Source organism: Pseudoalteromonas sp. 2CM28B (assembly GCF_023161935.1).
Genome location: NZ_JALNTH010000018.1, coordinates 1 through 57671 on the forward strand (window position 1 = coordinate 1; position 57671 = coordinate 57671).

At 40.4% G+C, this 57671-nt stretch carries 50 protein-coding genes and 1 tRNA gene (1 of these 51 running past the window's edge); 30 read left to right on the forward strand and 21 right to left on the reverse strand.

Features of this window, described 5'->3' with window-relative positions:
* The first annotated feature begins 1 nt into the window (after position 1).
* Positions 2 to 76: transfer RNA gene (locus tag MTN96_RS20730), tRNA-Gln, on the forward strand.
* 124 nt (positions 77 to 200) lie between these two features.
* On the opposite strand, the gene MTN96_RS20735 is transcribed toward MTN96_RS20730, so the two are convergent.
* The gene (locus tag MTN96_RS20735) at positions 201 to 1382 is read right to left on the reverse strand and encodes an FAD-dependent oxidoreductase (RefSeq protein WP_248532655.1); all 1182 of its coding nucleotides are present in this window, start codon (positions 1380 to 1382) and stop codon (positions 201 to 203) included.
* Between the two features lie 256 nt (positions 1383 to 1638).
* On the opposite strand from MTN96_RS20735, the gene miaB reads away from it, so the two are divergent.
* From miaB to lnt, 5 genes are read left to right on the forward strand one after another with little or no spacing between them, the layout of a single operon-like run.
* A complete protein-coding gene (gene miaB / locus MTN96_RS20740) occupies positions 1639 to 3084 on the forward strand; it encodes a tRNA (N6-isopentenyl adenosine(37)-C2)-methylthiotransferase MiaB (protein WP_069439958.1) in 1446 nt (481 codons plus the stop codon).
* 54 nt (positions 3085 to 3138) lie between these two features.
* Positions 3139 to 4197 (forward strand): PhoH family protein, encoded by a 1059-nt coding sequence (locus MTN96_RS20745; RefSeq protein WP_069439957.1) that lies wholly within the window; start codon positions 3139 to 3141, stop codon positions 4195 to 4197.
* A gap of 4 nt (positions 4198 to 4201) precedes the next feature.
* On the forward strand, positions 4202 to 4660 hold the full coding sequence (gene ybeY / locus MTN96_RS20750) for an rRNA maturation RNase YbeY (protein WP_008115159.1): 459 nt from the start codon (positions 4202 to 4204) through the stop codon (positions 4658 to 4660).
* A gap of 22 nt (positions 4661 to 4682) precedes the next feature.
* A complete protein-coding gene (gene corC / locus MTN96_RS20755; RefSeq protein WP_036982057.1) occupies positions 4683 to 5567 on the forward strand; it encodes a CNNM family magnesium/cobalt transport protein CorC in 885 nt (294 codons plus the stop codon).
* A complete protein-coding gene (lnt, locus tag MTN96_RS20760) occupies positions 5548 to 7098 on the forward strand; it encodes an apolipoprotein N-acyltransferase (protein ID WP_248532656.1) in 1551 nt (516 codons plus the stop codon). Before corC ends, lnt begins: the two co-directional genes overlap by 20 nt.
* Here lnt and MTN96_RS20765 read toward each other — a convergent pair.
* The 5 genes from MTN96_RS20765 to MTN96_RS20785 all read right to left on the reverse strand — a co-directional run bounded on the left by MTN96_RS20765 (position 7088) and on the right by MTN96_RS20785 (position 11142).
* The gene (locus MTN96_RS20765; RefSeq protein WP_248532657.1) at positions 7088 to 7243 is read right to left on the reverse strand and encodes a hypothetical protein; all 156 of its coding nucleotides are present in this window, start codon (positions 7241 to 7243) and stop codon (positions 7088 to 7090) included. The genes lnt and MTN96_RS20765 overlap by 11 nt on opposite strands.
* A gap of 60 nt (positions 7244 to 7303) precedes the next feature.
* The gene (locus MTN96_RS20770) at positions 7304 to 7567 is read right to left on the reverse strand and encodes a hypothetical protein (RefSeq protein ID WP_248532658.1); all 264 of its coding nucleotides are present in this window, start codon (positions 7565 to 7567) and stop codon (positions 7304 to 7306) included.
* Between the two features lie 140 nt (positions 7568 to 7707).
* On the reverse strand, positions 7708 to 8184 hold the full coding sequence (locus MTN96_RS20775) for an FKBP-type peptidyl-prolyl cis-trans isomerase (RefSeq protein WP_036982055.1): 477 nt from the start codon (positions 8182 to 8184) through the stop codon (positions 7708 to 7710).
* Complete coding sequence (locus tag MTN96_RS20780; protein ID WP_248532659.1) at positions 8181 to 10607, reverse strand: Lon protease family protein; 2427 nt, start codon at positions 10605 to 10607, stop codon at positions 8181 to 8183. The genes MTN96_RS20775 and MTN96_RS20780 overlap by 4 nt, the downstream gene beginning before the upstream one ends.
* Positions 10608 to 10683: 76 nt before the next feature.
* Entirely contained in the window at positions 10684 to 11142 is a 459-nt protein-coding gene (locus MTN96_RS20785; protein ID WP_138627455.1) for a hypothetical protein, read from the reverse strand.
* A 574-nt stretch (positions 11143 to 11716) separates the two neighbouring features.
* On the opposite strand from MTN96_RS20785, the gene leuS reads away from it, so the two are divergent.
* The 14 genes from leuS to MTN96_RS20855 all read left to right on the forward strand — a co-directional run bounded on the left by leuS (position 11717) and on the right by MTN96_RS20855 (position 24836).
* A complete protein-coding gene (leuS, locus tag MTN96_RS20790; RefSeq protein ID WP_248532660.1) occupies positions 11717 to 14305 on the forward strand; it encodes a leucine--tRNA ligase in 2589 nt (862 codons plus the stop codon).
* Position 14306: 1 nt separating this feature from the next.
* Positions 14307 to 14798, forward strand: coding sequence for an LPS assembly lipoprotein LptE (lptE, locus tag MTN96_RS20795; protein ID WP_248532661.1), 492 nt, complete (start codon positions 14307 to 14309; stop codon positions 14796 to 14798).
* The gene (gene holA / locus MTN96_RS20800) at positions 14798 to 15838 is read left to right on the forward strand and encodes a DNA polymerase III subunit delta (protein ID WP_248532662.1); all 1041 of its coding nucleotides are present in this window, start codon (positions 14798 to 14800) and stop codon (positions 15836 to 15838) included. Before lptE ends, holA begins: the two co-directional genes overlap by 1 nt.
* A gap of 10 nt (positions 15839 to 15848) precedes the next feature.
* Entirely contained in the window at positions 15849 to 16478 is a 630-nt protein-coding gene (gene nadD, locus MTN96_RS20805; protein ID WP_248532663.1) for a nicotinate-nucleotide adenylyltransferase, read from the forward strand.
* 62 nt (positions 16479 to 16540) lie between these two features.
* Positions 16541 to 16858 carry a ribosome silencing factor gene (gene rsfS, locus MTN96_RS20810; RefSeq protein ID WP_013465348.1) on the forward strand — a complete coding sequence of 106 codons (318 nt, stop codon included), beginning with the start codon at positions 16541 to 16543 and terminating at the stop codon, positions 16856 to 16858.
* A gap of 37 nt (positions 16859 to 16895) precedes the next feature.
* A complete protein-coding gene (rlmH, locus tag MTN96_RS20815; protein ID WP_248532664.1) occupies positions 16896 to 17366 on the forward strand; it encodes a 23S rRNA (pseudouridine(1915)-N(3))-methyltransferase RlmH in 471 nt (156 codons plus the stop codon).
* 9 nt (positions 17367 to 17375) lie between these two features.
* Positions 17376 to 19256, forward strand: coding sequence for a penicillin-binding protein 2 (gene mrdA / locus MTN96_RS20820; protein ID WP_248532665.1), 1881 nt, complete (start codon positions 17376 to 17378; stop codon positions 19254 to 19256).
* Positions 19253 to 20359, forward strand: coding sequence for a rod shape-determining protein RodA (gene rodA / locus MTN96_RS20825; RefSeq protein ID WP_036982047.1), 1107 nt, complete (start codon positions 19253 to 19255; stop codon positions 20357 to 20359). Before mrdA ends, rodA begins: the two co-directional genes overlap by 4 nt.
* Positions 20359 to 21120 carry a septal ring lytic transglycosylase RlpA family protein gene (locus MTN96_RS20830; protein WP_248532666.1) on the forward strand — a complete coding sequence of 254 codons (762 nt, stop codon included), beginning with the start codon at positions 20359 to 20361 and terminating at the stop codon, positions 21118 to 21120. The genes rodA and MTN96_RS20830 overlap by 1 nt, the downstream gene beginning before the upstream one ends.
* Positions 21121 to 21173: 53 nt before the next feature.
* Complete coding sequence (locus tag MTN96_RS20835) at positions 21174 to 22334, forward strand: serine hydrolase (RefSeq protein WP_248532700.1); 1161 nt, start codon at positions 21174 to 21176, stop codon at positions 22332 to 22334.
* 210 nt (positions 22335 to 22544) lie between these two features.
* Positions 22545 to 22823, forward strand: a complete 279-nt coding sequence (gene ybeD / locus MTN96_RS20840; protein WP_016898950.1) for a DUF493 family protein YbeD — start codon at positions 22545 to 22547, stop codon at positions 22821 to 22823.
* Between the two features lie 19 nt (positions 22824 to 22842).
* Positions 22843 to 23496 (forward strand): lipoyl(octanoyl) transferase LipB, encoded by a 654-nt coding sequence (gene lipB, locus MTN96_RS20845; RefSeq protein ID WP_016898951.1) that lies wholly within the window; start codon positions 22843 to 22845, stop codon positions 23494 to 23496.
* On the forward strand, positions 23493 to 24458 hold the full coding sequence (gene lipA, locus MTN96_RS20850; RefSeq protein ID WP_013465357.1) for a lipoyl synthase: 966 nt from the start codon (positions 23493 to 23495) through the stop codon (positions 24456 to 24458). The genes lipB and lipA overlap by 4 nt, the downstream gene beginning before the upstream one ends.
* 138 nt (positions 24459 to 24596) lie before the next feature.
* Positions 24597 to 24836 carry a hypothetical protein gene (locus MTN96_RS20855; RefSeq protein WP_008109433.1) on the forward strand — a complete coding sequence of 80 codons (240 nt, stop codon included), beginning with the start codon at positions 24597 to 24599 and terminating at the stop codon, positions 24834 to 24836.
* Positions 24837 to 24941: 105 nt separating this feature from the next.
* Here MTN96_RS20855 and MTN96_RS20860 read toward each other — a convergent pair whose 3' ends face one another.
* From MTN96_RS20860 to MTN96_RS20875, 4 genes are all read right to left on the reverse strand, one after another.
* Positions 24942 to 26015 (reverse strand): phosphotransferase enzyme family protein, encoded by a 1074-nt coding sequence (locus tag MTN96_RS20860; RefSeq protein ID WP_248532667.1) that lies wholly within the window; start codon positions 26013 to 26015, stop codon positions 24942 to 24944.
* 184 nt (positions 26016 to 26199) lie between these two features.
* Complete coding sequence (locus MTN96_RS20865; protein ID WP_138626353.1) at positions 26200 to 26649, reverse strand: flavodoxin; 450 nt, start codon at positions 26647 to 26649, stop codon at positions 26200 to 26202.
* Complete coding sequence (truC, locus tag MTN96_RS20870; protein WP_248532668.1) at positions 26650 to 27414, reverse strand: tRNA pseudouridine(65) synthase TruC; 765 nt, start codon at positions 27412 to 27414, stop codon at positions 26650 to 26652.
* Positions 27407 to 27727 carry a YqcC family protein gene (locus MTN96_RS20875; RefSeq protein WP_248532669.1) on the reverse strand — a complete coding sequence of 107 codons (321 nt, stop codon included), beginning with the start codon at positions 27725 to 27727 and terminating at the stop codon, positions 27407 to 27409. Before MTN96_RS20875 ends, truC begins: the two co-directional genes overlap by 8 nt.
* A gap of 103 nt (positions 27728 to 27830) precedes the next feature.
* On the opposite strand from MTN96_RS20875, the gene MTN96_RS20880 reads away from it, so the two are divergent.
* Both MTN96_RS20880 and MTN96_RS20885 read left to right on the forward strand, forming a co-directional pair.
* Positions 27831 to 28859 carry a DUF3549 family protein gene (locus MTN96_RS20880; protein ID WP_036982032.1) on the forward strand — a complete coding sequence of 343 codons (1029 nt, stop codon included), beginning with the start codon at positions 27831 to 27833 and terminating at the stop codon, positions 28857 to 28859.
* Complete coding sequence (locus MTN96_RS20885; RefSeq protein WP_008468008.1) at positions 28860 to 29159, forward strand: DUF3301 domain-containing protein; 300 nt, start codon at positions 28860 to 28862, stop codon at positions 29157 to 29159. It abuts the gene before it with no gap.
* Positions 29160 to 29739: 580 nt separating this feature from the next.
* On the opposite strand, the gene MTN96_RS20890 is transcribed toward MTN96_RS20885, so the two are convergent.
* Positions 29740 to 30396 (reverse strand): GNAT family N-acetyltransferase, encoded by a 657-nt coding sequence (locus MTN96_RS20890; RefSeq protein ID WP_214552869.1) that lies wholly within the window; start codon positions 30394 to 30396, stop codon positions 29740 to 29742.
* Between the two features lie 295 nt (positions 30397 to 30691).
* Here MTN96_RS20890 and MTN96_RS20895 point away from each other — a divergent pair, with 295 nt between their 5' ends.
* The 3 genes from MTN96_RS20895 to MTN96_RS20905 all read left to right on the forward strand — a co-directional run bounded on the left by MTN96_RS20895 (position 30692) and on the right by MTN96_RS20905 (position 32079).
* A complete protein-coding gene (locus MTN96_RS20895) occupies positions 30692 to 30928 on the forward strand; it encodes a DUF2789 domain-containing protein (RefSeq protein WP_248532670.1) in 237 nt (78 codons plus the stop codon).
* A gap of 97 nt (positions 30929 to 31025) precedes the next feature.
* The gene (locus tag MTN96_RS20900; RefSeq protein WP_036982027.1) at positions 31026 to 31292 is read left to right on the forward strand and encodes a hypothetical protein; all 267 of its coding nucleotides are present in this window, start codon (positions 31026 to 31028) and stop codon (positions 31290 to 31292) included.
* Positions 31293 to 31305: 13 nt separating this feature from the next.
* Positions 31306 to 32079 carry a Zn-ribbon-containing protein gene (locus MTN96_RS20905; RefSeq protein ID WP_013465369.1) on the forward strand — a complete coding sequence of 258 codons (774 nt, stop codon included), beginning with the start codon at positions 31306 to 31308 and terminating at the stop codon, positions 32077 to 32079.
* Positions 32080 to 32135: 56 nt separating this feature from the next.
* Here the strand turns inward: MTN96_RS20905 and syd are convergent, their stop codons facing one another.
* A complete protein-coding gene (gene syd / locus MTN96_RS20910) occupies positions 32136 to 32675 on the reverse strand; it encodes a SecY-interacting protein (protein ID WP_248532671.1) in 540 nt (179 codons plus the stop codon).
* Positions 32676 to 32734: 59 nt separating this feature from the next.
* On the opposite strand from syd, the gene queF reads away from it, so the two are divergent.
* Entirely contained in the window at positions 32735 to 33580 is an 846-nt protein-coding gene (queF, locus tag MTN96_RS20915) for an NADPH-dependent 7-cyano-7-deazaguanine reductase QueF (RefSeq protein ID WP_036982025.1), read from the forward strand.
* A gap of 40 nt (positions 33581 to 33620) precedes the next feature.
* Here the strand turns inward: queF and MTN96_RS20920 are convergent, their stop codons facing one another.
* The 3 genes from MTN96_RS20920 to MTN96_RS20930 form a co-directional block, all read right to left on the reverse strand.
* The gene (locus tag MTN96_RS20920; RefSeq protein WP_248474857.1) at positions 33621 to 34505 is read right to left on the reverse strand and encodes a peptidylprolyl isomerase; all 885 of its coding nucleotides are present in this window, start codon (positions 34503 to 34505) and stop codon (positions 33621 to 33623) included.
* A 291-nt stretch (positions 34506 to 34796) separates the two neighbouring features.
* Positions 34797 to 38483, reverse strand: coding sequence for a translocation/assembly module TamB domain-containing protein (locus MTN96_RS20925; RefSeq protein WP_036982021.1), 3687 nt, complete (start codon positions 38481 to 38483; stop codon positions 34797 to 34799).
* On the reverse strand, positions 38483 to 40210 hold the full coding sequence (locus MTN96_RS20930) for an autotransporter assembly complex family protein (RefSeq protein WP_248532672.1): 1728 nt from the start codon (positions 40208 to 40210) through the stop codon (positions 38483 to 38485). Before MTN96_RS20930 ends, MTN96_RS20925 begins: the two co-directional genes overlap by 1 nt.
* A 190-nt stretch (positions 40211 to 40400) precedes the next feature.
* Between MTN96_RS20930 and MTN96_RS20935 the strand changes: the two genes are divergently transcribed.
* On the forward strand, positions 40401 to 40733 hold the full coding sequence (locus tag MTN96_RS20935; protein ID WP_036982019.1) for a ribonuclease E inhibitor RraB: 333 nt from the start codon (positions 40401 to 40403) through the stop codon (positions 40731 to 40733).
* Positions 40734 to 40771: 38 nt separating this feature from the next.
* Here MTN96_RS20935 and MTN96_RS20940 read toward each other — a convergent pair whose 3' ends face one another.
* The 6 genes from MTN96_RS20940 to MTN96_RS20965 form a co-directional block, all read right to left on the reverse strand.
* Positions 40772 to 42523: a DEAD/DEAH box helicase gene (locus MTN96_RS20940; protein ID WP_248532673.1), complete on the reverse strand. Its 1752-nt coding sequence runs from the start codon at positions 42521 to 42523 to the stop codon at positions 40772 to 40774.
* A gap of 176 nt (positions 42524 to 42699) precedes the next feature.
* Entirely contained in the window at positions 42700 to 44664 is a 1965-nt protein-coding gene (locus tag MTN96_RS20945) for a S9 family peptidase (protein ID WP_051498242.1), read from the reverse strand.
* 70 nt (positions 44665 to 44734) lie between these two features.
* Positions 44735 to 47671 carry a TonB-dependent siderophore receptor gene (locus MTN96_RS20950; protein ID WP_248532674.1) on the reverse strand — a complete coding sequence of 979 codons (2937 nt, stop codon included), beginning with the start codon at positions 47669 to 47671 and terminating at the stop codon, positions 44735 to 44737.
* A gap of 496 nt (positions 47672 to 48167) precedes the next feature.
* Positions 48168 to 48863, reverse strand: a complete 696-nt coding sequence (locus tag MTN96_RS20955) for a 2OG-Fe(II) oxygenase family protein (protein ID WP_248532675.1) — start codon at positions 48861 to 48863, stop codon at positions 48168 to 48170.
* Between the two features lie 66 nt (positions 48864 to 48929).
* Positions 48930 to 51704: a TonB-dependent siderophore receptor gene (locus tag MTN96_RS20960; RefSeq protein ID WP_248532676.1), complete on the reverse strand. Its 2775-nt coding sequence runs from the start codon at positions 51702 to 51704 to the stop codon at positions 48930 to 48932.
* A 395-nt stretch (positions 51705 to 52099) separates the two neighbouring features.
* Positions 52100 to 54448, reverse strand: coding sequence for a DNA polymerase II (locus tag MTN96_RS20965; RefSeq protein ID WP_248532677.1), 2349 nt, complete (start codon positions 54446 to 54448; stop codon positions 52100 to 52102).
* A 60-nt stretch (positions 54449 to 54508) separates the two neighbouring features.
* Between MTN96_RS20965 and dinG the strand changes: the two genes are divergently transcribed.
* The 3 genes in view from dinG to MTN96_RS20980 are tightly spaced (at most 1 nt apart) and all read left to right on the forward strand, a layout consistent with a single transcriptional unit that may run on beyond the window.
* On the forward strand, positions 54509 to 56584 hold the full coding sequence (gene dinG / locus MTN96_RS20970) for an ATP-dependent DNA helicase DinG (RefSeq protein ID WP_248532678.1): 2076 nt from the start codon (positions 54509 to 54511) through the stop codon (positions 56582 to 56584).
* Positions 56584 to 57360: a TSUP family transporter gene (locus tag MTN96_RS20975; protein WP_036982008.1), complete on the forward strand. Its 777-nt coding sequence runs from the start codon at positions 56584 to 56586 to the stop codon at positions 57358 to 57360. The genes dinG and MTN96_RS20975 overlap by 1 nt, the downstream gene beginning before the upstream one ends.
* Position 57361: 1 nt before the next feature.
* Positions 57362 to 57671: the 5' portion of a primosomal replication protein gene (locus MTN96_RS20980; protein WP_248532679.1), read on the forward strand. The gene runs 299 nt beyond the window's last position; only the first 310 of its 609 coding nucleotides appear in the window; the start codon lies at positions 57362 to 57364; its stop codon lies off the right edge, out of view.

Consider the following 57671-nt stretch of genomic DNA (forward strand, 5'->3'; position numbering starts at 1 on the left):
TTGGGATATCGCCAAGCGGTAAGGCACCAGGTTTTGATCCTGGCATTCCCAGGTTCAAATCCTGGTATCCCAGCCAATTTGCATGCTTCTTTGATTGCACCCCCACACTAGCTTCAAAACCACTAATATTTTTTCTTTTATAATCCAATACCACATTTTTCAGATATAAAAAAAGACCCAAATTTGAGCCTTTTCACCAACTAACTAAGCTCACCACTTATTGCGTATTTTAATACCCAGTTTTTTACCGGCCCTGTATTATTAGCTAACTTTAAAAATGTGCTGCGCGCCCATTTTAATGGGGCTATTTGGTTTGAGAAACCAAAGTAGCAAGCATCCATCATACTCATCATTAATAAATTAGCGTTACGACGACTACGTTCGTACTCTTTAAGCATTAGCGGGCAACCTACATCATCAGCTGTACGCAACACTTCAGCTAAGGCAGCCACATCTTGAAAGCCTAAATTAACGCCCTGTCCTGCCAGAGGATTAATGGTGTGCGCCGCATCACCCACTAAAACGAGTCGCCCTTGTGAATAATTATTGGCATGCTGCCTTGCTAGAGGAAATATAGCATGGCTTTGTACTTCAAAATCACCAGCGAGCTTTGGAAACTTTTCAATAATATGAGCTTTTAATGCGCTAGGTTGTAGGGCTTTAAATGCTTTGAGGGTATTTGCATCGTCATACCAAATTAAATTTGCATAAGGTGCTTGCATAGGTAAAAACGCAACGGGCCCTGTAGGTGTAAACTGCTGCCATGTTTTAACTTGTTGCGGTGCATCGAGCTTTATTAGCACGCCCATACAATGCTGCTGATATTGCCACCCAGTTATACCAATATTGGCTTTGCTACGTAATTGTGATTGCCCACCATCGGCTGCAATCACTAAATCAGCAGTATAGCTTTGTTCGTTATAGTGTAAGGTAATGCTATCAGGGTTTTGCTCTATTGCAGTTAAAGCCGATGCAGGATTAATCATTTCAATATTATGCTGCCCAAATTGCTGCCATAAGCTTGCTTGAATTAACTTATTCTCGATTAAATGACCTAAATGCGTGGTATTGATGGCATGGCAATCAAATAATAAATGATCGTTACCACGCTCAAAAGCTTCTAATTGCTCATAGGGAGCGAGTCTATTTTCGCGCAGCAATGGCATAGCACCGAGCTGATCAAGCAGTTTTTCCGAAAAGCGGTTAATAGCTGATACTCGTATATCAACTGCATCACTGCTAAGCACTAGTGATGCATCTATTGGGTGTTTTTCAATAACACGTACTGCTTTGCCTTGTTGCGCTAATTTAATAGCTATAGCGGCACCAACCATGCCGCCCCCTACTACAATTACATTACTTTTAGCCATGTCTTTCATCATTTTACTTCTGACTTAACTCTACTTTGATTGTATCGTAATTAGTTTGCTCTGTGTGAGCGCTTCGCTTAATTCTCTTATTAAACCCATACTATATTGATTTCAGATCACAAACATGAAATCTATACTTGGTTTTGAGCGTGTATCCAGCTAAAATACGCGTCCTTTAAGTCGAGCAAAATTTAATAATTGCGCCACTTATACCTGTTTCTAGCACATGTTTGTGCCACTATCGAATTGAACACGAGGCTATATTTCAATGAGCAAAAAGCTGCATATTAAAACCTGGGGTTGTCAGATGAACGAATACGACTCTCAGAAAATGGCTGATCTTCTAGATGCGACCAACGGCTATCAGCTAACTGAAGAAGCTGCTGATGCTGATGTTATATTACTTAACACCTGTTCAATTCGTGAAAAAGCGCAAGAAAAAGTATTTCACCAACTAGGTCGTTGGAAGTTATTAAAAGATGACAAACCAGACCTGATTATTGGTGTTGGCGGCTGTGTAGCATCGCAAGAAGGCGATTCAATTCGTCAACGCGCGCCGTTTGTCGATGTTATTTTTGGCCCACAAACATTGCACCGTTTACCTGAAATGATCAAACAAGTGCAAGGTAACAAAGGGTCATCAGTGGTTGATATTTCATTCCCAGAGATTGAAAAATTTGACCGTCTTCCTGAGCCAAAAGCGGAAGGTCCTACTGCGTTTGTATCAATTATGGAAGGGTGTTCTAAATACTGTACTTTCTGTGTTGTACCTTACACGCGTGGTGAAGAAGTAAGTCGCCCTGTTGATGACGTGTTATTAGAGGTTGCACAGTTAGCTGAGCAAGGCGTACGTGAAGTTAACTTACTAGGTCAAAACGTAAATGCGTACCGTGGTGATACACACGATGGTGAAATTTGCTATTTCTCAGACCTTATCCGTTTAGTAGCCGCAATTGACGGGATTGACCGTATTCGTTACACCACTTCACACCCCGTTGAGTTTACGCCTGACATTATTGACGCTTATGCCGATGTGCCTGAGCTGGTTGATCACTTACACCTTCCAGTACAAAGTGGCTCAGATCGTGTTTTAAACTTAATGAAACGCGGCCATACTGCACTTGAGTACAAATCAACTATTCGTAAGCTACGTAAAATTCGCCCTAACTTAAGTATGTCGTCAGATTTCATCATAGGTTTCCCAGGTGAAAGCAAGGCCGATTTTGAAGCGACCATGAACCTTATCAACGATATTGGTTTTGATATGAGCTTTAGCTTTATTTACAGTGCACGCCCAGGTACGCCAGCGGCCGATTTGCCAGATGACGTAACCGAGCAAGAGAAAAAAGAGCGCCTGTACTTATTACAAAACCGTATTACACAAATGGCACAGCAAATTAGCCGCCAAATGTTTGATACCGAACAACGTATTTTAGTTGAAGGTCCTTCTAAGAAGAACCCGATGGAACTACGTGGCCGAACTGAAAACAACCGTGTAGTTAACTTTGTTGGCCCACACACAGTGATCGGTCAGTTTGTTGATGTACGTATTACCGAGGCACTACCAAACTCTTTACGTGGCGATTTAATTCGTACAGAATCAGAAATGAACTTACGCCGCGAAATTGCCCCTTCTGCTATTTTAACCAAAGCAGCGAGCGAGCAAAAAACCGAGACAGCTAACGAAATTGGCGTTGCTACTTTCGTACCTTAGTTGCAAAAATTCATTGCGCCAGTTAACGCTGGCGCACTGTAATAGGAAGTAATTTTGAGTAATCAGTTAAAAACATTAGAGATTTATTTAGAACCTGCCGACAACAAACGCCTTTCTTCATTATGTGGCCCGTTTGACGAAAACATCAAACAAATTGAACGCCGTCTAGGTGTTGAAATTATTCATCGTGATAACTTTTTTAAAGTAACCGGTAAACTACACAGTAGCGCCGGCGCGGTAGAGATCTTAAAAAACCTTTATATTGATACTCAGCCTGTACGTGGGGAAATTGGCGAAATTGAGCCTGACAACGTCCATTTAGCCATCACTGAGTCTAAAGCGCTTGAGCAAGACACCTCAAGTAGCGCCTACGGCAAAGAAATGATGATTAAAACCCGTCGTGGCGTGATTAAACCGCGTAACGATAACCAAGGCTCATATGTTGCTAATATTTTGCACCACGACATTACCTTTGGTATTGGCCCTGCGGGTACAGGTAAAACCTATCTTGCCGTTGCGGCGGCAGTTGATGCACTAGAGCGCCAGGAAATACGTCGTATATTGCTCACTCGCCCTGCGGTTGAAGCGGGTGAAAAACTTGGCTTTTTACCCGGTGATTTAAGCCAAAAAATAGACCCTTACTTACGCCCACTTTACGATGCCTTATTTGAAATGCTTGGCTTTGAGCGTGTTGAAAAGCTGATTGAAAAAAACATCATCGAAATTGCTCCACTGGCTTATATGCGCGGACGCACACTTAATGATGCGTTTATTATTTTAGATGAAAGCCAAAATACCACCACAGAGCAAATGAAAATGTTCTTAACCCGTATTGGCTTTAATTCTAAAGCGGTGATCACCGGCGACATAACCCAAGTTGATTTACCTCGGGGAGCGCGCTCTGGCCTTCGTCATGCTATTGATGTGTTAGATGGCGTTGATGAAATTAGCTTTAACTTTTTTAAATCGCATGATGTAGTACGCCACCCTGTGGTAGCACGTATTGTTGAAGCCTATGAGCGCAACGACGAACGTGAGCGTCTTAAGCGATTAGAAAAACAACAAGCTAAAGAAGCGCTTGCCTCTCATGAGCAACCTGCGACTAAAGAGTAATACAGTGAAAACAGAACTTGATTTACAAATAGCGTGTGAGTTTGACAACTTACCCAGCCTTGAGCAGTTTGCAATGTGGGCCGATAAAGTACTTAGCCAATACCGCGATGAGTCTGAGCTGACCATTGTCATTAGCGATGAAGCACAGTCACAACAGCTCAATAATGACTACCGCGGTAAAAATAAGCCTACCAACGTATTATCGTTTGAATTTGAAGCGCCACCGGGTATTGATATCCCACTTGTGGGTGACTTAATTATTTGTCCAGCCATCGTTTTGGCTGAGGCCCAAGAGCAAGAAAAGTCATTTCATGACCACTTTGCCCATATGGTTATTCATGGATGCTTGCATTTACTTGGATTTGACCATATAAAGAGTGAAGATGCGTTAGAGATGGAAAGTATAGAAAAGCAATTACTTGCTGAACTAAACATAGCAGACCCATACCGGGACGATATTTAAATAAACGGAGCAATTAGACGTAATGAGCGACGATAACTCGCAATCTAGCCAGGGTTCTTCTGGCAGGACTTGGCTGGGCCGTATAACCCACATGTTGCAAGGGGAACCCCAGAATAGAGAAGAGCTGGTTGAGGTGATTGCCGATGCCCAAGAGCGGGATGTAATCGATCCTGAAACCAAAGAAATGATTGAAGGTGTGCTTGGTGTGTCTGAGCTTAAAGTGCGAGATATTATGATACCGCGCTCACAAATGGTCACCTTGGAAATTGATAGCCCGCTTGAAGAGCATATACCTATGATGGTTGACTCTACCCACTCTCGTTTTCCGGTTGTGTGTGAAGATAAAGACCATGTAGAAGGGATTTTACTCGCAAAAGACTTATTACCTCTTATTTTAAACAAAGATGAGCATTTACCATCGCTACGTGACTATTTACGTCCTGCTATGGTGGTGCCTGAAAGTAAACGGGTTGATACTCTGCTTAACGAGTTTCGTCAGCAACGCTACCATATGGCAATCGTGATAGACGAATACGGCGGCGTATCTGGTTTGGTCACTATTGAAGATATTCTTGAGATCATTGTTGGCGAAATCGAAGATGAGCACGATGAAGAAGAAGAACAACAAGATATTCGTCAACTAGCTAAACATGTTTACGTTGTGCAGGCACTGACCCCTGTAGATGACTTTAATGAGCATTTTAAATCAGGTTACAGCTCGCAAGACGCCGATACTATTGGTGGTATCGTATTACATGCCTTTGGCCATATGCCGAGTCGTGGCGAAACTATTGATATAGACGGGTTTCAGTTTAAAGTAACTAATTCTGATAACCGTCGTATATTACAACTGCAAGTCACCATTCCTAAGGCTGATGATAACGACAGTGAAGAAACTGCTAACTAGTCTCACCCTACTAGCAAAAGATAAAAAAGCATGGCTCGCACTGGTTGCGGGCCTTGTTTTGACTTTTAGCTACGCGCCTTTTGGTATTTGGCCAATTGTATTTTTTAGCTTGGTCGCATTATTTTATTGTATCCCTGCAAACCTCACTGGAAAAAAACACGCTAAAACCGCGGCTAAATATGGCTTTATATTTGGCCTAGGCTGGTTTGGTGCAGGTATAAGTTGGGTACATGTTTCTATCGCCACCTTTGGTGGTATGCCACTTATCGCTTCCATTTCGTTAATGGTATTACTGTGCAGCTACCTTTCATTATTTCCTGCGTTGGCACTGTGGGGAACCACTCGTTTTTCAAACGGCTCTATAAGTTTTGCAGCGCTACTGCTCCCTTGTTTTGCGATTAGTGAGTATTTGCGAGCCAAGCTATTAACCGGTTTTCCTTGGTTAAGCTTTGGCTATACACAAACAGATAGCCCACTGAATGCCCTTGCTCCTTTTATTGGTGAATTTGGACTCACGCTATTATGTATTGCCATTGGTTTTGCATTGTACAGCTTAACGCAAAAACAATTTAAAATGCCTGTTGTTACCGCTGCTGTGGTTGTTTTAGCTTTTGCAGGTGCACATTTTACAAAGGCACCCCATTACTCCAATAAAGACCTTTCTGTGCTGCTTGTACAAGGTAATATAAAACAACACTTGCGCTTTGACCCCAGTGAGTTTTGGACCACCATGAGTAAGTATCAAGATATGACGCGCCGTCACTGGGATGCTGATTTAATTGTGTGGCCTGAAGCTGCAGTGCCTGAAATAGAAGCCCTCGCTGATTCATATTTAGCAGGCTTAGACAGTGCCGCCTCATTTAATAAAACCGCGCTAGTAACGGGTATTGTCGATTACCAACGCGATACAAAAACCATTTTCAATACGCTGATTGTGGTCGGTAACAAAGAGCAAAATGATGAACATGGCCACTACCGTTACTTAGACAGTAACCGCTATCAAAAGCATCAGTTATTGCCTATTGGAGAGTTTGTTCCCTTTGAAGACATACTACGCCCCATAGCTCCGTTATTTGATTTGCCTATGTCATCGTTCTCTCGCGGAGATAAAGTGCAAAATAATTTACGTGCGAATGGCTTTAACCTGCTGCCTGCTATTTGCTACGAAATAGTCTTTGCTGATTTAGTGCGTGGTAACTACAAAAGCGACTCAGACATATTATTTACGGTGAGTAATGATGCTTGGTTTGGTGATTCAATCGGCCCCCACCAGCATATGCAAATTGCCCGCATGCGCGCCCTAGAACTACAGCGTCCATTAGTGCGTGTTACCAACAACGGCATAAGTGGTGTATACGACCCCATAAGCCAAACACGTCAAACTATGCCACAGTTTGAAGCTACCACACTTAAAGCCAATATAAAGCTCATACAAGGGGATAGCGTGTATAGCCAATACGGCAATGGGTTTGTATGGGGGGTTATATTGTTATTGGGTATGATTGGATTTGGGGTTAGATTTAAAAAGTAAATTCGTTGGTTACTAGCTCAATAATTTGTTGTTTTATTGCTGCCTGCTGAGACTTCACCTCACTAAGTTGCGGCTGCAATCTATTTATCTCTTCTTGTTGTTGCTCGATTTTATATTTTTTAGCCCCGATATGCTCAGCATCCATAGTCAAACGATTGTCGTCTTCAGCTGGCCCATATTGGCTATTATTTATGGTTAAACTACGTTATACAGTGCTTTGCTTAAGCTTATTTACATGCTCTTGTAATGCAACCACTTGCTTATATGCCTTTTCTAAATTTTGATATTGCTCAGCAAATGTTGCGCTATCTTCGCTGTATTTTTGAACCTTTGCGTCTAAAAACTCTGATAAAACATAGTCAAGTTCTTCTTGTGATTCGTCACCTGTAGGTTGCCGCTCTGTTTCTACTAAAGCCTGATTGTTATAATTAGATACTTGATATTGAATTGAGGCGGTTGAAATCTTCATTATTTTATCCCTAAAATAAATTTGTCACTATTTTAGGTATCGACTGATATTTTAAACTCTTTAGTAGGATTGACTGATAAGAGCAAATAAAAAAGCCCTACTTGATTAAAGCAGGGCTTAACGTATTTTTTACCTTAAAATTACGACTCAATAGCCAGTAATTCCACCTCAAAAATAAGCAATGACGCAGGAGGTATACTCCCTACCCGCTTTTCACCATAGGCAAGCTGGTGCGGTATATAAAACTGAAATTTATCGCCCGGGCTCATCAGTTGCAGACCCTCAGTCCAGCCTTTTATAACTTGGTGCAAGCCAAAGCTAATCGGAGTTTTACGCTCTACTGAGCTGTCAAATACAGTGCCGTCGATTAAAGTGCCATGATAATGCACTTTCACCATACTTGTTGGGCTAGGTGTATTTTCGCTCTGTCCTTTATGGATTATTTTATATTGCAAGCCAGATGCGGTTTCATTTACACCTTCAGTTTTTGCATTAGCAATTAAATAATCACTTTCAATTTGTGCGTTAGCGATTGCTTGCTGCTTAGCTTTTTTACTGTTTTTAAAAATTAAAACGCAAAAAATAGCGATAACAATCAGTAAAATTATATTGATCATAACTCCCCTTTTTCATCTTCTGAGTCGTTTTTATCGTCACTGTTATCGCCATTAACAATATCGGCAATGTCTTTTAATCGCGCTAATGCAATGCCATTAACCGAATCTTCTGGGTAGTGTTCATCAACCATGTCACCCGCGTCAATGTCCATTAGTAAGTTTAGCGCTTGGTCAACGGTTTCAACGGCGAAAATATTAAATTTACCCAGTTCAACCGCATTGAGTATTTCATCATCAAGTACTAAGTTAACTTGGTTTGATTTTGGAATAATAACGCCTTGCTCGCCCGTTAAGCCGCGCATTTTACATAGCTTAAAGAAACCTTCTATTTTCTCGTTTACACCACCAATGGCCTGTACATCACCATGTTGGTTAATTGAACCGGTTAGAGCAATAGACTGACTGATAGGTAAGCTCGTAATGGCGGAAATTAGCGCACAAAGTTCAGCAAGAGAGGCGCTATCACCATCTATGTAGCCATAACTTTGTTCAATAGCGATATTCGCACTGAGTGTTAAGCTAAAGTGTTGCGCGTATTTGTTACCTAAATAACCAGTGAGCAGCATCACCCCTTTTGAGTGAATTGCTTTACCCAGCTCAGCTTCGCGTTCCACATCAATTACGCCGTCGGCGCCCGCATAAACGGTAGCAGTAATACGTGCAGGTGTGCCAAATGAAGTGTCACCAATGTGCAGTACAGTTAAACCATTTACTTTACCTACGGCTTGCCCGTCGGTCGCAATTAAGGTGTGCCCTTCTTTTATATCGCTGAGCATATTTTCACTAATTTGCCCCGTACGATATTGTTTGCCTTCAATCGCTTCGTCAATATGGCGTGCATCAATCACCGTTAGCTTGTCTTGTTTAGCGTAAAAACTAGCCTCAGCCACCAGCTCTAATACATCAGCAAAACGGGCTGAGAGTTTATTATGGTGCTCAGCTTGGCGATAACTAAACTTAAGCAATCGCACCATTGCTGATTCGTTTAACATGCACTTTAATGTTTGCTCGCAGTAATCACTGACTTTAGTAATAAACTGATACTGCAGCTTATCGCTACTTGGTAAGTAATAATCAAAATCGGCAAGTACTCTAAATAACTCGGCAAATTCTTCGTCGTATTCACCGATGGTGTAATAAAGCTCACGTGAACCAAGCAAAATAATTTTCACATCAAGCGGTATTAACTGCGGGCGAAGCGTAAAGCTACTGCCAACTACACTGTCTTGATAAGGTAAGTCATTTTTAATTTGATGCGTTTTTAACGACAGTTTTAGTCCATCCCACACTTGGGGTTGAGCCATTACTTTTTCAGCATCCATAATTAAATAGCCGCCATTCGCGCGGTGCAATGCACCTGGTTGAATTGATCGATAGCTGGTAATTAACGACCCTTGCGATGTGGCGTATTCAATTTTGCCAAAAATATTACCAAAAGTTGGGTTTGGCTCGTAAACAACCGGTGCCGCATCGCCTTCTTTATATTCGACCAAAATATTAGGCGCAAAAAAGTCGGTAAGCATGCCTTTACGATCAAAGTCTTCTTTGTTTTCTTCGCTTTCACCTTCATCATCAAGCCATTCGAGCACGGCATCAATAATTTCTACACGTATATCTTTTAAATAACGCAGTACACCAATATGGCTGGCATATTTATGTTCTAAATCTTTTAATAACGGTTTAGTAGCTTGCTCAGCGGTAGACTTTTTAAGGTTGCGAAGCTTTTCTTTGGATTCACGTTTCCAGCGCGGTAACTCAATAAGCGCCTCAATGAGGGCATCTTCTAATTTTTCTATACGCTCAAAAAACATCTCGCGTAAGTCATCTTCAAGATCAGAAAACTCATTATCGGTAAGTTGTTTACCATCAATCAGCGGTGCAAAGCCGACTACGCCTTTTTCTTCAATTAGTGCCACACTTTGCTCAAGCGCGGCTATTTCTACCGATGTAATGGCGCCATCGTAAGCATCGTTAAACTCACGGTCTATCGATTTTTTCTTACGCTGATAGGCTGGGTTATCAAATGCAGCAGGAAAGGTGTCGAGTACTTCATCAATAAACGAGTCAATATCATCGGCTAATTGTTTGCTTTGCCCTGCATGCATAAATAACGCAATAGGCTCACGGTGATCGTCGTAGTTATTAACATATAACCATTCATGCGGTGTTGTGCGCTCTTTAGCGTGTTGTTTTAATTTGTCTTTTACTAAGGTAAAACGCCCGTGTGCCGCCTCTCCCATTACGTAAACATTATAACCGGGTAGGTCCATTCCTAAAGAAAAGTCCAACGCACTTTGCGCACGTTGTTGGCCTATAAAGGTAAGTTGCTCAGGGTATGGATTGCTCATGCAAGTGCTTACATGGCTCGAAGAAATACTCGGTGCAAGATTTGATACAGGTAGTGGCAGCAGTTTTTTCGTCATTCTAACTTCTTTTTTTACCAGCTTAATTGCTAGATTTGGGCATATTGAGTGGCCTACAGCCACTCAATACTTATATTTAGGGTTGTAAAGCCTGGCGGCTAAAATAGATGCCATCACACTGCGTACAAGGAATAATTTGCGTTGCATGGTAAACATCATAACTATGGTTGCAATTCTTACATACTAATGTGCCCATGGCTATCCATTCACCTGCGTGATAAACACCATTATGCTTAAAATCTTCACTTAATGACTGCCATTCAAGCTGTGTTTTGTCTTCAATATGAGAAAGTTCAAACCACAATGACTCTTTAAGCTCCTGCCATGCAAGCGAATTATAGTAGCTGTTATTTTCTTGTAGATGAGAGATATCGCGCATTAAGTAATTACGATAAAGCTGATATTTTTCTTCACCTAAATCTTTAAGTGCCTGCTCAGATTCAATAAATCGCTTTACTGCGGCTTTAACCTCATGCTCTTTCACATCTTTTAACCAATCGGTTAAATCACTAAGCCATGCTCTGTAATCTGCCATTTTATACTCCTTCAAAATTGTGAGGGGACTGATATTTATACGGCGCTATTAGCTGTTGATAAAAACAACACCATACAGGCTTTGTTTAGGGTCTGTTGACCTTTTAAGGTTAAATTTGCAGCAGTCTGTTTGGTATTTAGGCAAGGCAGAGCCTATGTGGTGTGGTTATTCCCCATAAATAGGCGATAACGCAGCATCAATGCCAAACAGGCGCTGCCCGAAGGGTTCTGCCTAGGGGGGATTTACTCTTTGTTGCTCGGTTTTTACTTAGCCCACTAGGTTACAAACCTCGCGTCGCGATTAAATCGCCCCTAGTTTGAACAAATTGTAATCCACAAAGATCAACAGACCCTAGCTTAAACCTCAAATACTTGCGTGTAAACTCAACTAAAAAGATTAACAAACGCTAAGTTAAAACTGACTCCTAACGTAGATAAGTATAGGTTAACCTGCACTGAAAACTAATTTAGCGGCAAATTTGTAAAAAGCGCCGCTTTGGCGCTGTGAATAACCCTTTATTTGGGGTATCCTATCGACAATTTTTTATTAGTATGCAAGAAGTTTGGAAACGTAAATGCAAGAGCAATATAACCCACAAGACATAGAGTCAAAAGTCCAACGCTACTGGGAAGAAAACCAAGTATTTAAAGTCACAGAAGACGAGAGCAAAGAAAAGTACTACTGCCTCTCAATGTTTCCTTACCCAAGTGGTCGACTGCATATGGGTCATGTGCGTAACTACACCATTGGTGACGTGGTTTCTCGCTTTCAGCGCTTGCAAGGCAAAAACGTAATGCAACCTATGGGTTGGGATGCGTTTGGTTTACCTGCAGAAAACGCGGCTATTAAAAATAAAACAGCCCCAGCAAAATGGACTTACGAAAATATTGACTACATGCGTAACCAGCTTAAGCAATTAGGGTTTGGCTACGACTGGGATCGCGAAATTGCGACGTGCCACCCAGAATATTATAAATGGGAACAATGGTTCTTCACTAAGCTTTACGAAAAAGGCCTAGTGTACAAAAAAATGTCAACGGTTAACTGGGATCCTGTGGATCAAACAGTATTAGCTAACGAACAAGTAATTGATGGTCGTGGTTGGCGTTCAGGCGCAGTAGTAGAACAAAAAGAAATTCCACAGTGGTTTATAAAAATTACCGACTATGCTCAAGAGCTATTAGACGACTTAGACAAACTAGAAGATTGGCCTGAGCAAGTTAAAACCATGCAGCGCAACTGGATTGGTCGCTCTGAAGGGTTAGATATCGAGTTTACGCGCACCGACAATAACGAAAAGTTTAGTGTATACACCACTCGTCCAGATACGTTTATGGGCGTGACATACCTAGCTGTGGCCGGTGGCCACCCAATCGCACAAGAAGCGGCTAAAAACAACGACGCGATTGCGATGTTTGTTGAAGAGTGTAAAAACACTAAAGTTGCCGAAGCGGATATGGCAACCATGGAGAAAAAAGGCATTGCAACAGGCTTTTACGCCACGCATCCATTAACGGGCGAGCAAGTGCCTATTTGGGTTGCAAACTTTGTATTGATGCATTACGGCTCAGGCGCGGTAATGGCAGTACCAGCGCACGACCAACGTGACTTTGAATTTGCCACCGCATACGGCCTCGATATTAAACAAGTTATTGCCCCTGCTGAAGGTTCAGAGCTTGAGGTAAACCTTAGCAAAGAAGCATTCACCGAAAAAGGCGTACTGGTTAACTCAGGTGAATTTGATGGCCTTGATTTTGAAAACGCCTTTAACGCTGTTGCCGACAAACTAGAAGCATTAGGTGTAGGTGAGCGTAAAGTAAACTTCCGTCTTCGCGATTGGGGCGTAAGTCGCCAGCGTTACTGGGGCTCTCCAATCCCAATGCTGAGCGATGAAAACGGTAACGAGCTTGCTGCTACTGAAGATATGCTCCCTGTGCGTTTACCAGAAGATGTGGTAATGAATGGTGTTACATCGCCAATTAAAGCCGATCCGAATTGGGCTCAAACAACTGTAAACGGTGTGCCTGCTACTCACGAAACAGATACTTTTGACACCTTTATGGAATCATCGTGGTATTACGCTCGCTACTGTAGCCCACGCCATGACGAAGGCATGTTAGACCCAGCAGCCGCTAACTACTGGTTACCAGTAAACCAATATATTGGTGGTATTGAGCACGCCATATTGCACTTATTATATTCGCGCTTTTTCCACAAATTATTACGTGACTTTGGTTTAGTTAATTCAGATGAACCATTCGACCGCTTACTTTGTCAAGGTATGGTACTTGCTGAAACATTTTATCGTAAAGATGAAAAAGGTGGCGACATTTGGATTTCGCCAAGTGATGTAAACACAGAAACCGACGACAAAGGTCGCGTAACTAAAGCATGGCATAAAAAAGATGGTGAACCGGTGTTCTCATCTGGCATGAGCAAAATGTCTAAGTCGAAAAACAACGGTATAGACCCACAAGAAGTTATTGCCCAATACGGTGCAGATACAGTGCGTTTATTTATGATGTTTACAGCACCACCAGAGCAAACGCTTGAATGGTCAGATTCAGGCGTTGAAGGCGCACATCGTTTCTTAAAACGTGTCTGGAAATACGCAGTAGACGTTAAAACAGTAGGTTACCAAGCACTTGATAAATCGGCGCTTACTAACCCGCAAAAAGTACTACGTCGTGAGCTACACAAAGCAATCGCAAAAGTGAGCGATGATGTAGAGCGTCGTCAAACCTTTAACACCGCTATTGCCGCAATTATGGAGCTTTCTAACAAGCTATTAAAAGCGCCATTAAGTGACACACAAGATGTTGCCATTGCTAACGAGGCACTGGAAGCATTAATAATTATGCTGGCACCTATTACACCGCATTTATCGCATCAATTATGGCAAGACCTAGGTAAAGAAGGTGATATTTTAGATGCGGCATGGCCAAAAGTTGACGAATCTGCTCTTGTTGAAGATGAAAAACTAATCATCGTACAAGTAAACGGTAAGCTGCGTGCAAAACTAACAGTGGCTGCTGATGCTACGCAAGAGCAAGTAGAAGCTTTGGCATTTGCCGAGTCTAACGTGACTAAATTTACTGATGGTGCAACGATACGAAAAGTTATTTATGTACCAGGTAAATTACTTAACGTGGTAGCTAACTAATATGGCTGCTTTAAACGCCATTAAAAACGGACTAGCCTTAGTGCTAGTCTGCTTTTTGTTATCGAGCTGTGGCTTTCATCTTAAAAAAGCGTCTAGCCTACCCAATGATTTAAAACAGCTAACGCTTGTGGGGGATGATCAAAAATCTGCTTTATTTAGCTATTTACAAAGCGAACTGACTATGAGCGACGTCACTTTAGTGCCTGCAAGTAAACAATCAGCGCAGCTTTATTTATTTAAAGAACAACTAGAGCGTCAAACCTTATCGTTGTTCCAAAACGGACAAGTAGCTGAGTACGAACTGGCATACAGCGTAAGTTATGTAGTAAAACGCCCGAAACAAAAAGCCATCGAAAAACGCTTTGAGTTATACCGTAACTACCAAGACGACCCAGATAACGCACTAGCAAAAGCAAAAGAGCTTGAACTACTAATTAGCGAAATTCGCCAACAAGCGAGTCGTCGTATTGTTAGAGAGTTGTCGCAACTATAATGCGTTGTTATGCAAATCAGCTGCCTAGTGAATTAAAAAAGGGGTTAAAACCTTTTTATTTGGTTTTTGGTGAAGAGCCTTTTCAAGAAGCTCACTGTGTACAGCTCATACGCGACAGCGCAAAAGCACAAGGCTTTGATGAAGTGATTAAATTTACTTTAGTTCAGGGCTTTGATTGGCAGGAAATAATAGCGCAATACCAAAGTATGTCGTTGTTTAGTGCGCGTACGATTATTGAGCTAGATTTAAACCAGCAAAAACCGGGGACACCCGGCGCAAACACCTTTAAAAAAATAGTAGAGCTTGAAAACCCTGATACGATCTTAATCGTAAAAGGCGCCAAGGCCAGTCAAGATGTTCAGCGCGGTGCGTGGCTTAAAGCACTTGATAAGCATGGGTTATTTGTACCTTGTTACCCGCTTAGCGGAAATCACTTAAAGCGTTGGCTTGATGAACAGTGCCAACGTTTGTCACTAAATATTCAAAATGAGGCTAAACTCAGTTTAATTAATGCCACTGAAGGCAACTTACTTGCGTGCTATCAAGAACTCGAAAAACTAGCGTTAATACACGGTAATGCTCTGATCACGCAACAGCTGGTGATGCAAGGACTACTAAACCAAGCTAAGTTTGATATTTTTGATTTAAGTGATGCGCTTTTAAACGGCCACACCGCTCAGGCTATAAAAGTACTTAACAAACTTGCCAGTGATAACACTGAGGTTGTGAGTATCTTATGGGCTATCAATAAAGACCTTAATACATTATTGAGTGTGCAGCAGGGATTATTGCAAGGTGAGTCATTAGCAACCTTATTTAAACAAAAAGCGATTTGGAAAAATCAACAAGCGCCAGTACAAACAGCCATTAACAGGCTAAACATTCATACCCTAGAGAATATTAGCAGTGAACTGGCATTGTTTGATGCAAGTTACAAGCAAGGCGCATTGATTGCCCCTTATCAAGCATTGGCGCATATTTGCATTAAGTTCTGCCAACCGCTCGATATTCCACTTCCCTGCCATACTAACCGTCAGTAAAGGGAAATACATGATTGCAATTTTTGGTGGTACTTTTGATCCCGTTCATTTGGGACACCTTAATATGGCGCAGCAATGCGTTGCGACCTTTAAATTACACTCACTCTATTTTATGCCCTGTGCAATACCCGCACACAAAGCGGCACCGGGGATCAGCACCGAGCATCGTATAGCAATGCTTAAAGCCGCAATTACACCTTATGCGCCGTTCAAACTTGATTTACGAGAACTGCAACGCAGCGGCCCGTCGTATTCTTTATTAAGTTTGCAAGAGCTAAGAGCAGAAAACCCCGATACCCCTATTTTATTTTTAATTGGCATGGACTCATTCAACAATTTCGATAAATGGTATCAATGGCAAACAATAACTCGCCTTTGTCATCTGGTGGTGTATCAACGCCCAGGCCAAAACTGTGATGTACAAGGGGAACTTAAAAACTACAAACAGCAGGCTGTGACCAACGATATTTTTCTGCTCAACAAAACAAATGCCGGACACCTTTACTTTTTAGAGGGAGAACAGCTGGACGCTGCATCCAGCGAAATCCGTCAAGCCCTTAAAAAAAGAACTAAAAAGAGTGAACTATTACCCGACGCCGTGAGTCACTATATTAAGCAGCATCAGCTTTATCAAGAGTGATTGGTATAAACCCCTCAGCGTGTTAAAATAGCCGCTATTAAATTTTAAATTGAGACAAAACCTTGGATTCGAAACAACTACTCGCTTTTGCACTAGACAAAATTGACGATATGAAAGCACGTGATGTGATTCAACTTGACGTAACTGGCAGCTCAGACGTAACCGATTACATGATTGTATGTTCAGGTACATCAAGACGTCATGTATTGTCAATTGCTGATAACTTAGCAAAAGAAGCTCGCCACGCTGGTGAAGAGCCATTAGGGTATGAAGGCCAAAGCGATGGCGAATGGGCACTCGTTGATTTAGGTGATGTGATTGTTCACGTTATGCAAGATCAAGCACGTAGCTATTACGATCTAGAAAAGCTTTGGGGCTAATAGCTCCCTATTTTAGACAACGCTTGGAAGTAACGTCGTGAAAATACAAATGATTGCTGTTGGTACAAAAATGCCAGCATGGGTAGAAACAGGTTTTGCAGAATATCAGCGCCGCTTTCCCAAAGATATGGCACTGGAACTAATCGAAATACCTGCAGGTAAACGTGGCAAAAACGCAGATATAAAGCGTATTTTACACACCGAAGGTGAAAAAACCTTAGCCGCTATACCTAAAGGCAATCGTATTGTCACACTGGAAGTAACCGGTAAAGCACTGGATACTCACCAGCTAGCGAAAAACATGGAAAAGTGGCAACTTGATGGTCGCGATGTCAGTTTACTGATTGGCGGACCAGAAGGCTTAGCTCCCGAGTGTATTGCGGCCTCTGAGCAAAAATGGTCGTTATCAAATTTAACGCTCCCACACACTTTAGTACGCATTATTGTTGCTGAAAGCCTTTACAGAGGCTGGAGCTTAAATAACAACCACCCTTATCATCGCGAGTAGTTTCTTGCCATGCTAAAACGAAGACCCACTATTCGCGACCACTCAGCAGAAGCTAATTTATTTGCTCGGCGTGCATTCGTGGGTTTTATTTTTATCTTAGCCTTAGTAGCCATATTATTGTCTAACTTGTACACCATTCAAGTTGACGACCACCAAGATTACCAAACTCGCTCTAACGACAACCGCATAAAAGTAATCCCTATTGCACCTAATCGCGGACTTATTTACGACCGCAACGGTGTTTTACTGGCAGAAAATAAGCCCGTTTATAACCTTGAAGTGATCCCTGAAGAAGTTGATGATTTAACCGCCTCTTTGGAGTCTATCAGCAAAATCATTGAAATAACCGAGCAACAACAAGCTGATTTTATTGATGATATAAAACATACTCGACGTTTTAAAAGTCAAGTCCTCAAAGCCCGTTTAAATGAAAACGAAGTTGCGATGTTTTCAGTAAACCAACATAAATTTCCAGGGTTTAGCATTGAAGCGCGCCTAGCGAGATATTATCCCTTTGGCGATACTTTAACCCATGCATTAGGCTACGTTGCAAAGCTCAATAGAAAAGAGCTAAACAAACTTGAGCAACAAGATGAAGCCACAAACTACCGAGCCACGCATGATATTGGCAAGCTGGGTATCGAAAAATATTACGAGCCGTTACTACATGGTCAGGTCGGCTCACAGCGAGTTGAAGTAAACAACCGTGGCCGTATTATTCGCACCTTAAGCATGGATCCACCGCAGCCGGGTGATGACTTAGTACTTACTCTCGACATTGGTTTACAACAAATAGCCCAACATGCACTTAAAGATATGCGCGGCGCTATTGTGGTAATGGATGCAAAAGATGGCGGCGTTTTAGCGCTTTATTCAAACCCTAGTTATGACCCCAACTTATTTGTGCACGGTATTAGCAGTAAAGATTACAAAGCCTTACTCAACCCTGATCGTCCACTGATCAACCGTACCACTCAAGGACGTTATGCACCCGCATCAACTATTAAGCCGCACATGGCTATTTTGGCATTAGAAGAAAACATAGTGCAAGAAACCACCAGCATGTGGGATCCAGGTTTTTTTCAAATACCAAACGTAAAGCATAGATGGCGAGATTGGCGACGTTGGGGCCATGGCCATGTTGATGTTTACAAAGCAATAGAAGAGTCATGCGATACCTACTTTTACGATGCAGCCTATCGAATGGGGATCACCAAAATAAGTAACTTTATGGCTCGCTTTGGCTTTGGTGAATTATCCGGTATTGATATTCATGAAGAAACAACCGCTATTTTACCCTCAAAAGAGTGGAAAGAAGCCCGTTTTAAAGAGTCGTGGTGGCGTGGCGATACTATTTCTGTAGGAATTGGCCAAGGTTATTGGACTGCCACCCCCATTCAAATAGCGAATGCCACTAATATTTTAGTTAACAGAGGGATAAATCACCCTCCTCATTTAGTGCAAGTTGCTAAAAAAGAAGATCAAATTACTCAGCTCAATAATGAAGAAAAGCCACCTGTTGTTCTTAATAACGAAGATAACTGGCGCATTGCTATTGATGCTATGCATAACACGGTTAAAAAAACCACCGGAACTGCCCATCGTGCGTTTAAAGGCGCTACCTACGATCCAGCAGGTAAAACCGGTACTGCCCAAGTGGTGAGTATTGCTCAGGGCGAGCGTTACGACGCCGATGCACTTAAAGAGCGCCAACGTGATAACGCCATTTACGTCGGTTTTGCCCCCTACAACAACCCACAAATAGTAGTCTCTATTGTGGTAGAAAATACCGGTGGGGGAAGCTCAGTAGGTGCGCCGATTGCCCGTCAATTAATGGATTATTATTTTGCAGCTAACCCAATTCAATCCTCAGGGAGTCAAGTACCATGACGGCTTTACATAATAAGCGTTCTATTTGGCTTCGCCTGCATATCGACTTGCCACTTTTAATTGCGTTATTGCTGATGATGGCCGGTAGTATCACCATTGTATACAGCGCCTCAGGGCAAGACTCGGCTATGATGATCCGCCATGTAACCCGCATGGCAGGTGCAATTATTGGAATGTTTTTTTTAGCGCAAATCCCCCCCGCTACGTTAAAACGCTTAGTAATTCCCATGTATTGCCTAGGATTACTCATGCTAGTTGGAGTACTACTATTTGGTGTAAGCTCTAAAGGCGCTCAACGCTGGTTAGATTTAGGCATTACCCGCTTTCAACCCTCAGAGCTGATGAAATTAGCGGTTCCTATGATGGTGGCTTGGTACATTGGTCGTAACCACTTACCACCGCGTCCACTTCATTTAATTATTGGCTTTGCCATTGTTATGTTGCCCACCTTACTTATTAAGGAACAGCCCGATTTAGGCACCTCAATTTTGATTGCCAGCTCCGGTGTGTTTGTATTGTTTTTATCTGGCTTGAGCTGGCGTTTAATCGGCTTTTTAAGCTCGGTTGTTGCTTTGGCAGCATGGCCATTTTGGCACTACGGTATGCACGATTATCAAAAGCAAAGGGTACTGACCTTTTTAGACCCTGAGAGCGATCCGCTGGGTTCTGGCTATCATATTATTCAATCAAAAATTGCCATTGGTTCAGGCGGTATCGAAGGAAAAGGCTGGCTGCAAGGCACGCAATCGCAACTAGAATTTTTACCTGAGCGACATACCGATTTTATTTTTTCAGTACTGAGTGAAGAGTTTGGCTTATTTGGTGTGTGTGTTTTACTTAGTTTATATTTATTTATTATTGGCCGTGGACTGTATATTGCGGTTAACGCACAAGATGCGTTTGGTAAACTATTAGCCGGCTCACTCACGCTCACATTTTTTGTTTATATTTTTGTAAATATTGGCATGGTATCGGGTTTGCTACCTGTTGTAGGTGTACCGTTACCATTAATTAGTTATGGCGGCACCTCAATGGTGACCCTGATGGCTGCATTTGGCATTATTATGTCGATTGCCACAGATAAAAGGATGCTCTTAAAATAATGCGCCTTTACAAACAACTTATAATTATTATTCTCGTTAACCTCTTTTTAAGCGCATGCAGCAGTTCAAATAGTCGTTACAGCATGCGCCATGATGCGGCGCCGCTTCGTGCACCGACCGAATTAGAAATGCAAGATGCCATTGTTACTCAAGTTATTAAAAGTGCGAGTACCACGCGCCCCTACGAAGTGCTTGGCAAACGCTATACCCCGATGCTCGATGAAACCGGCTATTCAGAAACGGGCATTGCTTCGTGGTATGGCCGTAAATTTCATGGGTATCACACCTCTAATGGCGAAATTTACGACATGTTCGCGATGACCGCAGCTCATAAAACGTTGCCTTTACCTAGTTTTGTGCGGGTAACAAATACGGCTAATGGCAAATCAATTATTGTTCGTGTTAATGACCGTGGCCCCTTTCATGATAATAGAATTATTGACCTTTCTTATGCCGCTGCATACAAACTTGGATACCATAAGTATGGTACAGCAGAGGTTAAGCTAGAAGCCATTACTCTAGCCGATACCCATGCACGAAAAACCTACGTTCAAGTTGCCGCGGGCAGTACCTTAGCCAACATAGAAGCGTTAGCAAGTACACTGCGAGAACAGTATAAGTTACCGACAAATATCGTTGAAAAAGACGCTATTTATAGATTGCACTTAGGGCCAATAAAAGATGCCCAACATGCGCAACAAGTACTAGAAACATTAAAACAAAATCAATTTCAAAACGCGTTCTTGCTTTACACTCAGTAAGCCCTTTAGAATGGGAATACGCATATTTTTAACTTTAACCATTAATGAGTATGATGAAATCTATTAAACAAAAAATTCTTACTGGTGTTTGCGGCTTAGTCTGTTCTGCCGCCGTATTTTCAGCCACCGCTCAAATTATTCCAGCGCCTCCTCAAGTTAATGCAAAAGGTTACTTTTTGGTGGACTTCACCACAGGTAAAGTCATTGCACAAGGCGAGGCTGATACCAAACTCGCACCGGCCAGCTTAACTAAAATGATGACCAGTTATGTAATTGGTACCGAAATTAATGCTGGTAATATTGCGCCCACCGATATGGTTACTGTTAGTGAAAAAGCGTGGGCAAAAAACTTCCCTGAATCATCAAAAATGTTTATTGAAGTCGGTAAACAAATTAGTGTCGATGATCTTAACCATGGCATTATTATTCAATCAGGAAATGATGCATGTGTTGCTATGGCAGAGCATATTGCTGGTAGCGAAAGCGCGTTTGCAGATTTAATGAATGCTCACGCCGAAAAAATAGGCATGACTAATACGCATTTTGTTAATAGCCATGGCCTTGATACTGATGCGCATTATACAACGCCACGCGACATGGCAACATTAGGGGCTGCACTTATCAGAGATGTGCCTGATGAATACGCTCTATATAAACAAAAGTCTTTTACCTTCAATGGCATAAAGCAATATAACCGCAACTCTTTGTTGTGGGATGAAAGCCTAGATGTAGATGGTATTAAAACGGGTCACACATCTGATGCCGGTTACAGCTTAGTCACCTCTGCAACAAAAAACGACATGCGTTTAATTGCCGTTGTAATGGGCACCTCAAGTGAGCGCGCGCGTAAAGTAGAAAGTAAAAAACTACTCAACTACGGTTTTCGCTTTTTTGAAACAATTACCCCGTATAAAGCCGGCGACAGCTTTGCTGAGCAACGTGTTTGGATGGGCAATAAAGAGAATGTTTCTTTAGGAATTTTAGAAGATACACCTATTACTATTCCTCGTGGTCAGCATAAAAACCTTAAAGCAAACTTTGAGCTAGACGATACCCTTGAGGCACCTTTAGCCAAAGGCACTAAAGTAGGTACTTTATTTTTACAGCTTGAAGGCGAAGATATTGCACAATATCCGCTAGTTACACTTGAAGAAATACAAGAAGGTAGCTTCTTTAGTAAAATATATGACTACTTACGCTTACAGATTATGTAATTGCGAGTAAAGTAATATGAACGCCTCCACTGTGAGGCGTTTTTTTTTGCTTGAAAAGTGCTAGAATGCGCCCCATATATACCAATCGTATTGAATGACTATCATTGGCTTGGGTCAACAATAGCATCATTTCAAGATTGCCATTAGCCTGTCAGTTTTAAGCTTCGCGTTTTAGCAAAGCCAACACTTTTTGTTTGAGGAGTTCCCGTCGTGGTTGAACCTGTTAAAGACACTAAATTTGATGAGTACTTAGAGTACCCTTGCCCATTTACATTTAAAATTATGGGTCTAGCTAATGTAAACTTAACTGATCAAATTTTAGCTAAATTACAACCTATTGCTCCAGGTGATTATGCGCCAAAAGTAAAACCAAGCAGTAAAGGTAATTACGAGTCTGTAACGCTAGTAGCTACTGTAACAAGCGGCAAACACATTGAAGAAATTTACAACGTGATCAGCAACATCGATGACGTACGCCATATGCTTTAATCCATAGTTGAGATTTGTTGTGAGCGAAAACACCCTAATCGTACGCCAACTGGGTCGTCAGCGTTACATGCCGATTTGGCAAAAAATGCAAGACTTTACCGACACCCGTGATGAAAATACCCCAGATGAAATTTGGCTGGTAGAGCACGAAAGTGTATTTACCCAAGGCCAAGCCGGTAAAGATGAGCACTTGCTCGCCCCAGGTGACATTGAAGTGATTAAAGTGGATCGTGGCGGACAAGTAACTTACCACGGCCCAGGTCAGCAAATGATGTATGTATTATTTAACTTACGTCGTTTAAAGATTGGCGTACGAGAGCTAGTAACATGGCTTGAGGAATGTATTATTGAATCCCTTGCTGAGTACGGTATTGATGCATACGCAAAAGCCGATGCACCCGGTGTTTACGTGAACGACAGCAAAATTGCCTCTTTAGGCCTAAGAGTTCGTCGTGGCTGCTCATTTCATGGCTTAGCATTAAATGTTAACATGGACCTAAGTCCATTTTTACGCATTAACCCTTGTGGTTATGCGGGCATGAATATGGTGCAAACTAAAGAATTAAATGGCCCTCAAAACCTTGAAGCTGCAGGTCAAGGGCTGGTAAAACACATGATCAAAAAGCTTAATGCAACACAGGTTAAGCATACTGAAGGGTTTGAAAACGAATGAATAAACCAGTCAAAATGGAACCAGGTGTAAAACTACGCGACGCAGAAAAAATGGCGTTGATCCCCGTTAAAGTTTTACCAACAGAAAAAACCGAAATGCTCCGTAAGCCAGAGTGGCTTAAAATCCGCTTACCTAAGTCAACCGAGCGGATTGACGGCATAAAACAAGCAATGCGTAAGCATGGCCTTCACTCTGTATGTGAAGAAGCCTCGTGCCCTAACTTATCAGAATGTTTTAACCACGGTACGGCGACCTTTATGATTTTAGGGGCTATTTGTACACGTCGTTGCCCATTCTGTGATGTAGCACATGGCCGTCCATTAAAGCCCGATGCAGCAGAGCCTGAAAAGCTTGCACTGACCATTAAAGACATGAAGCTAAGCTACGTAGTGATCACTTCGGTAGACCGTGATGATTTACGTGACGGTGGCGCTCAGCACTTTGCCGATTGTATCCGTGAAATTCGCAAGCACAATCCAGAAATCACCATTGAGATATTAGTCCCTGATTTTCGTGGTCGTATGGACAGAGCGTTGGAAATATTAATTGAAACGCCGCCAGATGTATTTAACCACAACCTAGAAACAGCACCACGTTTGTACAAATTGGCGCGTCCTGGTGCTGATTACAAGTGGTCACTTGAATTATTACGCCGCTTTAAAGAAGCACACCCTGAGGTTAAAACTAAATCGGGGTTAATGGTTGGTTTAGGTGAAGAAATTAGCGAAATTGAAGAAGTACTGCGTGATTTACGTGAGCATAACGTTGATATGCTAACCGTAGGCCAATACCTACAACCCTCTAAGCATCACTTACCAGTAAAACGCTACGTGCCGCCTGCTGAGTTTGATGCACTAAAAGAGTATGCTGATGAAATTGGCTTTACACACGCGGCTTCTGGCCCGTTTGTACGCTCAAGCTATCACGCAGATCAACAAGCAGCGGGTAAAGAAGTAAAATAAGCCTGCTGATAAACAAAAAGCTGCCAACGAGCAGCTTTTTTTGTTTTTGGGCGTTATTTTCAGCAAATGTAAAATAAAGTTAGGCTAAAGCGGGGTTACTTGAGATAATTAACGCTGATACCCTTAATTAGGTTCATTATGAAACTATTAGTTCGCAACTTATCTCGTGCTACCACTGAGCATGAGCTTCGTACTTTATTTACAGCGCACGGTAAAGTGACCACCTGTAACTTAGTACTCGATAAAGAAACTGGCCAATCAAAAGGTTTTGCTTTTGTAGAAATGCCAAACGACATTGAAGTTAAAGGCGCAATTAAAGCCCTTAATCAAACAACCGTTGATAAAAGCAAAATCCGCGTAAAACTAGCCGATGCTTAATAACGATTGAGGGGTTAGAAGTTTATACGTATTTTTAGCGTTTAACCTCGCTTTATATTGCTCAAAGCTTAACTTTAGCACTTTGAGCAATATAACCGATTGGGCTTATATCTTAGTTAACATCGCCTTTAATACCTGCTGCTTACTTACTATATCCCTGTACAACGCAAATTGATTTTTTGCGCGATCTAAATTGTGTCTCTCATGTTTAACACTAAAGTAATTATCGCCGTCTATATAGTCGGTTAAAAAGCGTAAGCCAATCATAAAAGGCATCACTTTAGCACCTAACCAAAAGCTTTGTTTTTCCGCGGCCGTTAATATTGATTTTAATGGTTCAACATAACCTTTAACAATTGCTGCAAAAATGTCTTCACGAACACCTACTTTCTCAAGCGCTGTTGAGTCTTCTTGCTCTGCAGAGCAAAATGTTCTGACCATATCGCCAAAGTCATTAAGCCAATAACCTGGCATACAGGTGTCTAAATCAATCACCGCTTTTGCATTATTAGAATCTGAACAAAATAGCATGTTGTTTATTTTAGTATCGTTATGACACACGCGAATAGGGACTTTTCCAGCTAATTCATTGAGCTCATCAATGAGTGAGAACTGCGACAAGCAAAAATCAACCTCCTCCTGACAATGAGCTACACGTTTATGAGGATCGGTGTTAATAACTTGCTTAAAAACCTCTGCACGCATGGCTAAATTATGAAAGTTAGGGATAACCGCATGTAATTTGTTAGCGTCAAAGTCCTCTAATGCTGCAGCAAATTGGCCAAAGGCATTAGCCGCGGTTTGCGCTTGGCTAACAGTATTAACCACATCTTCGCTGTAACTGCCACCAATAAACTCAAGGGCTCGCCAAGTATCGTCATTATTATTTACTAAATAGTCATGCTGAGTTGTCGCTACATGCCGCACAATTGCTAAGTTGAACTCACCTACTTGCTGCTTTTTGCTTAAGTGTTGTTCTATTAATCTTGCATTATCAACAAGTAACTGTGGTTTTGGAAACACCACCGTATTAAGCTTTTGTACAACCAATGACCGCTTAGGTGTACTCAATAACATGGTAGTATTGATATGACCACTACCGATGGGTTTTATACTCGCATGCTTATCGTCAAGGCCAAAATTCTCAGATAAGTAAACTTCAATAGGAATTGAATTCATTTTCTACTTCACCCTTTTCGCCCAAGGCGAAAATAATTCAATAGCTACGCTTGACGCAATGCGCACAAAGTAGCCGCAATACTTGTCAGTTCTGATTTATAGGTAACCCCAAACCAAGGCTCTTTTGCCCGCCCGCAAGCACAATCAAACTCAGTTTATGTTTTTTCATCTAGAGTCTGCGCATTTAAGAGGGTAATTTACCAAGCCAGGTTTGTAACCAAGGCTCGGCGACAGGCCAAGGCTCAAAGTCTTCACAGGCATCGATTTCGAGTCGGTTACCAACAGGTTTAGCTTGTAAGTCACGTAATAGTTCATCAAAGCTGCGCCCTGCTGCGCAAAACGTATCACCGTAGCTTCTGTCACCCATGGCTACAATGCCAAAAGGCTTGCCTGTTAGCATTGGAAAAGTACTATTTAATTGATGATAAAGATCGGCTAAATTATCAGGAATATCGCCTTGCCCAGTGGTCGAGGTAATAATTAAAATATGCGAAGCATTTTTTATATCATCTAAAGTCGGCTGCTCGAAAACACTAACCTGATGGCCAGCTTGCTCTAGCGTGTCGCTAACTTGCTCACTTAATCGCTCTGCACCGCCATACACGCTGCCAACAAAAATACTAATATGTGCCATTTAATAATCCTCTTCTTGTTCTGGCCAACCCAGCTGTTTGCAAATGTTTAACATTGCGTCACCCAGCGGCGCTTTAATTGTTATGGGTTTATTACTATAAGGGTGCACAAAGCTAAGCTCTGATGCAAACAACATTAGACGGCGAAGCGAAAAATGCTCCCTAAAAAACTGATTATGCTGGTTATCGCCATGATTTACATCACCAATAATAGGCAAAGACAAGTGCTTTAAATGCCGACGTATTTGATGTTTGCGACCCGTTTTAGGAAAACACTCTACCAAAGAATAACGAACCGTTGGGTATTTTCCTATTGGGATAGGCAGCGCAGCTTGATGCAAACAATTAAATTGGGTTTGTGCTTCTTGCGCGGCTTTGTCTTGATCAGCAAACTTATCGGCTATTTTGTCGAGTTCTTCTTTTAACGGTTTATCTAAAAAAACAGATTCAGGCGCAAACCCGCGTACCAACGCTAAGTAACGCTTTGTTATTGTGCCCTCAATAAATAATTGATTCATATCACGCGCCGCCTCTGAGCTTAATGCAAACAGTAATACACCCGAAGTAGGCCTATCAAGACGGTGAACCGGAAACACATGTTGCCCTATTTGATCGCGCAGCATTTGCATTGCAAATTGAGTTTCATGTTTATCTAAAAATGAGCGATGAACAAGTAGCCCAGAGGGTTTATCTATTGCTACATAATTTTCATCTTGATAAAGAATCAACAGTTCGCTGTATTCAATAGGCTCTAGGCGCTCACTCATTAGGCTCTCCTAAATATGAATCTAATTGGGTCAGTAAAGCGATAATGTCTTCGCTGCCTGATTTATCAGTGAGTGTCATTTGCGCCATCGGGGCGACTGCAAAATTGCGCGGTAACGGCTGCTTGTTGTCAATTAGCCGCTGTAACTTTTCAATAAATACAAACTGCAACCATTGTTCAAATGCCAGTGTATCGTGACAAAACGGTACGCTAGAATCTAATAAATCGGGATTCAGCGGCTCAACCTGCCACAGTTGATGCTTTTTAAGTAGCGCCACTAATTGCTGTAAATATATGTGGGTTTGCTGGTACATAATCACCCTTTGGTTTGTGTATTATGCAATTATACCCTGTTCCCACAACAGTCGCTATGGCGTATAATTAAGGCAATTTTGTAGTAAAAACAGTTGGAAATCCATGAGTGAACATATAGCTACGTTAGGCCAGCTTTTAGATGGTGCAGGCACTCAATGGCGTGCTTTTGATATTGGCAGGCACATTACCAAGCTTGATAAACAACAATTTTTAGCCGTTGAACAAGCGCAAATTCCTTACCCTTACCCATTAGCAGGTCATGCATGGTTAGCTATTCAGTTTTGGGATAGCAAAGCCAGTAAAGAACCTTATGTGTGGTTTTTAAAATTCCCACTTGATGAGCAAAGTAAGTTAGTAAGCGCGAGCCGTGATCACTTTGCAGATATGGTTATTCAGGCACTAGGAACAGAAATTACCGGCGAGCAAGCCGATGGCACACTCGATAACAACCCTTATGTATTTACTCCGAACGCGAATAAATTAGCGGCGTTTAATGCACAAGTTAAAGTGTTACTAAAGCAACCAGCGTCGCAATACTACGAGCACACCCAACTCTACTTTAGTGGCCAAATTGGCTTTGATAATTGGCAAAATGTCGCGTTACAAGGCATTGCCGATTTTGCTTATCGTCTTCATAGTGCTGATAACTTAAAGCACTTACAAGCAGCGTGGCCTAAATTACCAGTTGAAGTATTACAGCCATTAAGTGCAATGCTTGAACATATCGAAATACCGCCCTCGTTAAGTGAGTTATTGTTAAGTTATGGGCAAACCGCCCTTAGTAATAATGATGTTGTTGCGGCCTCTGCCGCGCTGCGTGCAATATCATCAGGGCAAGCTACTGGGCTGAGTGCACAGCTTGTTGATTGCGCGCTTAACTCACCTTTAGGGCAGGATTCTGATATTTTGTTGACCATTGCTGGTCGCTGCTTTAAACAGTTAGAACAGCCACAGCGTTTACATGTGTTTATGGATAAATGCGCGCATCATGAGGAAATAGCTGAATTATTTCCTAGCGTTTTTGCAGATTTAGTTGCAATTGCGACTATTCGCCCTCACTTATTAGCTTTATTACGTGAAGAAAACAGAAGCGAGACATTAGCTCGCGCAATTGGAAGGTTATTCTCTTAAATGGCTAGTTTATGGACGTTCATACTTATTGGGGCTGTAATTTATTTTTTTTGGCTAAATCGTAAAATAGCCGAAGCAGCGAACGTTCATGCCAAACGCCAAAGCGAGCAATTGCAAGTGCAACTTATGAGTGTAGCTTGCAACAAGCGTCGATTTGGCATTTTAAAAAGTGGTAAACCGGGCATGAAAAGCGAATTTATTTTTGAGTTTTCAAGTGACGGTGAAAACGCCTACCAAGGGGTATTAATCATGGAAGATGAAAAACTAAAAAGTGTGGTTGTGCCACCACATAAGATATAATTTTTATAATATAAAAAACCAAGGCGTAACCTCAGTTACGCCCCAATTGCCAACATCCTGTAAGGTATCCTTTACCTGTTCCCTTTTTATCATCCTCTGAACGAGCAAACTACCGTGTTTACTCTCCATTGCATCCTGCAATATCCACTTGCCGCCTTGGCTATCCTGCGTAAACTAACGCTCCTGCAATTTCCTATCGCATCATCCTTGGTGTCCTTTAAATAGCTCCCAGCTATTTTAGTCCTCAGTGTACTTCCTGTTTCATCCCTGCATCCGTGTTAACTTGTCCTTTGTGCTTCCTGCTAGTAACTACTTATTCCTTATCCGTGGCAGTAGCTCAATCATTGGGCTATGTCGTCTTGACAAAGTAAAGTTTAAAGCAAGCAGCTTAGTATGATAGTGAGGAAAACAAAAAAATTACGGTCATAAAATTGAAAAATAAAATAAATACAATGGCTTGATATTTTTAAGAAGATAAAATACGGAGTTAAACTGACAAGGCGCACGTTAATGTAAGATATATCTCACGTAAGTGCGCCCTATTTGGAACATTGGCTTACATAATCACAATTCTAAACACCTAGCCTTGTACAGATAGAGCAGTTTTAAAAAGTAATTCACCTTTAACTCGGTTAAATGTGAGCTGCTTAAAGTGCTCAAAGCCTTGTGATTTAAAAAATTGCGTATGTTCGTCACGAGTCACAAATACCGCTATACCAGAGGACTCAGGATTGTCATACAATAAACCATCTAAGCCTTTAAGCAATTGGCGGCCAAACCCTTGACCATGAAAATGTGGGTCAACGGCTATAAACGCTAAAAAGTAGTAATTGCCTTGCGGCTTTAGTGCATCACGAATAGTTTTTTCTTTTTCAATTAATTGATTCGTTTGCAAATAACCGGCACTTAACATCAACTTTAATCGCCAATGCCAATAACGCTCTGCTTGAAGTTGGCTACTTGACTCAAATACACAAGCAACTGCTTTTAACTTATCGTTACGGTAAAGGCCAATTAAAGGCTGTTTTTCTTGCCAAAAGCTACTGAGCTCTTCGCGAATAAGCGCACGGAGTTTTTTTTCATAGTCCAGAGGGCTTTTTTCGTTATACCCGAGCAGAGTTTGTAAAATAGGGTCATTTTGGTAGGCCTGATATATAAGGCTTGCAGCGGTACTGATATCTTCTGGTGCAATATGTTGCACGCTAAACGTGTCTGTGGATTCTGCTGTGGCTGTCATTTTATTTCCTTTATTATTTTATACCTTTTGTCATTACGCCGAGTAACTTGTTTGGGATTAATTTTGAACTACAACGATGACCAAATGCTCATATAACTATAGACCTAAGTGGGACAAATAAGCGAATTTACATTTTAGTTAGTACGCTCATCCACTGCGTTGAGTCAGATCATGCTTTAGCGACTTACTACTGAGTAAATAAAGCGTAAATTCAGTAAGGGTTAAACTGGCAAGATATATCATTCCCCCCTAGAGTTAATAAGTATTAAGTATTAATTCATTAAGGAGCACGATTATGGATACGACTAAGCACGACATAAATACATTGTTCGCACAATTAGGGTTACCTAATACAGAAGCAGAAATAGATGCATTTATAGCATCGCATGCCATTTCGGATGCCACATTATTGCAAGATGCTCCCTTTTGGGATGAAGCCCAACAACACTTTATTGCTGAATCGCTGGCGGTTGATGGCGATTGGAGTGAGGTAATTGACGAACTCGACTCTCGCCTTCGTCAAAAGAATTAAATCGCACATTTTAATGTGTCTGAGCCACTTTATTGTTACCATACCTGCTCGCAACTTCCATGTTGCGAGCTTACTTTATTAAAGAGTTATAAATCGAATGAATGCTGCTGTATTTGAAGCTATTAAAGTCCTTCTTGATGAAGGCAAAGTCCCCACTGTTGCACTAACTAAAAGCCGTTTAGTAAAACCACTTCCTATGCCGGTTATTATTGCCGCAGTGAGTCAATATAAAAATAATCCCGATTCAATTTATAATTTAATGAAAACACCCGAGCAAACAAGTAACTCAGATCCTAAAAACACTCAGTTAGATAGAATTGAGCAAAAACTTGATCGATTACTTGCTTTGCTAGAGCAAAAATAATTTGAGACTATAAATGTTTGTTGTTGATTTAACATTTGATTGCTACCAAGACACAACCCTAGAGCAAGCCGAGCAGGCAATAAACCGCTTAGTGAATGCATTACGCTTTAATGGCCAAATCATTGGAGAGGAATTTCCAACGGTGTTAAAAGATGGCTATTTTATTACTCGTGTAATGTGCCCGACCGAAGACGCCATGCACCCACTTAATAACAGTGCGTTTGTTAAACACAGTGTTGAAAAGCTTCATGGCGCTGGTTTGCTTGCTCCCAAAGTAAAGGTCATCGGCCAAGATATTCACTCCAATGGTGCCGATGGCTGTAAAGAGCCATCAAGCTATATTTTATATACCACCTATGTGCATACATGTAGCCCACTGTATTGTGGCGATGACTTTTTACCCGTGCCGCTATTTAATATTCCTGCGATTGCTAATGGTGACTATAAAACACTAATTAAATGGCAAGAAGATTGGCAAGCGTGCGATCAAATTCAAATTAATGGTGCAACACGCTGTGAATTTCCAGCGCTTGAAGAAATAGCCAGCACCCAAAGTGATTTATACCGCCGTGGTAAAGATATAACTAAACGGATTAGTTTTTTAACTAAAAAGCCTGTTTACTATTATTTATACCGTGTAGGGGGGGTTGATAAAGCCTCTGAACTTGAGCGTAAATGCCCGAGTTGCCATGGTGAATGGAAATTACCCGAGCCTTGGTTTGGCTTGTTTGATTTTAGGTGTGAACCGTGTGGTATAGTCTCTAATATTTCGTGGGATTTTCAATAAATCCCACACTTAAGGTGCTATGTCTAAAAACATCGCACCTTAAAACTACCTTATAATTATACTGACAACGATGCTATAAATTCACTGAGGTTTTTGGCAAGTACATGATGTGGTTTTTTACCTACATATTCTAGGCACACCTCACCTGTTTCTACTAATACGGTAACAAGCAAATCGTCTTGGTCGGTTAACCCAATAAATACACTTGGCGCTTGTTTGAGTTTACGTTTCATTAAAACATGACCGGTGATATTTTGTTGCAGTAGGTCAAAATCATCTTCATTCCATGCTTGTAATAATTCCACTTGATGTCCGTCAATATTGGCTACAACACTGCCAGCAAACATATGACCATAAAATTGACTCAACGCCTCTGGAAACTCAAGCTCCAATGCGTTAGCAAGATCGGTTAATGAACCTGAAGGCTCCCTAACTATCGCTTGCCATTGGATCATACCATGTTCATCGGCGCTACCTATTTCACATGGGCTTGGCCATTGCTCATCGTGGACGATTAATGGGCGCTTTTGTGTATTAGTAATCGTTTGTTGGCTAAATTTTTCGTGAAGTTGAGCTAATTGCATTGCAACAGACATACTGTGAAACTCATTTAATTTATATATAATGCCCCCATTGTAACTATTTAAGAGCAAACATGACAGATTACAGCAATTCTCCCGATCTTAAAGGCAGCGTACTTGGTCAATCTACTGAGTATGTCGATCAATACACGCCCAGCTTGCTTTTTCCTATTGCTCGCAAGCTTAATCGTGATTCATTGAGTATTGATGAAACTGCGCTGCCGTTTAAAGGCCAAGACATATGGACAGGTTACGAACTGTCTTGGTTAAATACTAAAGGTAAGCCTCAGGTTGCGGTGGCATTGTTTACTTTTGAATGTCAAAGTAGTCATATTATTGAATCAAAGTCGTTTAAGCTTTATTTAAACAGCTTTAATCAAAGCCGTTTTGGGAGTATTGAAATTGTTAAACAACATTTAATTGACGACTTATCCAATGCGGTAAACAGCCCTGTAAAGGTAACCTTATACAGCGCTGATGACTACAATTGTATTCCTTGCACACCGCTTCCAGGTGAGTGTATAGATGAGTTAGATATTGAGATAGATAACTACCATATTGATGCCCATTCACTTAAATCACAAAGCAATAAAATAGTCACCGAAACTTTGCATAGCCACTTGCTTAAATCTAACTGTTTAATTACTTCACAACCAGATTGGGCGAGTATTATTATTCGCTATACTGGTGAGCAAGTTTGTCGTGAGTCCTTATTACGCTATTTAATTTCATTTAGAACCCATAATGAATTTCATGAGCAATGTGTGGAGCGTATTTATAGCGACTTAACCACTCAACTCAATATTAAAGAACTTGAGGTATACGCGCGTTATACGCGCCGTGGTGGGCTTGATATAAACCCATATCGCTCAACACATTATAACGAAACCCCATTTTCGGTAAAAATAAACCGTCAATAAGTGTCACGTTACCTTAAAAAAGGAGCCTCAGGCTCCTTTTTTAGTCATTAAGTTGCTTAGTTGGCACCGCCATGCCACACACATCAATATAATTATGGCTGTACGCAAACCATTCCTCGCTGCGGTTACCCCGAGCAATAATTAATTGTTTGAATGAATCAGAGTCTGTTTTCATTACTTTAAATTGGCTGCTATCGTCTGCTACATCCGCTAATACTTGTAGATCAGTAATGGGGTTAAACTCGGTATTCTCAGTTGGCGTTCGCGCTAGCTGATGAAAATGTGCCATGCCTTTAAGCACCCGACCAAACACGGTAATATTTTTGTCTAAATAACGCGGCCCTTGACCTATGGTGACAAAAAACTCACTGCTGGCACTGTTTATATCGTTATCGCGCGCCATTGCAAATATGCCATGACAATGGACTTGCCACGTTTGTGTATGCGCTTGGTTTTGTGCAACCGCAAAACCACCTAAAAACCCCGTTACGGGTGCATAACCATCACTGCCCATCTCGGTTATTGAAAGTGGCTCAGTGGTGGTTAAATAAAATTCCGCTGGCACCGTGTTATCTTTAGTTTTGGCTAACTTTTTACCCGTACTATCGCCACCTTGGGCTACAAATCCTTCAACAAAACGGTAAATGTGAGTACCTTGATAAAAGCCTTGTCTTGCCAGTTTTTTAATATTCGCAGTGTGTTTAGGCGCAAGTTTGGGGTTAAGCTCAATATATGCAGCGCCTGTGGGCAGGGTTAACTTTAGAATATTCTCTGATTCGACCCATCGCCATTCATCATCTTTAGCCGCCGCAATAATCTCACTGCTTGTTAGTTTTTTAGCCGACGAGGCTGGTGATTGAGTAGTCTGCTGGGCACACCCACCTAACAAAGCCGACACTAAAAGGGTCACTACACACTTTTTCATACCTTTCCTTTTTTATAGTTATCTATTAGGGTCTGTTGACCTTTCAAGGTTAAATTTGCAGCAGCCTGTTTGGTATTTAGGCAAGGCAGAGCCTATGTGGTGTGGTTATTCCCCATAAATAGGCGATAACGCAGCATCAATGCCAAACAGGCGCTGCCCTTCGGGTTCTGCCTAGGGGCAATTTACTCTTTGTTACTCGGTTTTTACTTAGCCCACTAGGTTACAAACCTCGCGCCGCGATTAAACCGCCCCTAGTTTGAACAAATTTTAATCCGCAAAGGTCAACAGACCCTAGTCCCAATCAAACTTATACAGTATATCTACGTTTTGGTATAAGCCACTGGTTATTTCTATGTATAGTTTAGAGAGTAACTGATAGCGCACAGCCACTTCACTGAGTGAGTCAAACACCCCAACACTGTACTTAACCTGCAAGCTTGGAGCTATATAACCCGATATCTCTACTTTTGTTTGTTCACCACTGCCTTTAGAGCTTAAGCTTACATCAGATAAACCAAAGGTTTCACCCACCTTAGAAACCACTCCCTCACTGCGACTCACACCTTGAGAAAGTAATAACTGAGTTAACATAGCATCTGTAGAGCTGTCGCCCTCTCCTAATGGTTGCCCATTGAGTAAATAGGCTAAGGCTTGGGCTTGATCCATCGCAGGCTCAGAAAATACTTTTAACGTAGGTTGCTCAACACTGCCGGTTAAAGTCACTCCGGCAATCACACCATCAGCGGTATTATCTGGGTTACGAATCGCTTTAATATTGAGATACGGTTTGTCGATTGCGCCACTAAAGCCTATTTGCCCTGTTCTAATTATCAAATCTTGCCCGAAGGCTAAATACGTCCCTTCTATTAAATTAAGCTCTCCGGTGGCAATAATTGGCGTACCTTGGCTCATTTTAAGCGCTAAATCACCAGTCACTTTAGACTCGAGCCCAAACGATTCAACTTTTACATCATTTTTTACTGTTACTTTTAAGTCTATATCATAATCAAAAGGGACTTTTTTAGCCGCTTGTGTTTTTTGATCAATAATTATTTCATCATCGCTTACTTGCACTGCGCCCTCGGGCAGCTCTTCAATTTCTATACGCCCATAAGGCACAACCACTTCACCAACAAGGTTAAGCGCGTTATCTGCTATGCCGATTTTTAGATCAGGTGATACTTTAAATATCACACCCTGCTGCGCTCTAACAAAAAACTCATTGCCAATAACTGCAACATTAACCGCGGGTTGCTCGCCTTGCCAATCAACATCACCGGTAAGTTTAACTTGCCCGCCTTGAGGATCACTTAAGTTGCCATTAATTGTTGCCGTGGTTTTATTAAATAAAATATGTATATTAGAGTCTTTAAGTGCAACGGGTAATTGCTCTCCCTCTAAATTAATGTCTGCAATATTAAGCTCACCATCTAACTGAGGATCTTTGAGCGTTCCTGCTAATGAAACCTGCCCACTGATTGCCCCTTTAAGTTGCTCAAGCGTATCTAAAAATGGCTGAATGTCTGAGAGTAAAATTTTATCTATATTAACGTTACCAGAGAGTGTTTGTGTATTTTGAATGTCGTCAATATTTATCTCGGTAGCTATTTTACCTAGCACACTGGATGCCAAGTTAGCTTCAATTTTACCAATCTGCGAATCTGAAAAGGCACTAATATTGAGTGTTTCTATTGGGAGTTTAAATCGATCCTCTTCTGAGGTTAGCACTGCATTTAACCCATTAGAATTTACATTCGCTCTGAGCGTTTTAAGTGCACCTGACTGCCAATTAGCAGCAAAATCACCTGTTAAGTCTCCACGTGTGCGAATATTATCTGGTAATAAGTGCTTAAGCTCTGCAAGTGAGAGGTTAGCAAGCTTTGCATTAAACTGCCCTAGCGCTTTTATTTGTGACAAGGTATCTATACACAACTTACTTTGAGCTGATTGCCAACAATGAGCGCTCACATCAAAATCCCCGTTTTGTGTATTCACCATAACGGATATTTTTTTAGTATTATTAAAACTCAGCTTTTTATCACTAAGGGTTATGTCACTTAGCTCACCATTCCAAATGGCATTTTTCATTTTGCCATTAAGCTCAAGTTCCACCGCGCCTTTTTCGGCATCAATCGACGCGCTAAGTTGATGATCTGTTTTATCACCACTGGCAGCTATGTTTATATTATTAATTTGCTGCCCAGCGACCAGTGCAGATGCAACATTAACACTGAGATCAGTTTGCCAATCAGCGGCCGTATCTAATTGAGATTTTATAGCGAGTTTATTAATGTTTATCTCATTAAAAATAAAGCGCTCTAGCATAACAACTAAGTCAACCGAAGGGGTTAATCTGTTGCCCCGTACTTTTAAGTCCGCTTTACCGTTAGCAATAAAAGGCAGATTAGCCTGCTCATCACTATTAAGCGTAATATCACCGTCAACTTGCCATGTATCATCTACCTGTCCATTCAAAGTTAACTTGTTAGTACCACTACTTAAATAAAAACTATCGATATCCGCTTTTAATTGATTATCTAACTTAAAGTTTGCAGCAAACTCTAAGGGCACGTTGTTCAGTAAGCCGGCTAGCTTAGTATTGTTCATTCTTAGCTGCCAGGTATCGGCTTGGGCGTTAAATACGCCTTTAAACGTCCCTGAAACATCACTGGTTAGGGCATCGGTTAAGTATTGCGCTTTTAAATTTGATAAAACGCCGGTAAAGTCCGCTTTAATTCCCTGTTGCCAATCAAGCTGTGCTTGAATATTCGCAGCGCTATCGTTAGCTTTTAAAGCAAGCGTTTCAAGCGTTGCCTTGTTTAGTGTGCCTTTTAGCTGAGCATTTAAATCTACACTTGGATAAGCATCTAGCTGAGTATTACCCGTTAAACTTAATTGATAGTCGTTAGCATTACCTTGGGCACTTAAATTGATGTTTTTAACCTTTAGCTCATTACTTTGTGTATTAATAAGCCATTGATTAATTTTGCCATTAACACTAAAGGGATAATTTTTCTGTTTGAGGTTGGCTGTGGCTCTCAAATTTAAAGGAAATAATCCTGTGGTATCAAGCGCAATGTTAAGCTTGGCTAGATCACCATTTATATCAAGAGTAGCTCCATGTTCATTCCCTTTTAAGCTAATGTTGCCGTTAATTGGCATTGCCCCTTCAAGTGTTGCATCAAGCTGAGTTTTTAACTGCCACTGCTGATAACCTGCCGATAGTGACTGTACCTTAATAGTGGCATCTTCTACGCTCATTTGCAGAGCAATATCATTAATTGAATAGTGTTGCTCGCCCTGATTTATTGTCACGTTGGTGATATTGAACTGCTCAACATTGATGTTAAGTGGTGAGATAAAATCGATATTGGGTAAAGCTGGCAATTCATTAATAGCCGTTGTTGTTTGTTGATTAGCCGCTGCTTGTTGAGCTGCGGTTTGCTCTTTCAATACCACATTAATGCGAGGAGTGGTTAAACGTTTAATTGTAATATCAGACCCTTCAGCCTTTGCCGAAAATTGCAGAGTGTTAAGTGTTACATTTGCACTTGAATGATTTAAAATAAATTCATCAATAGCTAGATTTTTTAATGCAATATTAAAGGGTAAGGTTATTTTTTCTAATGCTTCGGTTGGCGTATCGTCTTTATTCTCAGCGCTTTTTGGCAAGGTTAATTTAATCGACTTAGCGCTTAAATTATCAATACAAATACCATCACATTGCCACCAAAATAAATCTATCTTTAGTTGCTGTGCATTAACGCTTACGCCATTTTGGTCAAACTGTAAGTTAAATGCGTCATTGTATAAAAATCGGCCATTTTTTATTTCGATGGTTAATCCATCAACCAATTTATTCGCTGTATAAGCAAGCAATTGATTACCAGGGGCGGTAAACAAAACGCAAAACAGTGTAACTAACAGCGTTGCTAAAACGGCGCTAACTATCGCCGTTACTTTTTTAAATACTGACATTAAATTTCAGGCCCTATGGTAATACTTAAACGGGTACTTTTACTTTCTTTTGTGAGCCCCCACGCGTGATCAACTCTTATCGGACCAACCGGTGTTAAATAACGAAAACCAAATCCTGCACCTACTTCAAATTGTTCTGAAAAATCATTGGTTGCGGTCCCCCCATCAACAAACAGCGCAGCCCGCCAATTTTTAGCAAATTGGTAGTTGTATTCAACGGTACTCGCTAATAAATATTTACCACCAATACGCTCACCCTGCTCGTTTTGCGGAGAAATCGACTGATAAGCAAAACCCCTGACACTTTGATCGCCACCGGCATAAAATCGCAAAGAAAATGGCACGTTATTTATATCATTAACAATCATTGCGCCCACGTTTGCTTTTAAAAAGATCAGATGGCGGTCAAGGTAAGTACGTAACCAAGCATGCTGTAATTGAACTCTAACCAAATTGGTACTTGAGAGTACGCTATCGAGTCCAAACTCAGCTGAAATAGACCACTGCTCCCCCCAATAAGGTGTGGTGCCACCCTTTGATTGTTTACGCGCATAACTGATCCCAGGCATTAACATTTCAGTTGTTTTTTCTTCGTCATCCCCTATGCGGTAGGTTTCTTGCTCACGCCTTAAAAAAGCCGTTCGTACCCATTCATGCTCAGTTAACCACTGGCGCTGTAACTGCCCTGTTAATATTTCACTGTAGGTTTGATTGGTTAATTCATCTTCCAACTTATAACCGACAGAAAAGCGCCATAAATCATCGTTCGGATCATTCACCGGCACGGTGTAAGCCATGGAAATATCTTGCTGTTTTTGAGAAACATTTAAATTGCTTTCAAGATAGTGCCCGTTATCGGTGATCCATGGTTTACTCCATTTAAAACGTACTTTCGGCCCTAAATCTGTACTAAAGCCACCACCAATTTCATAACTATTTTCTGGTTTATGTAACACATCTACTTTTATAGGAACTTGCTTGTTTTTTCTCGCTGTAATATCGGCGTAAACACGCACGCTCTTAAAATAAGGGGTACTTGATAAATCAAGATTATAATCGGCAATATAGGATGCTTTGTACGACCGACCCATTTTAAATGGCGCCAAAGAGCGGATATATTTTTCAGCTGGAGTATTTCTGGCAATTAAAATATCACCAAACTGATAACGAACTCCGCTATCAATAGTAAAAGTAATGGTTGCGCTGTGTTTTTTAAGTGATACTTCAAATTTTCTAACAGGCCATTTTGCATCGAAATATCCATACTCTAGCAACACTGACTCTATTTTTTGATGCGCGCTGCTATAAACCCCATGATTTAAAATATCACCTTGTTTTAAATTAAGATCTTCAATCGTTTTTTGAACGAACGGATCCTGTTTTGCTTCACCATTAATAGTTATATTAAGTGACTCAATACGTGTGGCTGGGCCTCGCTCTATATTTACAACAAGTTCGCGCTCGTCTTTATCAAAATCAATATTTACTACTGGAGTGTAATAACCTAAGGCTTTGATACTATTCTCAACTTGCGTTTTTGCATACCGACGAAGTGTACGGGTTGGTTTTTCACCAACAAGTTGTTTTAAATAAAGTGCAACGTTATTTTCTAAGTCGCCACTGATCCCTTTAATTTCATAATCTTCAATTATATTTTCAGAGGCAATAGAAGACAGGCTTACTAATAAGCAAAAAAAACAAAAAAACTTTAAAAGCTGATTGAACAAGTAAATATCCTTACTGTGGTATCCATAAAATAAACCCTAGACAGGAATATAGTACCATAGCCACAATGAGCCTAACATTAACTTAATCGCAATTAACACACAAAGATGCAGTCAAAATTTAGTACGCGTTAACGGTTTATTTTGGTTACAATAGCTATAACGAGTACAAAATAAAATTAATGAGTTTTTAATGCAATTCCCTGATGATGACAATGGCCAGCTTCTTGCTGAAATTTCCGCCGCCGGTGTAGATTTAAGTAAAATGCAACAAATTGATTTTTACATTTTATTTGAACAACAGGCTGATGCCGAAAAATTTGCAACTGAGATTGTAAACGATGCATTAGTGCAAACTGCTGATGTTGAAAAATGTAAAGATACCGGCGTTTGGGAAGTAATTGCCCATGTACAAATGGTGCCTGAACATGCACTGTTAGGCCAAGCAGAACAATACATTGAAAGCATAGCGAACAGTTTTAATGGCTATGGTGATGGTTGGGGATTAGACGCAGAAGAAGCATAATCCCTAATTTAAATAATGAATGAGATACCCAGCTTAGCCTATCGGCTTAGCTGGTTTGCTTTTCTGAAGCTGCCTTTATAATCAAAAAGTCTATCTGCTACTTTCCAACCATATTTTTTACTTTTTCGCGCAATCACAAAATCCGGTGGTATTAAATCAAACTGGGCTTTTATAACTTGCTCTGCACTGCTAAATTCAACTGGTGACTGTCCCTGCCCTACACGCTTACCAAATTGCTTATTAAAGTAATACTGTGATCCTTTGTTTGATAAATCAAAAACTTCATCACAACTGGCTCCGTCTTCATCAAAATAAGTAATTTTTAACAATTGCTCTTTAAGTTTTACCACACTCAAGCCGCTACAACGTAGGACTAATGCATCTTTAAGGTTTAACGCATTACGAAGCTTATCATCAGGATCGGCCATCACAGCACCACAGTCATGACATTTTCGAGCAGCAATATCATTTTGTGCGCCGCACTGCTCGCACTCTTTAAAACGAAAACGATAATCGCATTGCTCGCTTAAACCGTTATCATCTTCTAGCAAACCTTTACAACGCCTACCAAAGTGCTCGATTACTTTGCCGTCAGCATCTGTTTTTCCCCAAAATATATTGGCAAAGCCACACCCAGGGCACAGCACTTGCACGGGTTCATTATCGCTATCGCCTTTTTTATCGCCAACTTCTGGGTAGAATAAATCAAAGCCATTGCCCGCATAGTCAATCACTAAACAATCGTTTTTACCTTCTGCCAACCTCAAGCCTCTACCGACAATTTGCTGGTATAAACTTACCGACTCAGTGGGGCGTAAAATAGCAATAAAATCAACATGGGGGGCATCAAAACCTGTCGTCAGTACTGATATATTTACTAAATATTTTAACTGTTTAGCTTTAAACTGCTTTATTATTTTATCGCGCTCGCTATTAGAAGTATCTCCAGTGATCAGCGCACTTTGATCCTCTGGTAGATAAGTCATTATCTCTTGTGCATGCATAACCGTAGCTGCAAATATCATCACACAATGGCGGTTCTCACTATATTGAATAACCTGCTGCAGAATTGTTTGAGTTGCACGGGTCGATTTTTTTAACAGCGCATTCATATCCTCATTGCTATATTGCCCAAATGCATTGCTGATTAAAGATGAAAAATCATAATGGCTAATTGCAGCATCAACCTCTTTAGGGGGAGTTAAGTAGTTATGCTTAATCATATAGCGCAAAGGTAGTTCAAAAATACAGCGTTTGAATGGACTTTCCTTATTACCACGCACAAAGCCATGGTAATGATACTGATAAATCCAGCCTAACCCTAGTCGGTAAGGCGTCGCGGTTAAACCTAATACTTTTAATTCAGGGTTGTGAGATTTAAGCGCATTAATAACCTTACCGTACTGGCTTTTCTTTTCGCCATTTACTCTATGACACTCATCAATAATAAGTAATGAGTAGTGCTCATTAAGTTTGTCTAAATTACGTGATAACGACTGCACACTGGCAAAGGTAACTTGGTGGGTTAACGACTTCTCTTTTAATCCGGCTGAAAATATACTCGCCTCAAGCCCAAAGCTTTTGTACTTTTGGGCATTTTGCTCCACTAATTCTTTTACGTGCGCCAATACCAATATTTTTTGTTTAGCAATACGCGCAAGCTCAGCTATCACTAAACTTTTACCCGCCCCCGTAGGCAACACAATAACAGCAGGATCATTGGTTTTTCTAAAGTGTAAAACGGTTCGTTCAACCGCCTCGCTTTGGTAGGGTCTAAGGGTGTAGGTCATGAGATAACAATTAAATTTTAATGAGGGATTTTAGCAAATAACTTAACTTTAAAGGTAATTATTAATTACGTGGTTTTTAAATCGCATAATTAAAACTCATTTTAATGGGGAATACTACGATAAAACATTTATATCTATTAATAATACCCCTAAGTTAATTACTCAGGGGTAGACTTTTATTTACCTATGTTTTTATCAAAAAATGTTAGCATTTTTTCCCATCGCTCTACATTATGCTCTGGTTTATAAAAACCATGCCCTTCACCTTTTTTGTACATCCACTCTACAGAGTGATTGCGTTTTTTAAGCGCATCTCTTAGCCTAAATGCATGCTCTTCAGGCACCCTTACATCTTGGCCACCCTGAATAATGAATACAGGTGCTTTGAGTTTATCTACATTATGCACTGGCGATTGTGCTTCTCTTTCTGCTTTTGTCTTCGGAAGTACGTTTTCTAAGTAATTTAAACCTGAAGATGATTCTGAGATATCGCCTTCTTCAAACATTAGCTGTAAATCGTAAACGCCTACAAAGCCTACAACACACTTATAAAGCTCAGGTTCTCGTATAGCACTTTGAACCGCAGCATAACCACCATAAGATGCACCATAAGAACAAATTCGACCTTCATCAACGACCCCCTGTTTAATTAGGTAACGTACACCATCGGTCATATCATCAATCATGCTTGTCCCCCAGCTTTGGTAACCCATTTGCAGAAACTTTTTACCATAGCCACCTGAACCACGAAAGTTCGGTTGAAAAACAGCGTATCCATGTGATGCAAGTACTTTTACATCACTACTTAATGTTGATAATGAATCTCTAATACCATGTGGGCCACCATGAGGATGCATTATTAGAGGTAAATTCTTATCTGCATTCACAGGGAGCGTTAGCAGCCCGCGAACCTCTAACCCATCACGTGTTTTATAAGAAATTAGCGTTGTTTGAGGGATCTCCTCCTGACTTAACCAAGGTTTAGCTTTAACTATCGCGCTAAGACTTCGTTTCTTAGTATCAAATAAGTAAAATTGCTTTGGGTTATTAGTGGAGCTAACTGTTAACACCAGCTTCGCATTATCTAAAGTTGAGGAGGTAACCTCTATAGTTTGGTTTTTAAATGAATTTGATAAGCTCGATAATAAACTCGCAAAGCCAGTATCTGTTATATCTTCAAAAAAAACATTTTCAATTGAATCTAATTCATAACTTGCTCCAATTACTTCACTGACTTTGCCGTTATTTATACTAACAACTGGCATTAGATCTGTATTTGGATGAGTCACTTTCACAGTTTGTTTGTTTGTTTTCAGATCAAATGAAGAGATAGATAACGTATCAGTTGTATTATCACTAATACCAATCACAGTTGAATTATCAGCTAAAAATGTAAGTGGGGTAAAAGATCCTGAATCACTGTCAAATCGGAGTACTTCATGCCACTCATCATCTTTATTATCTCTTGTGACTACAATACTTTGATTATTTTTATCTGGGGCAATACCTGTTGCCAGCCTCGCAATACCATTATGATCCAATAAAACGCTCGTATTTGTTCCTTTGTAAACACGTAAAGGAAGCTTCCCCATACTTTGTTTACGCCCTGAACTTGCTTTTACTCGCTGTAGTTCTAAATAAGGTTCGTCTGAGTATGGCGAAAATGACGAGATGATAATTTCATCGTCAGTCTCTGGTAAGAGATCAATGACTCTTGCCATTCGAATTCTTGAATCACCTGAACGAGGCCCAGCTATTATAGTTTTACTTTTACCATTAACGTTTATAGATAAAAGATCACCCGTTGCCATTGGCGCATCATAAGCACCATATTCTTGAGCGAGTGAAATAATTACTCGTTCATTATCTGCCCAACCAAAGTCTGCAACAGCTTCGCTTTCTTTTCCTTCGGTAATAGAAACAATCTCATGATTACTAACATTAAGTATAGTTAGCCTAATAGCGCCTGTTTCCGTTCTTGTTGTAGCTGCAAGATGTTTACCGTCAGGTGAGATTTTCATATTTATAAACTGCGCATGCTTAGCGTAATTTTGCAACTTAACGCTATCGACCTTGGCCACAGCCCCTACTGATGCAGCAGCTAAAAACATCCCTACAGTAAATTTAGCTATATTCCTCATAAGTACTTCCTTATCAATAAAAAAGCCCTCCTACGAGGGCTTAATAAATAAACTTTAATCTAAATACTGATTAAAAATTATAAGTAACATTCGCAAAAAATCTACGGCCTAAATTATCATATTGTGAATAAAGCGCACTGTTACCAACGGCTCTAACATAACTAGGAGATACTTGCGGTGGCTCTTCATCAAAAACGTTCGCAATACCCATTGTTACATCAAATTGGTCAAGCTTTAAATTACCTGATAGTGAATGGTAGAATACTTTAGGTGTTTCAGCTACAAAAGTAATATCTTCACCACGGTAAGTTGATTCATTTGAATCATCATAATATTCATAGTCATTCGTTTCATCAACATAGCGTGTAGTCCATGTTAAGCTCCAGTCATCCTTTTTGAATGTTGCTGAAATATTACCAACATGTTTAGGATCACCAATCTCACCAATGTATTGGCTTGGCTCACTGTCAGCAAAAAGCTGGTAGGTACGTTCTAACTGAACAGTATGCTCAATGTTGAAGTATACCGAACCAAAATCGAAATCATCACGGTAAGTGAAGTTTAAATCAACGCCACGTGTACCTTGGTTTGCAACGTTAGTATAGCCACCGTAAATGGTATCGATGCTGTAATCACCATTAGTACCATCATTACGCGTAAACTGTGCACAAATAGGGTCACTTGGGAAGTTTTCAGAGTTATAACAAGTACTTGTTATATCACTACCCCCTAAATTAGCAACTTGGTTACTAATATCAACTTTGTAGTAATCAGCTGAAAATGCATAAGTATTTTCCGGGCTTGTCCACACAAAACCAAAGCCTTCAGAAATTGAAGTTTCAGCTGTTAAACGCCCTGCACCACCACTTGTTACACTGGTTGCTGAGCTTGTACCCAAACCATCATAGTCTGTAGGTACACCAGACGCTAAACAGTTATCATAAATACGTTGTGAAACAGTGCCATCTGCATATCCTGAGCCGTAATCAAAACATGGATCAACTGAGTTCTGACCAAGAAAACCCGTTTGCCCTGCTAAATATAATTCAAACAACGCAGGAGAGCGGAACGATGAACCGCGAGAACCACGTAATGTGAAGCCATCAACAATTTCCCAAGTCATGCCAACTTTAAACGTAGTGTCACTTCCGTAAGTAGATACATCAGTCCAACGCCCTGATGTTGTCAGCTCCATGCGTTTAGCCCATGATTCATCTTCAAAAAGTGGTAAACGAATTTCACCAAATACAGCGCGAGTGTTTTGAGAGCCAGCTGTACGACTAGCACTACTGCTTCCCCACATATTACCGCTTGCGCCATTTATTCCAGGGGTATCATCTAATTCATCTTTTTGGTAAGACATACCAAATGCACTGCCAACGGCACCAGCAGGTAATTCAAATAAATCGCCCGTAATATATGCTTCTAGTGTATGTTGTTTGTAGATGGTTACACCGGTCTCTTCACCAAATAAGAAGTTACGCACTTCATCTGAAGGGTTACCATTAATTTGCTGAGGATCTGTCCAAGGCACATCTACACATGTTTTACCTGATATTTCAGTAACCTCACCAGAACATGATGTTCCGTTAAGTAAGTGATTTTGTGCCATAACCATTGAGTCGCGGTAAATTAATTTATTTTTATATTCACCTTCGTTATGGCTATTTTGATAAGAAATATCCCAATTCCAAAAACCTAAAGAGCCTTCTAAACCAAGCACAAAACGACGATAATCTACTGTTGTCTCATTACCGCTATGATCAGTAAGCGCTACAGGCATGACCCAAGCATCCCCATCAAAACCATCGTGATCGCTTGCAGGACGGAAGTTACCAATGTCTGCTGTCCAGAACTGACGGTAACCTTGGGTTTCAGTTTTACGTGAACTATATAGTAATTCTGCATAACCACTTACGTCATCAGTAAAACTATAATCACCTTGTACAAATAGTGAATATGTCGCTGTTTTAGGTATCATTGACTCTTTATCTGTAAATGGGTGTTGTTTATCCCACCAACCATCAGATTCTTTGTCAAAACCTACATTATACCAACCATCAGGAGTGGTGAAATCGCCTGGACCACTAGCGGCATCATTAAAGCTGGTGTAACCATTGCTACCAAAAAAGCCATCATAATCATAAGAGCCGTAACCAGAATCGAAATTAGATGCACCTGCATTGCTTAGCCATAAACCAAAGCCAGTATCATTACAGTGATAATCACCTGTACGAGGGTCGATAGGATCAGCTCGCTCACCGTCTTCGTCATAATATCTACGAGCAGTACAATCGAAAAACTCACGATCGCCTCGCTGTAACTCATGTTGTACTTTATAATCACCAACTACACGTATCGACCCTTTTTCAAACTCTTCACCGATTGAAAAGTTTACACGTTGCTGTTCACCACCTGACTCAAATGGTTGCGAAAGGTCAACTGAAATAGACTTATCATCACCTTTTTTAGTAATAATATTAATTACACCTGCAACCGCATCAGAGCCATAAAGAGATGATGCACCATCTTTTAACACTTCAATACGTTCAATTGCGGAAATTGGTAATGCATTCATATCAAATGATGATACTTGCCCACGAGTACCTGCAGGACCAGCACGACGACCATTCAACAGTACTAATGTACGATTAGCTCCAAGACCACGCATTGAAATAGTTTCAGCACCAGAACCGCCAGAAGTTACATAACCAACAGACAATGCCGATGTTACTTGGCTAGAGCCTGCAGCAATTGTACTTGTTCGTAATAACTCACCTAAAGATGTGATCCCTTGATTAGCTGCATCTTCAACAGAAATAATAGTAATTGGCGTATCGCTAGCAAAGCTATCTGTACGTATGCGAGAACCTAAAACTTGTATTTTTTCAACTTCTTGAGCACTCTCTTCTTCTGCAGCAAATGTACTTGCTGAGAAAGCAGCTGTAGATACTGCACCAAAAGCGATCGCTAAACGAACTGCTTTTGAAACTTTATTATTTAACATGTGATTCTCCCTAGAACACTATTATATTTTTATTATTTAACTAGACAGGCAAATATCAGCATTAAAACCTGTCTGTTATTTAACATCTTAAGCTTAACTTATGCACAAGGTCAACACCCCATTTACACTTAAGTTACAAGAACAAAATTTTTAACTTTATTTTTTTTTACATATCACCAAGTTCTTTCAAAGGTTAAATAAACGACTTAAATTAAAAGTATACTTTTAAAACAATTAATTCTTTAATATCAAAAGCTTGGACTAACTATAAGGTTTAAATACTAAATAACTTAATTTGACTTAAGTAATTATTTTGTATGAGGTAATTATCACAATACTTGCTTTATTTAGAGCAAATAATAATTTTTTCATCTATCAATTTCTTAGAATTACATGGCTCCTCGTCTAAATAGAATTTTACTGATTACCTATTACTCATATTAATAAAGATGTTAATTAGTGTTAATAAAACTAACTTAGCACCGCTTAAATAATATTATTTTAAATTAAACCAGCCAGTAATTGAGTATCTTGCAGCACGAGCAAAAGGAGTTACGTAAGAAACAGAATGCGGTAATTGCACATCAAAAAGAGATAAAACATTATTTTTAGGCTCAAAAGTTTCTGTCAGCTTTCCATCCATTTCATAAAAATGTAACAGACCACCCCAGTCTGGATGCCACTGTGGTGTAAAACCAAATACAAAAGCAATTGCTCTTTGCTTTATAGGGAGTACATCATTATGTCGTGTCAAAAAATTTCCTGGTACATAGCGTGTTAATTGCACACTTGCACTTTTTAACCCCTTTACACCTGTAACATCACTAATCAATTTTAAAACTTCTTGGCCATTAAGATAATTAAATAGTTCCTTTAGTAATTCATCTTTTTCATTCTGAGTTATTTCATATCGCCCATAAAAAAAGCCAACCCCTTTACTCGCATTTTCATAAATAGTCTGCTGAAGCGCTCTCATTTTATTGGGAGACATATTTTTTAATTCATCATCTGATGATTGAATGTATTGGCCATTTAAAGAATATGCATTCAAATAAGGAATATTGTGTTTTAATTTTTCTGTAATTTGAGATAACCCATCAAACTCTAAAACACTATCAACCATAATTCTCTTATTTTTAGAGTATTCCCTATGTAAATTAACTACATCAATATTTTTATTTAGTTGAATCATAAATATTCCAAAAATAAAAAAGCCACTAAAAAGTGGCTTTTAAATAAAGTTTAAGTTTCTAAGTTATTAGAACTTAACTGTAGCTCGTACATATACAAAGCGATCCATATTAACGTCGTACTCTGTAACAGAGAAGTTGTTAGTTGAGATTGCAAAGTCATTGTTAGTGTATTCACGAGAAGGTTCTTTCGCGAATAAGTTCTCAATACCTACACTAATTTTAGTGTTGTAAGCGTCTAGCGCATAACCTACAGATACATCATGTACAAAGTAAGAACCAATGTAATCAGCCATACCTGGGTAATTTTCTGCGCCGTAAGCTATGTCATAGTAGTTTTGCATACGGTCAACATAACGTGTTTGCCAATGCGCATCAAAGTCACCTTGCGACCAATCTAGAGCAAATGTGCCTTTATATTCAGGATAACCAGCATCACCATACTGTACGCCTACTTGATCTTCGCCATCGAACTCGTTAGTCATTACATAAGACAAATCAAGAGATGTTCTGAAGCTACCGTACTCAGTATCAAACTTGTATGCAGTATAAAAATCTATACCTTCAACATTGTAGGTACCTGAGTTTTGTAGGAAATTACGTAAATCAACGATATTACCGTTAGCATCACGGTCAATGTAATCACAAGAAGATGCATTACTTCCTGAAGTACACTCGTTTAATATACGGTTAGAACCGTAACGACCAATTGAGTTTTCAACTTCGATATCGTAGTAATCGATTGTGAATTCTAAACCATCAACATAGCTTGGGTTATAAACAATACCAAACGTTTTAGATTCTGATTCTTCTGGTTGTAAATCTGGAGAAGAAACGCGAGTTTCACGGATCTGCGTATTAGCTTGCTCATAACCATTTGGTACGCCAGCACAACCAGGTAGGCTTGGAACAACACCTCCTACAGAGTTACACGGGTCTGTTAATGTAGGGTATGCATCTGCATTACCTGCATATAAGTCAGAGATTGAAGGAGCTCGGTAACCTTCAGCCCAAGTACCACGAAGAAGTAAATCATCCATTGGACGGTATTCAACACCAACTTTAGCTGTAGAGTTGCTACCGTATGCGCTGTGGTCAGAGAATCTAATTGCTGGTGCAATAGTTAAACCATCAAATACTGGAATTGAAAGTTCTACATAAGCTTCATCTAAGCGGAAACCACCTGAAGTAGCATCACGTTGGTTACCTGAAGTTTCACCACTTTGAGTTAGTGGATCAGGCGTATCGTAACCTGACTCTTCACGACGTTCAAAGCCAACGGCCATACCTACAACACCTGCAGGTAACTCAAATGCATCACCAGCAAAGTTTACTGTGTAATCTTTAAGTTCTAAACCTTCACGAGAAACACTGTCAAATGTTACAAAATCAACCATATCTTGTGTAATTGAGCCAGCACCACCAAATAGGTTAAGTGGTACACAAGAAGTAGCTGCACTACAGTTGTCACCTAATGCTTGGTTTATACGAGTAAGGTTAAGTAGACCTGTTGTTAAAACGTCTTGGCTATTCTTACCATAAATGTAAGAAGCATCCCAAACCCAAGATGTATCACCAATACCGCCCTCTAAACCAACCATTGCACGGTAAGTAGTATCATTTTGTCTGTAAATACGGTTACCCGCTTCTACAAAACGACGTTGACCAGCAAATGGGATATAACCTTCTACACCTGAGCGAGAAGCATCACCATACAGTGTTTCACCAAATGGGTTGTAGATATTATTTTCGTGGATGTCTACTCGGCTAGCGGCTGCACCAAAAGATGCACCAATTGTTAATGGCATCGCTGCAAGTAGCTGTGAAGATTTACGGTTAGTCATCATGAAATCTGATACGAAACGAACGTCATCACTTAAGTCATAAAAAGCTTGAACATAAAAACTGTTACGCTCTTGTGGCGTTGCAAGGTAGTTTTCAGGCGCGTAGTTATAAACATCACCAGCTCGGTCACGGAATGAATCTAAACCTACAGCTGAACCTGCACCATTAGGAACTAAATCAAAACCAGCGTTTGACTCACCAGCGTTGTTTTCAGTGTAACCTTGAGCAAGTAAGCTATCACGAAGACCAGGGCTGATTGCACTTGAAGTAAGACGTAAACGGCCTTTTTCAGTTGTAGAACTGTTACCCATAGAAGAAATATCGCGATCACCAGCCCAAATTTCTTGTTGAGTTACATGGCTAGCATTAAACATTAAGCCGCCGCGGTCTGAAGTAGTACCAACAGTGATGTCTGCAGAATACTGACGACCATCGTTGTACTTTAAGTTTTCACCACCGTATACAGAAACCTCAACACCTTCAAAATCTTTACGAGTGATGATATTTACAACACCAGCAATAGCGTCAGAACCGTAGATAGCAGAAGCGCCGTCTTTAACAACTTCAACACGTTCAATCGCTGACGATGGGATTGTGTTTAAATCAACTGTAGAACCTAAAGATGAAACCCAGCGCTTACCATTTACTAATACAAGAAGACGCTGTGCGCCTAAGTTACGTAAATCCATGTTTGTTGCGCCAGTACCACCGTTATTAAAGGCAGTATTAAGTGCAGCACCCGCAGCTGGAATTTGTTGAAGAATGTCACCGATGCTTAATTGACCACTAACATTTAAATCATCACGGCTAAGAACTAAAACCGGGCTGGCACTTTCTAAATCAGTACGCTTGATACGTGAACCTGTAACCTGAATACGCTCAACTTTTTCTGCAGACTCTTCTTCTGCAGCAAATGAACTTGCTGAGAAAGCAGCAGTAGAAGCTGCACCAAAAGCGATCGCTAAGCGAACTGCTTTTGAAACTTTATTATTTAACATTTGATTCTCCCTAGAATACTATTTGTTTTATTTTCGACCACTTTTTGTTAATTAATTTGTGATCATGTCACAGATGATAATACTATGAATACAAGGCGGTCAACATTAAATTAACTTTAAAAATACTTTAAGTGACTTCTCGTTATCATTTTTACGTTTTTTTGTTTCGTTTTTTAAGCTCTTTTTCGAACCTAATTTATAAAAAACCCAGCCACAAAAAAACAAGCCACTGATTTAAATGGGAATTATTTACTTTAGTTAGATTTTTATTTTGTAGTGCTTTTGAATAAATATGTAACCAAGATCACAAATGTTAACTTTTACAATTTTTATGCAAAGTAGAAACTTAATATCGAAAAACAACCTATAAAATGCCTATTTACCTCATGACTAAGTTAAAATAATGTAGCTTGGGTAGACTCAGTTGGTGTGTTTAATGCGCTTAATATCATTTGCGCAACAGGGTCGAGCTGTCTTTGGATGTACAGTGGGTAGTTCAGAATGTTTTTACCGGTATAAAGCTCAGCGCCGGTTACTGCGTAAACATATTCAATCACCTGCCCGCGTTTTATTTCAAACTCAGGATGATTCGCTTTGTATTTTTTAACAGCTTGAACATGAGGAGGAATATTTTTGATGTAATCGTTAAGGTGCTGCCCTAACCGCTTTCTATATACTAATTTACGGTCGAACTCACCATTATAAAGTTTTTGCGTGTAGCTGTTTATTATATTGTGCAGTTGCTGTATTTCGAAGTCGTCGGTAAATAAAGTCTCGAATAACTGTGTTTGAAACTCTTGTGCAAACTCAGTCCAATCACTGCGAACTGTTTCCATACCTTTAAAGACCAACTTTTTTTCATTGTTTTTTATTACTTGACCAACATAACGTTTTTTAGAACCTGTTTTTTTACCTCGTATAGTTGGCATAAAAAATGGACTGTAATGGGTTTCAAATTCAATTTCTAAATAGTTTTTTAAACCATAACGCTGCTTTAAATCTACTTGCCACTTTTCGTTGATATGTCGAACAAGTTGGCAGCCAATTTCGTTGCATTGCTCAGGACTGGTATCTTCACTAAGTTTTACAAACGTAGAGTCGGTATCACCATATATCACCTCAAAGCCTTGCGCTTCTATCCATTTACGGGTTGTTTGCATTATCTCATGGCCACGCAAAGTAATGGAACTCGATAAACGCGGATCGTAAAACCGACAACCCTTAGAGCCGAGTACGCCATATAAGCTATTCATAATAATTTTAATCGCTTGCGAGAGCATGGGTTGATTAGTGTCTTTTGCTTCTTGGCGAGTTTGTGTCAGGTGCTCAATTAATTTTGGCAGGTGGTGCTGCGTTCTTGAGAATAACGCCTGATTAAATCCTTCAACCGCATGCTCTGGTGCATTTAACCCTGCGATTAAACCTAGCGGGTCAATACAAAACGTACGCATAATTGAAGGGTATAAGCTTTTAAAATCAAGTACCAAAACGTTTTTATACAGCCCTGGAGTCGACTCCATCACATAGCCACCGGGGCTTTCAAATGAGAGCCCATGATCGCCTAAATTGGGGGCAACATAACCACTGCGGTGTAATAACGGTAAGTATAAGTTTGTAAATGCGGCAACCGAGCCACCCATGCGTTCCAGTTCGAGCCCTGTTATTTGGGTTCTGACTATGGCAAATTCAAATAACTTTAATTTTTCGAAAATTTGATTAACCAAAATACAATCTTGGCGGTTATAAGCAGCAAGAGCGAGCTTGTCTTCATTAAATTGGCGTACAATTTCAGATAATCGGTTATCGGTTTTTATTAATTTAGATTCGTTAAGCACACGCTCTGCAACATTAGCTAACGAAAAGCTGTCAAATCGATAAGTCGCATTTTTTAATGTATCAATGCCATCTATTACGCAACGCCCTGGGAGCGTTAATCGGGTGTAATGACCCTTATTAATATATAAAGGTTGATTATCTCGGCCAAAGTTTAGAGTAAGCCCTAACGCCTCTGCGCGTTCTTGCAATAAACTAAAATCAAAATCAATGACATTCCAACCAATAATAACATCGGGGTCATTATTTATAATGTACTGCTGCAGCTTGGTAAGTAGGTTAATTTCGTCATAGCACCAGTCTATTTCAAATGTCGAGTCGCTCTGCAGCTGCGGCTCACCTATCATCAATACGCAATCTAGACCATTTCCCACCAGTGCAACACTAAATAACACCCCGTCGCCATTGCATTCTATATCCAAAGAAACAGACTTAAGCGTTGGCGTATAATCGGTGTTTGCTTTTAACTTTGCGTCACTAATTTCAATAAAGCCGTTTTGAGCTTTGGCGTTACCCGCTACCCACACACCTCCTTTAATAAAGCGCTCCATTAAAAAGCGGTCGCTGTGGCGTACATCGGCCTCATAAATTGGCATTGCTTGTTCTAGTAGAGTTCGCGCAGTATATAAACTATGTATGTCGTTGAAGTAACAAGCCACACACTCGCTGCCACTAAAATGGCACAACTCAACCTTATTAAATTGCGCTTTTATATTTGCCTGTGCGAGTAAAGTATTTGCAGTATGTTGCGCTGACAATGGGATGAAAAACACTGCCTGCTGGTTTTCAATAATAACTTTAAGTGGGCCCTGATCAGAGCTTAGCCAATAGCACAAAGTAATACCTTGTGCATTTTTAGCCGCGTATTGTTGCCTTGATAAAATAAAGCCCTGATAGATTGCTTGTGTCAATGTTCGATCCCACTTAATATATACACTGTAATTATATACATATTTTAGGTTAATCATCACATGCTATCGAGCTCACTTAAAAAAACAATTAGACAAGTACACCAGCATGTTGCAAATAACCTAACCGATTACCGCCCTCGCAGTAGTCAAAACTATTTAGTTGCTGAAATCGCCAAAACATTAGCCGGTGAATACCATAAAAAACAACGTATTTGTGTTATTGAAGCAGGCACAGGCACCGGAAAGTCATTAGCTTACTGCCTAGGCGCTCTACCACTGGCATTAGCACAAAAAAAGAAATTGGTTATTTCCACAGCTACTGTGGCTTTGCAAGAGCAATTAATCGCTAAAGAGCTGCCGTTTTTTAAAAAACACTCAGGGCTCGATTTTAAATTTGATTTAGTAAAAGGCCGCCAACGTTATATTTGTGCACACAAACTTCATAATGCACTAAACAGCGATAGCCAAACTCAAATGGAGTTTATGCCTACCCTTACATCGCCATTAAGTGATATGGAAACTAAGTGCTTAAAGCAACTTTACGATGCCTATATCAATAAAAAATGGCAAGGCGATAGAGACAGCTGGGCCGATACCATTCCTGATAGGGTATGGGGGCTCATTGCTTGCGATAAGCATGCTTGCCAACGCCAGATAAAAGCACACCAAACATGCCCGTTTCAACTGGCTCGCCAGCAGTTAATGCAAATGGATGTATTGGTTATAAACCATTCGTTACTGTTAGCCGATTTAGACTTAGGGGGCGGAAAAATTTTACCCGAGCCCGACAACACCATTTATGTAATCGATGAAGCGCATCACCTTGCGCATATTACCCGCGATTTTTCATCTGCTGCGGCTACAATAAAAGGCACGATAGATTGGCTCGACAAACTCACTAAATTTAGTGGCAAAATGGCCAAAGTGTTAGTGGGTCAAAAAGGTATTGGGCAAAACTTTAAGTTATGCGATAGCGTTAACGATGCTAACAAAGATTTAAAAGTGGTGCGCGATATACTCGACAACGCTGATTTTGAATATTCAAAAGACGATACCTATCGCTTTGAACATGGTGAAATACCTAAATCGTTACACGCAAAAGCAAAAGACATTAACGAAGCCACGCTTGATGCATTACGGTGTTTGAATAAAATGCACGACACCCTCACCCAAGATGTAAGCGACGGTGATATTAAACCTTATATTGCCGACCCCATTCTGGCTGAAAGTGGGCAATACATAAACCGATTAGAGCAACTTAATAAATTATGGTTTAGTTACGCCACTAAAGGCGAAGGCACACCGCATGCGCGTTGGATAAAACGACTTGAATATAAAAGCCATCATGATCACTTGCTTAGCGACTGCCCCATTGAGGTCGGTTACTATTTAAAAGATAAGCTGTGGAGCGAATGCGCTGGAGCCGTGTTATGTTCAGCTACCTTGAGCGCACTCGGTTCATTTGATCATTTTGCCTATGAAAGCGGTCTTGCTAAAGAGGAAGGGGTGAAATTTATTAAAGTCCCCTCTCCGTTTGACTACCCAAAACAAGCCACTTTACGCATTCCGGCCTCAAGTATAGAGCCAACAGATAAAGAATTTAGCGATCATATCGCTAAAACATTACCCGAATATCTGAACACTAAAAAAGCCAACTTAGTGTTGTTTGCCTCTTACTGGCAAATGGACCATGTAAGTAAGTTTCTTAGAACAAAAGGTTTTAACTTATTAGTACAAGGTGAAATGTCACGAGAAACTTTACTCAAATTACATACTAAAAATATTGATGAAGGCAAAGGCAGTATTTTATTTGGCACCCAAAGCCTTTCTGAAGGGCTTGATTTACCTGGAAAGTATTTAGAAAACCTGATTATTACCAAAATTCCGTTTGCGGTGCCCACCTCGCCAATAGAAGAAGCACAAGCAGAGTTTGTGCAAAGTAAAGGCGGTAATCCGTTTTTATCGATAACCGTGCCAGACGCAGCAAAGAAATTGGTACAAAGCTGTGGTAGACTGCTGCGCAAAGAAAGTGATGCAGGCACAATAACTATTTTAGATAGACGCCTAGTCACCAAACGATATGGCAAAGCCATGCTTGACACCTTACCACCTTTTAAAAGACAAATAGATTACTGATGTTTGAACTTGCACTCGACCCAACAACTTGGGCTATTTTATGTGGCGTTGCACTTTTAGCGGGCTTTATTGATGCTATTGCTGGCGGCGGTGGATTACTTACTGTACCAGCACTGTTAACGGCGGGATTGCCTCCTCACTTGACGCTCGGCACTAATAAATTGGCCGCCAGTTTTGGCTCGTTAACGGCCAGTATCACCTATTATAAAAAACAATTATTTAACCCACGATTTTGGTTTGCTTCTATAATCGCCACCGCCATAGGTGCTTTGTTAGGCACACTTATTGTTGATCATTTAAGCATTGAGTTTTTAAATAAACTCTTACCCATTATTATTATTTTAGTGGCTTGCTACAGCTTGTTTGGTAATTTAAGTACCACACAAAGTGATGATCTGCCTAAATTAACCCGCACAATAAAAGTAAAACAGTGGCTACAAGGATTAAGCCTAGGTTTCTTTGATGGTTTAGCTGGGCCTGGAACGGGAACTTTTTGGACTGCCTCAAACGGTATGCTTTATAAAATGAGTTTGCTACTTAATTGTGGTTTGGCGCGTTCAATGAATTTTGTTTCTAACTTTATCTCGCTGATCACCTTTGTTGCACTTGGCCATGTTAACTTTTTACTGGGAATTACAATGGGCTTCTTTATCATGCTTGGTGCATGGTTTGGCGCACATTCAGCGATTCGTTTTGGCAGTAAATTTATTCGCCCAGTATTTAATACTATGGTTATACTTTTAGCGTTAAAACTAATTTACGAGGCATACTTTTAACATGCAATCTGCTGCTTTAGACAAACTACGCCAACAAGTTGCTACGCTTAAGCAACAGGCAGAGCAATTTGATAAAGCAAAATTATTTGCTAAAAACCGGTATATGCAGGCACAGCCGAGCTTATTTGACAGAGCCGTATTTAGTACCAAAAGCATGAACTTAGCCGACTATGTAGTAGAAATAGAAGATGAAATAGCCAGCCTACCACCGAGCGAACACCGCCATGCTTACACCTATGCACTTGAGCGCATTACCAGCCAGGTACAAGCGGTCTTTAATGTAATTAAATCGACCCCTATTTGGGTGAAAG

What these genes read in the sequence shown, in the direction of transcription:
- MTN96_RS20955 (WP_248532675.1), bottom strand. Translation starts at nt 48,863, where the DNA reads ATGATTCAACTAAATAAAAATATTGATGTAGTTAATTTACATAGGGAA.
- MTN96_RS20865 (WP_138626353.1), bottom strand. Translation starts at nt 26,649, where the DNA reads ATGGCACATATTAGTATTTTTGTTGGCAGCGTGTATGGCGGTGCAGAG.
- MTN96_RS20960 (WP_248532676.1), bottom strand. Translation starts at nt 51,704, where the DNA reads ATGTTAAATAATAAAGTTTCAAAAGCAGTTCGCTTAGCGATCGCTTTT.
- MTN96_RS20780 (WP_248532659.1), bottom strand. Translation starts at nt 10,607, where the DNA reads ATGACGAAAAAACTGCTGCCACTACCTGTATCAAATCTTGCACCGAGT.
- mrdA (WP_248532665.1), top strand. Translation starts at nt 17,376, where the DNA reads ATGCTAAAACGAAGACCCACTATTCGCGACCACTCAGCAGAAGCTAAT.
- MTN96_RS20830 (WP_248532666.1), top strand. Translation starts at nt 20,359, where the DNA reads ATGCGCCTTTACAAACAACTTATAATTATTATTCTCGTTAACCTCTTT.
- MTN96_RS20900 (WP_036982027.1), top strand. Translation starts at nt 31,026, where the DNA reads ATGAATGCTGCTGTATTTGAAGCTATTAAAGTCCTTCTTGATGAAGGC.
- MTN96_RS20875 (WP_248532669.1), bottom strand. Translation starts at nt 27,727, where the DNA reads ATGTACCAGCAAACCCACATATATTTACAGCAATTAGTGGCGCTACTT.
- MTN96_RS20950 (WP_248532674.1), bottom strand. Translation starts at nt 47,671, where the DNA reads ATGTTAAATAATAAAGTTTCAAAAGCAGTTCGTTTAGCGATCGCTTTT.
- lipA (WP_013465357.1), top strand. Translation starts at nt 23,493, where the DNA reads ATGAATAAACCAGTCAAAATGGAACCAGGTGTAAAACTACGCGACGCA.
- MTN96_RS20855 (WP_008109433.1), top strand. Translation starts at nt 24,597, where the DNA reads ATGAAACTATTAGTTCGCAACTTATCTCGTGCTACCACTGAGCATGAG.
- truC (WP_248532668.1), bottom strand. Translation starts at nt 27,414, where the DNA reads ATGAGTGAGCGCCTAGAGCCTATTGAATACAGCGAACTGTTGATTCTT.
- syd (WP_248532671.1), bottom strand. Translation starts at nt 32,675, where the DNA reads ATGTCTGTTGCAATGCAATTAGCTCAACTTCACGAAAAATTTAGCCAA.
- MTN96_RS20835 (WP_248532700.1), top strand. Translation starts at nt 21,174, where the DNA reads ATGAAATCTATTAAACAAAAAATTCTTACTGGTGTTTGCGGCTTAGTC.
- nadD (WP_248532663.1), top strand. Translation starts at nt 15,849, where the DNA reads ATGATTGCAATTTTTGGTGGTACTTTTGATCCCGTTCATTTGGGACAC.
- MTN96_RS20885 (WP_008468008.1), top strand. Translation starts at nt 28,860, where the DNA reads ATGGCTAGTTTATGGACGTTCATACTTATTGGGGCTGTAATTTATTTT.
- MTN96_RS20880 (WP_036982032.1), top strand. Translation starts at nt 27,831, where the DNA reads ATGAGTGAACATATAGCTACGTTAGGCCAGCTTTTAGATGGTGCAGGC.
- leuS (WP_248532660.1), top strand. Translation starts at nt 11,717, where the DNA reads ATGCAAGAGCAATATAACCCACAAGACATAGAGTCAAAAGTCCAACGC.
- dinG (WP_248532678.1), top strand. Translation starts at nt 54,509, where the DNA reads ATGCTATCGAGCTCACTTAAAAAAACAATTAGACAAGTACACCAGCAT.
- MTN96_RS20765 (WP_248532657.1), bottom strand. Translation starts at nt 7,243, where the DNA reads ATGGATGCTGAGCATATCGGGGCTAAAAAATATAAAATCGAGCAACAA.
- MTN96_RS20770 (WP_248532658.1), bottom strand. Translation starts at nt 7,567, where the DNA reads ATGAAGATTTCAACCGCCTCAATTCAATATCAAGTATCTAATTATAAC.
- holA (WP_248532662.1), top strand. Translation starts at nt 14,798, where the DNA reads ATGCGTTGTTATGCAAATCAGCTGCCTAGTGAATTAAAAAAGGGGTTA.
- rodA (WP_036982047.1), top strand. Translation starts at nt 19,253, where the DNA reads ATGACGGCTTTACATAATAAGCGTTCTATTTGGCTTCGCCTGCATATC.
- MTN96_RS20905 (WP_013465369.1), top strand. Translation starts at nt 31,306, where the DNA reads ATGTTTGTTGTTGATTTAACATTTGATTGCTACCAAGACACAACCCTA.
- queF (WP_036982025.1), top strand. Translation starts at nt 32,735, where the DNA reads ATGACAGATTACAGCAATTCTCCCGATCTTAAAGGCAGCGTACTTGGT.
- MTN96_RS20935 (WP_036982019.1), top strand. Translation starts at nt 40,401, where the DNA reads ATGCAATTCCCTGATGATGACAATGGCCAGCTTCTTGCTGAAATTTCC.
- MTN96_RS20775 (WP_036982055.1), bottom strand. Translation starts at nt 8,184, where the DNA reads ATGATCAATATAATTTTACTGATTGTTATCGCTATTTTTTGCGTTTTA.
- MTN96_RS20860 (WP_248532667.1), bottom strand. Translation starts at nt 26,015, where the DNA reads ATGAATTCAATTCCTATTGAAGTTTACTTATCTGAGAATTTTGGCCTT.
- MTN96_RS20975 (WP_036982008.1), top strand. Translation starts at nt 56,584, where the DNA reads ATGTTTGAACTTGCACTCGACCCAACAACTTGGGCTATTTTATGTGGC.
- corC (WP_036982057.1), top strand. Translation starts at nt 4,683, where the DNA reads ATGAGCGACGATAACTCGCAATCTAGCCAGGGTTCTTCTGGCAGGACT.
- MTN96_RS20940 (WP_248532673.1), bottom strand. Translation starts at nt 42,523, where the DNA reads ATGACCTACACCCTTAGACCCTACCAAAGCGAGGCGGTTGAACGAACC.
- lptE (WP_248532661.1), top strand. Translation starts at nt 14,307, where the DNA reads ATGGCTGCTTTAAACGCCATTAAAAACGGACTAGCCTTAGTGCTAGTC.
- MTN96_RS20925 (WP_036982021.1), bottom strand. Translation starts at nt 38,483, where the DNA reads ATGTCAGTATTTAAAAAAGTAACGGCGATAGTTAGCGCCGTTTTAGCA.
- MTN96_RS20945 (WP_051498242.1), bottom strand. Translation starts at nt 44,664, where the DNA reads ATGAGGAATATAGCTAAATTTACTGTAGGGATGTTTTTAGCTGCTGCA.
- MTN96_RS20785 (WP_138627455.1), bottom strand. Translation starts at nt 11,142, where the DNA reads ATGGCAGATTACAGAGCATGGCTTAGTGATTTAACCGATTGGTTAAAA.
- MTN96_RS20735 (WP_248532655.1), bottom strand. Translation starts at nt 1,382, where the DNA reads ATGATGAAAGACATGGCTAAAAGTAATGTAATTGTAGTAGGGGGCGGC.
- MTN96_RS20895 (WP_248532670.1), top strand. Translation starts at nt 30,692, where the DNA reads ATGGATACGACTAAGCACGACATAAATACATTGTTCGCACAATTAGGG.
- MTN96_RS20890 (WP_214552869.1), bottom strand. Translation starts at nt 30,396, where the DNA reads ATGACAGCCACAGCAGAATCCACAGACACGTTTAGCGTGCAACATATT.
- MTN96_RS20920 (WP_248474857.1), bottom strand. Translation starts at nt 34,505, where the DNA reads ATGAAAAAGTGTGTAGTGACCCTTTTAGTGTCGGCTTTGTTAGGTGGG.
- miaB (WP_069439958.1), top strand. Translation starts at nt 1,639, where the DNA reads ATGAGCAAAAAGCTGCATATTAAAACCTGGGGTTGTCAGATGAACGAA.